General features: G+C 74.6%; 44 protein-coding genes (2 of these 44 running past the window's edge). 14 read left to right on the top strand and 30 right to left on the bottom strand.

Annotated features, from left to right (window positions below; translation table 11 throughout):
• The 7 genes from ACFQE5_RS04550 to ACFQE5_RS04580 form a co-directional block, all read right to left on the bottom strand.
• A protein-coding gene (locus ACFQE5_RS04550) for an ABC transporter substrate-binding protein (protein WP_379583086.1) crosses the window boundary here: on the bottom strand, positions 1-605 show its beginning. The gene continues 1003 nt to the left of window position 1, outside the view; only the first 605 of its 1608 coding nucleotides appear in the window; it begins with the start codon at positions 603-605; its stop codon lies off the left edge, out of view.
• The gene (locus tag ACFQE5_RS04555; RefSeq protein WP_379583088.1) at positions 602-1627 is read right to left on the bottom strand and encodes a methyltransferase; all 1026 of its coding nucleotides are present in this window, start codon (positions 1625-1627) and stop codon (positions 602-604) included. Before ACFQE5_RS04555 ends, ACFQE5_RS04550 begins: the two co-directional genes overlap by 4 nt.
• Positions 1617-3341: a dipeptide ABC transporter ATP-binding protein gene (locus tag ACFQE5_RS04560; protein ID WP_379583090.1), complete on the bottom strand. Its 1725-nt coding sequence runs from the start codon at positions 3339-3341 to the stop codon at positions 1617-1619. Before ACFQE5_RS04560 ends, ACFQE5_RS04555 begins: the two co-directional genes overlap by 11 nt.
• A complete protein-coding gene (locus ACFQE5_RS04565; RefSeq protein WP_379583092.1) occupies positions 3338-4150 on the bottom strand; it encodes an ABC transporter permease in 813 nt (270 codons plus the stop codon). The genes ACFQE5_RS04560 and ACFQE5_RS04565 overlap by 4 nt, the downstream gene beginning before the upstream one ends.
• A gap of 92 nt (positions 4151-4242) precedes the next feature.
• Positions 4243-5256: an ABC transporter permease gene (locus ACFQE5_RS04570; protein ID WP_379583094.1), complete on the bottom strand. Its 1014-nt coding sequence runs from the start codon at positions 5254-5256 to the stop codon at positions 4243-4245.
• 445 nt (positions 5257-5701) lie between these two features.
• On the bottom strand, positions 5702-6262 hold the full coding sequence (locus ACFQE5_RS04575; protein WP_379583096.1) for a hypothetical protein: 561 nt from the start codon (positions 6260-6262) through the stop codon (positions 5702-5704).
• A complete protein-coding gene (locus ACFQE5_RS04580) occupies positions 6259-6600 on the bottom strand; it encodes a hypothetical protein (RefSeq protein ID WP_379583098.1) in 342 nt (113 codons plus the stop codon). Before ACFQE5_RS04580 ends, ACFQE5_RS04575 begins: the two co-directional genes overlap by 4 nt.
• Positions 6601-6804: 204 nt before the next feature.
• Between ACFQE5_RS04580 and ACFQE5_RS04585 the strand changes: the two genes are divergently transcribed.
• Both ACFQE5_RS04585 and ACFQE5_RS04590 read left to right on the top strand, forming a co-directional pair.
• Positions 6805-8043 carry an LLM class flavin-dependent oxidoreductase gene (locus tag ACFQE5_RS04585; RefSeq protein WP_379583100.1) on the top strand — a complete coding sequence of 413 codons (1239 nt, stop codon included), beginning with the start codon at positions 6805-6807 and terminating at the stop codon, positions 8041-8043.
• Positions 8040-8846 carry an alpha/beta fold hydrolase gene (locus ACFQE5_RS04590; RefSeq protein WP_379583102.1) on the top strand — a complete coding sequence of 269 codons (807 nt, stop codon included), beginning with the start codon at positions 8040-8042 and terminating at the stop codon, positions 8844-8846. Before ACFQE5_RS04585 ends, ACFQE5_RS04590 begins: the two co-directional genes overlap by 4 nt.
• A gap of 61 nt (positions 8847-8907) precedes the next feature.
• Here ACFQE5_RS04590 and ACFQE5_RS04595 read toward each other — a convergent pair whose 3' ends face one another.
• The 5 genes from ACFQE5_RS04595 to ACFQE5_RS04615 all read right to left on the bottom strand — a co-directional run bounded on the left by ACFQE5_RS04595 (position 8908) and on the right by ACFQE5_RS04615 (position 27577).
• On the bottom strand, positions 8908-9663 hold the full coding sequence (locus ACFQE5_RS04595; protein WP_379583104.1) for a hypothetical protein: 756 nt from the start codon (positions 9661-9663) through the stop codon (positions 8908-8910).
• A gap of 57 nt (positions 9664-9720) precedes the next feature.
• On the bottom strand, positions 9721-9936 hold the full coding sequence (locus ACFQE5_RS04600; RefSeq protein WP_379583106.1) for an MbtH family protein: 216 nt from the start codon (positions 9934-9936) through the stop codon (positions 9721-9723).
• Positions 9933-25154: an amino acid adenylation domain-containing protein gene (locus ACFQE5_RS04605; RefSeq protein ID WP_379583108.1), complete on the bottom strand. Its 15222-nt coding sequence runs from the start codon at positions 25152-25154 to the stop codon at positions 9933-9935. The genes ACFQE5_RS04600 and ACFQE5_RS04605 overlap by 4 nt, the downstream gene beginning before the upstream one ends.
• Positions 25155-25162: 8 nt before the next feature.
• A complete protein-coding gene (locus ACFQE5_RS04610; protein WP_379583110.1) occupies positions 25163-26179 on the bottom strand; it encodes an iron-siderophore ABC transporter substrate-binding protein in 1017 nt (338 codons plus the stop codon).
• A gap of 63 nt (positions 26180-26242) precedes the next feature.
• The gene (locus ACFQE5_RS04615; protein ID WP_379583112.1) at positions 26243-27577 is read right to left on the bottom strand and encodes a lysine N(6)-hydroxylase/L-ornithine N(5)-oxygenase family protein; all 1335 of its coding nucleotides are present in this window, start codon (positions 27575-27577) and stop codon (positions 26243-26245) included.
• A 202-nt stretch (positions 27578-27779) separates the two neighbouring features.
• On the opposite strand from ACFQE5_RS04615, the gene ACFQE5_RS04620 reads away from it, so the two are divergent.
• A complete protein-coding gene (locus ACFQE5_RS04620; protein ID WP_379583114.1) occupies positions 27780-28727 on the top strand; it encodes a methionyl-tRNA formyltransferase in 948 nt (315 codons plus the stop codon).
• A 27-nt stretch (positions 28728-28754) separates the two neighbouring features.
• On the opposite strand, the gene ACFQE5_RS04625 is transcribed toward ACFQE5_RS04620, so the two are convergent.
• From ACFQE5_RS04625 to ACFQE5_RS04665, 9 genes are all read right to left on the bottom strand, one after another.
• Positions 28755-30527 carry an ABC transporter ATP-binding protein gene (locus tag ACFQE5_RS04625; protein WP_379583116.1) on the bottom strand — a complete coding sequence of 591 codons (1773 nt, stop codon included), beginning with the start codon at positions 30525-30527 and terminating at the stop codon, positions 28755-28757.
• Complete coding sequence (locus tag ACFQE5_RS04630; RefSeq protein WP_379583118.1) at positions 30524-32215, bottom strand: ABC transporter transmembrane domain-containing protein; 1692 nt, start codon at positions 32213-32215, stop codon at positions 30524-30526. The genes ACFQE5_RS04625 and ACFQE5_RS04630 overlap by 4 nt, the downstream gene beginning before the upstream one ends.
• Before the next feature lie 46 nt (positions 32216-32261).
• Positions 32262-33161, bottom strand: a complete 900-nt coding sequence (locus ACFQE5_RS04635; protein WP_379583120.1) for a nitroreductase family deazaflavin-dependent oxidoreductase — start codon at positions 33159-33161, stop codon at positions 32262-32264.
• 229 nt (positions 33162-33390) lie between these two features.
• Positions 33391-34563 carry a TIGR02679 family protein gene (locus ACFQE5_RS04640; protein ID WP_379583122.1) on the bottom strand — a complete coding sequence of 391 codons (1173 nt, stop codon included), beginning with the start codon at positions 34561-34563 and terminating at the stop codon, positions 33391-33393.
• A complete protein-coding gene (locus ACFQE5_RS04645) occupies positions 34560-38609 on the bottom strand; it encodes a TIGR02680 family protein (RefSeq protein ID WP_379583124.1) in 4050 nt (1349 codons plus the stop codon). Before ACFQE5_RS04645 ends, ACFQE5_RS04640 begins: the two co-directional genes overlap by 4 nt.
• On the bottom strand, positions 38606-39820 hold the full coding sequence (locus ACFQE5_RS04650) for a TIGR02678 family protein (protein ID WP_379583126.1): 1215 nt from the start codon (positions 39818-39820) through the stop codon (positions 38606-38608). The genes ACFQE5_RS04645 and ACFQE5_RS04650 overlap by 4 nt, the downstream gene beginning before the upstream one ends.
• The gene (locus ACFQE5_RS04655; RefSeq protein ID WP_379583128.1) at positions 39817-41364 is read right to left on the bottom strand and encodes a TIGR02677 family protein; all 1548 of its coding nucleotides are present in this window, start codon (positions 41362-41364) and stop codon (positions 39817-39819) included. The genes ACFQE5_RS04650 and ACFQE5_RS04655 overlap by 4 nt, the downstream gene beginning before the upstream one ends.
• Before the next feature lie 271 nt (positions 41365-41635).
• Positions 41636-43045, bottom strand: a complete 1410-nt coding sequence (locus tag ACFQE5_RS04660; protein ID WP_379583130.1) for an ADP-ribosylglycohydrolase family protein — start codon at positions 43043-43045, stop codon at positions 41636-41638.
• Positions 43042-43830, bottom strand: coding sequence for an ARPP-1 family domain-containing protein (locus tag ACFQE5_RS04665; RefSeq protein ID WP_379583132.1), 789 nt, complete (start codon positions 43828-43830; stop codon positions 43042-43044). The genes ACFQE5_RS04660 and ACFQE5_RS04665 overlap by 4 nt, the downstream gene beginning before the upstream one ends.
• Positions 43831-43899: 69 nt before the next feature.
• Between ACFQE5_RS04665 and ACFQE5_RS04670 the strand changes: the two genes are divergently transcribed.
• Positions 43900-44670, top strand: a complete 771-nt coding sequence (locus ACFQE5_RS04670; protein ID WP_379583134.1) for an NUDIX hydrolase — start codon at positions 43900-43902, stop codon at positions 44668-44670.
• A 28-nt stretch (positions 44671-44698) separates the two neighbouring features.
• On the opposite strand, the gene ACFQE5_RS04675 is transcribed toward ACFQE5_RS04670, so the two are convergent.
• Together ACFQE5_RS04675 and ACFQE5_RS04680 are read right to left on the bottom strand one after the other, a co-directional pair.
• On the bottom strand, positions 44699-45142 hold the full coding sequence (locus ACFQE5_RS04675; RefSeq protein WP_379583136.1) for a hypothetical protein: 444 nt from the start codon (positions 45140-45142) through the stop codon (positions 44699-44701).
• A 147-nt stretch (positions 45143-45289) separates the two neighbouring features.
• Positions 45290-45937 carry a hypothetical protein gene (locus tag ACFQE5_RS04680; protein WP_379583138.1) on the bottom strand — a complete coding sequence of 216 codons (648 nt, stop codon included), beginning with the start codon at positions 45935-45937 and terminating at the stop codon, positions 45290-45292.
• Between the two features lie 18 nt (positions 45938-45955).
• Here ACFQE5_RS04680 and ACFQE5_RS04685 point away from each other — a divergent pair, with 18 nt between their 5' ends.
• On the top strand, positions 45956-46759 hold the full coding sequence (locus ACFQE5_RS04685; protein ID WP_379583140.1) for a YggS family pyridoxal phosphate-dependent enzyme: 804 nt from the start codon (positions 45956-45958) through the stop codon (positions 46757-46759).
• 67 nt (positions 46760-46826) lie between these two features.
• On the opposite strand, the gene ACFQE5_RS04690 is transcribed toward ACFQE5_RS04685, so the two are convergent.
• The 4 genes from ACFQE5_RS04690 to ACFQE5_RS04705 all read right to left on the bottom strand — a co-directional run bounded on the left by ACFQE5_RS04690 (position 46827) and on the right by ACFQE5_RS04705 (position 51816).
• Positions 46827-47858 carry a phosphotransferase family protein gene (locus tag ACFQE5_RS04690; RefSeq protein ID WP_379583142.1) on the bottom strand — a complete coding sequence of 344 codons (1032 nt, stop codon included), beginning with the start codon at positions 47856-47858 and terminating at the stop codon, positions 46827-46829.
• A complete protein-coding gene (locus ACFQE5_RS04695) occupies positions 47855-49057 on the bottom strand; it encodes an acyl-CoA dehydrogenase family protein (RefSeq protein WP_379583144.1) in 1203 nt (400 codons plus the stop codon). Before ACFQE5_RS04695 ends, ACFQE5_RS04690 begins: the two co-directional genes overlap by 4 nt.
• Before the next feature lie 111 nt (positions 49058-49168).
• Entirely contained in the window at positions 49169-50836 is a 1668-nt protein-coding gene (locus ACFQE5_RS04700) for an AMP-binding protein (protein ID WP_379583146.1), read from the bottom strand.
• An 11-nt stretch (positions 50837-50847) separates the two neighbouring features.
• A complete protein-coding gene (locus tag ACFQE5_RS04705; protein WP_379583148.1) occupies positions 50848-51816 on the bottom strand; it encodes a cyclase family protein in 969 nt (322 codons plus the stop codon).
• Between the two features lie 166 nt (positions 51817-51982).
• Here ACFQE5_RS04705 and ACFQE5_RS04710 point away from each other — a divergent pair, with 166 nt between their 5' ends.
• Positions 51983-52936 (top strand): helix-turn-helix domain-containing protein, encoded by a 954-nt coding sequence (locus ACFQE5_RS04710; protein ID WP_379583150.1) that lies wholly within the window; start codon positions 51983-51985, stop codon positions 52934-52936.
• 218 nt (positions 52937-53154) lie between these two features.
• Here ACFQE5_RS04710 and ACFQE5_RS04715 read toward each other — a convergent pair whose 3' ends face one another.
• From ACFQE5_RS04715 to ACFQE5_RS04725, 3 genes are all read right to left on the bottom strand, one after another.
• On the bottom strand, positions 53155-54300 hold the full coding sequence (locus ACFQE5_RS04715) for a tyrosine-type recombinase/integrase (RefSeq protein WP_379583152.1): 1146 nt from the start codon (positions 54298-54300) through the stop codon (positions 53155-53157).
• On the bottom strand, positions 54297-54695 hold the full coding sequence (locus tag ACFQE5_RS04720; RefSeq protein ID WP_379583154.1) for an ImmA/IrrE family metallo-endopeptidase: 399 nt from the start codon (positions 54693-54695) through the stop codon (positions 54297-54299). Before ACFQE5_RS04720 ends, ACFQE5_RS04715 begins: the two co-directional genes overlap by 4 nt.
• Positions 54696-54795: 100 nt before the next feature.
• On the bottom strand, positions 54796-55251 hold the full coding sequence (locus ACFQE5_RS04725; RefSeq protein ID WP_379583156.1) for a helix-turn-helix domain-containing protein: 456 nt from the start codon (positions 55249-55251) through the stop codon (positions 54796-54798).
• 237 nt (positions 55252-55488) lie between these two features.
• Between ACFQE5_RS04725 and ACFQE5_RS04730 the strand changes: the two genes are divergently transcribed.
• The 8 genes from ACFQE5_RS04730 to ACFQE5_RS04765 form a co-directional block, all read left to right on the top strand.
• On the top strand, positions 55489-55758 hold the full coding sequence (locus ACFQE5_RS04730; protein ID WP_379583158.1) for a transcriptional regulator: 270 nt from the start codon (positions 55489-55491) through the stop codon (positions 55756-55758).
• Positions 55755-55967, top strand: coding sequence for a helix-turn-helix domain-containing protein (locus ACFQE5_RS04735; RefSeq protein WP_379583160.1), 213 nt, complete (start codon positions 55755-55757; stop codon positions 55965-55967). The genes ACFQE5_RS04730 and ACFQE5_RS04735 overlap by 4 nt, the downstream gene beginning before the upstream one ends.
• A complete protein-coding gene (locus ACFQE5_RS04740) occupies positions 55964-56170 on the top strand; it encodes a hypothetical protein (RefSeq protein ID WP_379583163.1) in 207 nt (68 codons plus the stop codon). Before ACFQE5_RS04735 ends, ACFQE5_RS04740 begins: the two co-directional genes overlap by 4 nt.
• A 133-nt stretch (positions 56171-56303) precedes the next feature.
• The gene (locus ACFQE5_RS04745) at positions 56304-56678 is read left to right on the top strand and encodes a hypothetical protein (protein WP_379583165.1); all 375 of its coding nucleotides are present in this window, start codon (positions 56304-56306) and stop codon (positions 56676-56678) included.
• Entirely contained in the window at positions 56675-56971 is a 297-nt protein-coding gene (locus tag ACFQE5_RS04750; RefSeq protein ID WP_379583167.1) for a hypothetical protein, read from the top strand. The genes ACFQE5_RS04745 and ACFQE5_RS04750 overlap by 4 nt, the downstream gene beginning before the upstream one ends.
• Entirely contained in the window at positions 56968-57270 is a 303-nt protein-coding gene (locus ACFQE5_RS04755) for a hypothetical protein (RefSeq protein WP_379583169.1), read from the top strand. The genes ACFQE5_RS04750 and ACFQE5_RS04755 overlap by 4 nt, the downstream gene beginning before the upstream one ends.
• Positions 57267-57512 carry a hypothetical protein gene (locus tag ACFQE5_RS04760; protein WP_379583171.1) on the top strand — a complete coding sequence of 82 codons (246 nt, stop codon included), beginning with the start codon at positions 57267-57269 and terminating at the stop codon, positions 57510-57512. The genes ACFQE5_RS04755 and ACFQE5_RS04760 overlap by 4 nt, the downstream gene beginning before the upstream one ends.
• 4 nt (positions 57513-57516) lie before the next feature.
• Positions 57517-57671: the 5' portion of a hypothetical protein gene (locus tag ACFQE5_RS04765; protein WP_379583173.1), read on the top strand. 43 nt of this gene lie beyond the right edge of the window; the window shows 155 of its 198 coding nt (coding positions 1-155); it begins with the start codon at positions 57517-57519; its stop codon lies off the right edge, out of view.

The following is a 57671-nucleotide window of genomic DNA, read 5'->3' on the forward strand; positions in this document are numbered from 1 at the left end:
GCGCCGGTTCCGACGAGCGCCTCCTCGTCCTGTTTCTTCTCCGGTTCGGAAACCCCGTCCCAGATGTGTTTCGGAATCACCGGCATGGCGCCGAGCACGCCCGGAAGGAAACCGGCGTGCGGTTCCTTCAGCCGCATCTCGATGCTCGACCCCGAGGCGTCCGCCCGGTCGATCACCGTGATCGGGATCGACCAGGCGATCTGGTGCTGCTTGAGGTAGTTCACGGTGAACGCGACGTCCTCGCCGGTGAGCTTCGTGCCGTCGCTCCAGGTGACGTCCTCGCGCAGCCGGACCCGGCAGGTGGTGTCGTCGGCCATCTCGGCGCTCTCCGCCAGCCACGGCTGCAACCCCGCGGCGTCCTGCCACATCAGGGTGTCGAACACCAGACGCATCGGCAGCAGCCCGCTGCCGTGCGCCATCGTGAACGGTGTGGGGTAGCCGAACTCGCCGCCGGCCATTCGCAGCGTCCGCGGGGCGGACGAGCCGCCCGGTGCCGATCCGGCGCCCGACGCGCAGGCGGCCAGCGTCAGGCCGGCGCCCGCCAGCCCCCCGGCGAGGAGGAATCTCCGCCGGCTCAGCAGCACCCCCGTCGACAGGTTCCTCATCGGCTCTGCTCCGGCTTCCGCGCCATCAGTAGGGTTCCTTTCTCCATGCCGTGGGAGTCGAGCAGCCGGGGGCCGTCGAACCCGGCCTCGACCAGCCACTCGGAGACGTCGGTGACCGAGTAGGCGCGGCAGCCGCCGTGGTGCAGATGCGACTGGATGTCGAACAATGCGGCCTCCAGCGCGTCGCGCCAGTAGAAGCCGCGGACGAGCACGTACCCCCCGGGACGCACCGCGTCGTGCACACCGCGCAGCACCGTCGGCACCTGGTCGCGTTCGAACGCGACCAGCACCATGAACAGCAGGGCGAGGTCGAAGTCGTGGCCCAGCCGGGCCGTCGGCAGTTCGACCTCCCGCACCTCGACCCGCTCGCCCACTCCCGCGTCGGCGGCCACCCGCCGGGCGACGGCCAGCGGACCGGGCCGGTCGGCGACCACCGCGCTCCACATCGGATGCGTCTGCACCAGGTCGGCGCTGTAGGCGCCGTGGCCACCGCCCACATCCAGGATGCGGGCCGGTGCCCGGGGATCGAGCACCGTCTGCACCGCCGCGGCGATCGCCTCCCGGCTGCCGCGGGCGATCTCGAGCAGCCCGCGCTGCGGATCCTCGGCGCTCGGGGGATCGGACCGGACCTCCTCGGCGCCGTCCCGCAGCGCCCGGGTGAGACCGGCCCAGCTGCGGATCCGGGACGCCTCGCCACGCACCCAGCCGCCCATGGGCATCGGCGCCTCGGGGACGAGGTGGGCCCGCGCGGTCGCGCTCGGCAGGTAGCCCGCATCGGTGCGTTGCACCAGATCGAGAGCCTCCAGCCCACCGAGCAGCGCCGACAGCGGACCGACCTGCACGCCGAGCGCGGCGGCCAGCTCGCCCGCGGAGACCGGGTGGTCGCCCAGCTCGCCGAAAACCCCGAGCTCGGCCGCGGTGACCAGCACCTGGGAGGTGCGGTAGGCGTGCAACATCCGTTCCAGGGCCGACCGGGACTCGGTCGGCCCACCGGCGAGAACGTCAGGTGACTCAGGTGGCATGGACGGGGTTTCTCCTCTCAGTGCCGCGGGCATCGCCGCGCAGGCTCCCGCGCGCGGATCGCAGCAGCGCGCGGGTGGTCGGATGCTGGGGGTCGGTCACAATCCGATGTGCCGGCCCGTGTTCGACGCAGCGGCCGGAATCGAGCACGACGATGGTGTGGGCGATCTTGCGGACCAGGGCCAGATCGTGCGACACGAGCACGAGCGCGAGCCCGATCCGGTCCTGGAGGTCCCGCAGCACCCGCAGCAACCGCGACTGCGCCGCCGAGTCGAGCATCGCGGTGGGTTCGTCGGCGATCAGCACGAGCGGCTCCACCACGAGGGCACGGGCGAGCGCGACGCGCTGGAGCTGCCCACCGGAGAGCTGATGGGCGAACTGCGCGCCGAACGTCTCGTCGGTGGGCAACCCGACCAGGTCGAGCGCGCGTCGCGCCGCCTCGTCCCGTTCCGCCGGGGTACCGCTGCGGGCGATGTCCAACGGCTCGCGGACCACCTGCCGGACGGTGAACCGCGGGCTCACCGCGTCGTAGGGGTTCTGCTGGACCAGCTGCAACCGGCGGTGTGGCCCTCCCCCGCGACCGGCGCCGACCGGTTCGCCGGCGAGGAGCACGGTGCCGGTGTCGGGACTGAGCTGCCCGGCCAGGCAGCGAGCGAGCGTGGACTTGCCGCTGCCCGAGGCACCGATCACGGCCAGCGTCTGCCCGGCCCGCACGGAGAGGCTGACGGAGTCCAGCGCGGTCACCGGACCGAAGGACCTGCCCAGTCCCGTCGCCTCGATCACCGTTCGGATCCCACCGAGGTGGCAGGCCAGCGCGCGACCGTCGACGGGGGTCAGGACCGGCACGTCGGTGGCGCAGCGGCCGACGGCCTGCGGGCACCGCGCCCGGTAGGCACAGCCACCGGACACGGCCCCGGTCGCCTCGGCCACGCGCCCGCCGAGATCGCGAGCACGGTCCAGGCGCGGGTAGGCGTCGACCAGCTCGACCGTGTACGGATGCCGAGGGTCGTCCAGCACCTCGTGGGCCGGACCCTGCTCGATGATCCGGCCCTGATGCAGCACGCAGATCTGGTCGGCGAGCTCGGCGAGGTCGGACAGGTCGTGGCTGATCAAGAGCATCGCGGTGCCGCGGTCCCGCCGACGTCGCAGCAACCGCAGAACGTCCAGCCGCTGGGTGGGATCCAGCCCGGCGGTGGGTTCGTCGGCGATCAGCAGGTCCGGGTCGCAGCACAACGCCAGCGCGATCATGGCCCGGCGGGCCTGACCGCCGCTGAGCTGATGGGGGTAGGCCTCGGCGGCCCGTTCGGGCGGCAACCCGACCTCGTTCCACAGTTCGCGGGCTCGCTCGGTGGCCGAGGCGCGGGACAGGCCCCGCCGGATCCGCAGCGGCTCGGCGATCTGGGCCAACACCGTCCGTACCGGGTCCAGTCCGCTGACGCCGTACTGGAACGCCAGCGCGATCCGGTTCCAGCGGACCCCGTCGAGCTCCTCGGGCCGGTCGACGGGCAGGGCGGTGCCGTCCAGCCACACCTGCCCGCTCACCGTGGCGCCGTCCGCCACGCCCAGCAAGGCGTGCGCGAGGCTGGACTTGCCCGACCCGGACTCGCCGGTCAACCCGACGACCTGCCCGCGCCCGATCCTCAGCGACACCTCGGTCAGAACCGGGGTCCGCCGGTAGCGGACCGACAGCGACTCGACTCGCAGCAGCTCGTTCACCGGCGTTCCCGCAACCGGGGATCCAGCCGGGTCTCCAGTCCCGCACCGAGCAACGCGCATGCCAGCAGCAGACCGGCGATCGCCAGCCCGGGCGGCAGCGGCCACCACAGCCAGCGGCCGGTGAACCACAGACTTGCGTCGTCGAGGGCCTGCCGGATCGTCAGACCCCAACTGGTCCGGGTGACGTCGCCGACTCCGAGGAACGCCAGCCCCGCCTCCAGGCTGATCGCCCGGCCGAACTGGGCGACCGCGACCGACGCCAGCACCGGCCCGAGCGCGGGTATCAGGTGCCGGGCCATCAGGTACCGGGTGCCCGCCCCGAACCCCCGCGCCGCACGGACATAGCCGGACTGCCGGATCGCGAGCGCCCGTGCCCGGATCTCCCGGGCCGGCACCACCCAGCCGACGATCGCGATGAGGGCGATCGTGCCGGGGACCGAGGGCCCGATCAGGATGCCGACCAGCAGCAGCAGCGGGAGGTGCGGGAGGGAGATCAGGATGTCGCCGGCGGTCATCAGGATGCGGTCGGCCCGACCGGCCAGCAGCGTCGCGCACAGTGCCACGGTGACCGCGATGGCCATGGTCACGGCCATCGCACCGGCGCCGACCGCGAAGGCCGGCCGGCTTCCGTGGAGGAGCTGCGACCACAGGTCGTACCCCTGGTCGTCGGTGCCCAGCGGGTGCCCCGGTCCGGGTGGCAGATAGGCGACGCCGACATCGGTCTTCGGCCCGTGCCGGGTCAGGTACGGCGCGCACAGCGCCACGAGCCCGAACAGGGCGACGATGCCGATGCCCACGCGCAACGACACGTCGTCCGGGCTCGTCGCGCGCGCGGGACGCCCAGGACCGTCACCGGGCACCTGGGCTCGGTCCGGCCGGCGCAACCCTGCTCGGGCCCGCCTCATCGCGGCGCTGTCCGCGGGTCGAGTCGTCGGGTGAGGGCCTCGACCGTCCAGCTCGCGCCGAGAACACACAGGCTGAGCACCAGGAAGCAGCCTCCCAGCAGCGGGTAGTCACGCGCCCCGACCGCCTCGAACACCAGCCTGCCCATCCCCGGGTAGTCGAAGATCGACTCAACGAAGATCGTCCCGCCGACGGCGAACCCGAGCGTCAGACCGAACCCGGTCACCACCGGGAGAACCGCGTTACGGGCGACATGGGCGTACTTCACCGACCGCGCCGGAAGCCCGACGGCGCGGGCCACGCGGACGAACGGCTCGCCGAGCACCGTGACGGTGGTGTTCCGCATCAGCAGGAACCGGCCGCCGGCGATCGACACGGTCAGCACGGCGATCGGCAGCGAGGCGTGCCAGGCGACGTCGGCCAGCCACTGGCCGACGTGCCCGAACTCGGCGAACGGCGTGGCGGCGCCGGACAGCGGCAGCCACCCCAGGCGCACCGAGAACAGCAGGATCCCCAGCAACGCGGCCAGGTAGACCGGGATGCTGTGCACGACGGTGAACAGCGCGATCATGGCCTGGTCGGCACGGGTGCCGCGGCGCCAGCCCGCCTCGACACCGAGCCCGACGGTGATGGCGAACGCGAGCGTGATGCTGGGCACGACCAGCACCAACGTCCAGCCCAGCCGGTCCCCGAGGAGCTCGGCGACCGGGCGCCGGTAGTGGATCGACCATCCGAGGTCGCCGTGAAGGAGCTGGGTGAGGTAGTCCCGCAGTTGCTCCAGGAGCGGGCGATCGAGTCCGTAGTGGCGCTCGACCCTGGCTCTGATCTCGGGATCGGCCAGGTACTGGGCGCTGGCCGGGTCGCTCATCGCCAGCAGCGGGTCGCCGGGCAGCGCACGCGGCAGCAGGAAGTTCAACGCGACCACCGTGACGACCACACCGGCCTTCGCGAGCGCCGCCCGTCCGCGGTGGCCGCGCACCGTGCGCGACCGGTCGAGCGTCGAGGCCGTCATGGCAGCGCGACCTCGGCCGCCGCTGGGCACACCGCACCGCTCATCGTCGAACCTGGCGCGTGACGGCTCTCAGCGACGACGGCCAGCGTCCGGTTCGGACTCACTGTCAGGTTCGCGGACGGCTCGCTGACGCACCGGCTACTCCTCACTGCTCATGCCGACCGCCCGCTGGCACAGGTGCCGAGGGCGACGACACGGGACACTAGTCTCAGTGAGACTAGCAGGCTGCCCCGTCAGCGCAGGATGGAGCCATAGCGCGCTGGGGGTCGGATCGTTTCCGGCTCGGCGGCCACCGGCAACCGGCCATTCGCTATTCGGTGACCTTGGGGTGGACAGGTCCGGCCGCGACGACCCAGCCCTTCGCCTCCGATGTCGCGAACCGAGCCTCCCAACCCCCGGGACGCGCGGGCGGAGCGACGCGATCACCGCGCTTGGCGGGCAAGGATCAGCTCCCGTCCGGCGCCGGGACGGGGCCGAAGTCCCCGTCGATCGGCCGCGACAGCTCCTCGGCGAGGGTCGGATCCGCGTGGATCGCGGCGGTCGCCCTCCACTCGACGAGCGCCTGTGCCAGTACCGACCACTGGCCCAGCTCCGCCGATGCCTGCACCGCCCGGACGAAGTCCACGGCGAATCGTCGGCGGTCGTCGTCGGGCAGCAGGTCGACCCAAGGGAATTCCTCGGTCAGCGACTCCAGCGCAGCCTCGCCCGAGAGGTGCGCGAAGGCGTTGCGCAGGGCCCGCGCCGCGATCACAGCGCCCTCGGCCGACGCGCTCGCGCGGTCCTCCCGCACCAGCAGCAACGGCACACCGTCGCGGCGCCGGACTCGGATGTCCCCCTGATCGGCCAGGGCTGCGACGCTCTTCGGGTCACGCTGCAGCTCGCTCCACTGCACCTCGGTCGCCATAAGGCAAATTCTGAACTTATTCAGAAGTTGCCGCAAGTTGCCGCAAGGTGACGCCTCGCCCGCCCGCCCCTTCTGCGCATGATGGAGCCACAGTGCGCTCATGCGTCCATCGTCGGGGCGGGAACGAGTCTGCGGATCGCCTCGGCCGCGGGATGACGGGGCCCCTTCACCCGCTCCACATCGGACAGCAACGCGCACAGCGTCGCCCGCGCCTGTTCCTGCTGCCCGCTCCCCAGCTGCAGCAACCCGATCTGCTTGCGCAGCTCCAGAACCCGCTCGTCGTCGGCGCCGTACAGCCCGCGCTCGATCTCCAGCAGCTCGCCGAGCTGCCGCAACGCCCGCGAGGTCTGTCCGATCAGGGCGTGGTGACCCGCTGCTGACCGTCGAGCAGCAGTTGCTTGGGACGGACGTGGCGAGGCCGCCGCGGACCGCCTGCCCATCGCCCTCGGCCTCCTACACCAGCAGTGCCCCTACCAGGTGCCCGCGGGTACGGCCGCCTGGCCTATTGACCGACCACGATGTGGCGCCCAGGGTCGAGGCACGGCGCCGCGTGAGCTGGGTCACTCACGAAGGACGCCGGCGGGGGGCCGCCCGGATCTCGCCACCGGCGCCGACACAGCAGGATCCATGCTGGAGGACGCCTCATGAAGGTCTCGATGTTCCACCTGATGCCGCACCGCGAGCTGCCGGACGACTTCGAGCGCAGATACAAGTCGGTCTGGGTGGACCCGCCGTTCCCCGAGCTCGCCGATCCCGACCGCGTCGGCCAGTTCTACAACTGGACCCTCGACGAGCTCGTCCACGCCGCGCGCGTCGGGTTCGACGGGATCTGCGTCAACGAGCACCACCAGAACGCCTACGGCTTCATGCCGGGGCCGAACCTGATGGGCGCGGCGCTGGCCCGCGAGACCACCGGTATGGACGTCGCGATCGTGCAGATGGGGGCGACGCTGCCGACCACGCAGCCGCCGATCCGCATCGCCGAGGAGTACGCGATGCTCGACTGCATCAGCGGCGGACGGCTGATCGCGGGGATGCCGCTGGGCACGGCGATGGACGCCTGCCAGGTCTACGGGATCACGCCGGTGGAACAGCGCGAGCGCTACTACGAGGCGCACGATCTGATCCTCAAGGCCTGGCAGTCGCGGGAGATGTTCGCCTGGAACGGCAAGTACACCAAGCTGGGCAAGGTCAACCTGTGGCCGCGCCCGGTGCAGAAGCCCCACCCGCCGGTCTGGGTACCGGGCACCGGCAGCTACAGCACCTGGGAGTTCTCGGCCAAGCACGACCACTGCTACTGCTTCCTCAGCTACTTCGGCGCCAAGGCCGCCGAGCAGACGATGGCCGGGTTCTGGCGGTTCGTGGACCAGTACGGGCTCAAGCAGAACCCCTACCGCGCCGGGTTCCTGCAGCTCGTCGTCGTCGCCGACACCGACGAGCAGGCCGAGCGCGACTACGCCCGGCACTGCGAGTACTTCTACCGCAAGTGCATGCACATCCCGGTGCACTACTTCGGCCCTCCCGGACACCAGGACTACCGCAGCCTGGAGAAGGGCATCCGCTCCGGACTCACGGTGAAGATCGCCCAGGAGCTGGAGTCGGTCCGGCAGTACAGCTACCGCGAGCTGGTCGACAAGCAGTTCGTCATCGCCGGTAGCCCCGCCACGGTGCGCGAGCAGCTGGCCGAGGCCTGCCGCACCCTGCACATCGGCAACCTCATGGTGCTGCTGCAGATCGGTTCGATGCCGCACGACCTGACGATGCGCAACATCGACCTGTTCGCCGAGCAGGTGCTGCCGCATCTGCGCCCGCTGTGGGACGACGAGCCGTGGGAGAACCAGTGGTGGCCCGAGCGGCTGCGCACCAAGGAGCGGGCGTCGTGACGGCGATCGCGGGCGTCGCCGAGCGCCGCGTCGCCACCCTCGGCGGCCAGGTCAACCCGCGCGTGCTCGTCGCCGGGCAGGGCCCGCCGGTGGTGTACCTGCACGGCGCGACGGGGCTGCGCTGGGACCCGTTCCTCGACGCCCTGGCCCGGCACCACACCGTCTACGCGCCGGAACATCCCGGGACCACGCCCGGCGACCCGGACGCGATCAAGGCCGTGGACGACCTGTGGGACCTGGTCCTGCACTACTACGACCTGTTCGACGAGCTGGACCTGGACGCGCCCGCGGTGGTCGGGCACTCGTTCGGCGGCATGATCGGTGCCGAGATCGCCGCCACCAACCCCGAGCGGGTCAACCGGCTGGTGCTGCTGTGCCCGGTGGGGTTGTGGCGCGACGACATCCCGGTCGCCCAGTTCCTGCAGATGACTCCCCAGGAGGTCGTCGAGCTCGCCTTCGCCGACCCACAGGGTGAGCCGGCCCAGGAGTTCCTGCGGCTGCCCGAGGACCCGGAACAGATGGCCGAGGCCGTCATCGCCGCGACCTGGGCGCAGGCCTGCACCGGGAAGTTCATGTGGCCGTTCCCGGAGAAGGGCCTGCACAAGCGGCTGTACCGGGTCCGGGCCCGCACGCTGGTCGTGTGGGGCGAGCAGGACCGGCTGGCCCCGCCCGCCTACGCCGAGGAGTTCGCCGCCCGGATCGCCGGGGCCAGGGTGGAGCGGATCGCCGACGCCGCGCATCTGCCGCAGCTGGAGCAGACCGCGCAGGTGGCGCGGCTGGTCGCGGAGTTCCTGGCCGAGTAGGCGACGTCCCCGGGGGTGGCTGCCGCGGCGGCCACCCCCGCACCGGCGCGGCGCGGTGCGGTCAGTGGGGCAGGCCGGACGCCAGCAGCGCGGCCTGGCGTTCCCCCGCCGCGGTCGCCACCTCCGGCGGCACCGGCTCACCCGCCGGGCTGCGAAAGTCCATGGCCACCGACGCGACGCCCTGGCTGAACAGCAGCAGCGTGGACGCCGTCCCCTGGTACTCGAAGCCGGTGAACAGCACCGCGTACTCACCGACCGGCACGACCGACATGGTGGCGCCCGGACGCTGCTGCTGGGTCGTCGATGCGGCCCCCTGCACCGCGGACCTGGCTGCGTCCGGATCCGGCAGCAGGACGATCGTCTCGCCCACCCGGCGGCGGCCGTCCTCGGTGCTGAAGGATGTGGCCACCCCGCGCAACGTGCCCTCCTCGACCCGCTGCACCCCCTGGCCGGACAGGCCCGGGATCGGGATGTCGCCGGCCTGGACGACCAGTGTGCTGAGCTCGTCGGCGGACGGCTGCGAAGCCGGTGGGGCCGAGGTCGGTGCCGCCGCCGGAGCCGGTGTCGGCGGCGGAGTCTGTGCCGACGACGGCCCGCAGGCGGCGGTGACGATGATGCCCAGCACGACCGCGGTGGCCCCGGCCAGCCGACGGACGGTGCCGCATGCCGAATGAACGATCGGACTCTCCTGTCCCCCCGTGCGCAATGCGCGCGGTGCATCGTCCCGCCGGCCGCCGCCGCCGTACAGCGCCACATGGACGAACCTGCCGCGGCGGCCCCCGAACGTCCGCCCGGCCCGCCTCCCCGAGCGCAGCATGGCTCCATAACGCTCACAACCCGGGCCGCCGGGCGCGTTACGGAGCCATGACGTTCCTCAGCTCGCGGCCTGGGTGCGTTCGCGCAGACTGCGCGGACGAAGGTCGGTCCAGTGCTGCTCGACGTAGGCCAGGCAGGCGTCGCGGCTGTCCTCGCCGAACACCCGCCGCCAGCCGGCGGGCACCTCGGCGAACGCCGGCCACAGCGAATGCTGGTCCTCGTCGTTGACCAGCACCAGGAACCGGCCGTCGGGGTCGTCGAACGGGTTGCTCACAGGGTCCTCCCCAGAACATCGGTGATCTCGGACAACGGGCGGTGCGGGTCGGCCACGGCGGCGGCCAGCACCGCGAGCAGCTCCGCCGCGAGCCGCCCGGCGGTCGCGGGGTCGAACAGCTCGGCGGCATAGGTCAGCTCCGCCGGGACGGGCCCGTCCCCGGCAGGCTCGTACAGCCCGACGGTGAGGTCCGTGGCCGTGCCGGCCGGTGGGACCGCGCCGAACACACCCGCGCCACCGGCGAGGTCGGCCAGCCGGGCCTGCTCGTGGTGCACGAGCAGCACCTGCGGGCAGGGCACCCCGGCGGGCCGCGGGGGCGCGACCGCGAGCACGTCGGGCAGCGGCACGTCCTGGCGCTCCAGCGCCGACAGATCGGCCTCGCGCACCCGGGTGAGCAGCGCCGCGAACGTCGGGTCACCGGAGGTGTCGGTGCGCACCAGCACGGTGCCCGCGAAACAGCCGACGAGATCGGCCAGCGCCTCCTCGGTGCGCCCCGCGACCTGCACCCCGAGCGGAAGATCACCGCCCGCGCCGCGGGCGGTGAGCAGCGTCGCGAGGCCGGCCTGCACCACCATGAACAGGCTCGTGCCGCTGAGCCGGGCGAGCCGGTCGAGGCCCGCGTGCAGGTCGGCGTCGATCGTGAACTCGACGACGCCCGCCGCCCCGGTCGGCTCGGCGGGACGCGCCCGGTCGGCGGGCAGCGCCAGCTCCCCCGGCATCCCGGCCAGCGTGCGACGCCAGAACCCCAGCTGCCGGGCGGCGCGGCTGCCCGGGTCGGCGGGGTCGCCGAGCAGCTCGTGCGCCCACCGCGTGTAGTCCGCATAGGACACCGGCAGCGGGGCCCAGCCCGGGGCGCGGCCGGCGAGCCGGGCGGCGTAGGCGGTGTGCAGATCGCGGAACAGCGGCACCACCGACCACTCGTCCACACCCAGGTGGTGCATGGCCAGCAGCAGCACCTCCGCCCCGCCGTCCTCGGCCAGCAGCACCGTCCGCAGCGGCGGCCCCGCGGCCAGGTCCGGTTCGCCGGCGGCCAGCGCGGTGACCCGGACATCCAGCTCCCCGCGGGGTACCGCGACCAGCTCCAGCGCGGGCGGGGCGACCGGCCGCTGCGCGGCGCCGTCCACGGCGGTGCGCAGCGGCTCGTGCCGGGTCACCACATCCCCCAGGGCGGCGGCCAGCGCGGCGCGGTCGAAACCGGTGTCGGAGCGCAGCGTGAGCGCGTGGTCCCAGGCCCGGTGGCGCCGGTGCCGCTGCCACGGCAGCCGCTGCGCGGGGGCGAGCGGCAGCGGCTCGGGCCGCTCGCCCGCGGTCAACGCCGGGCGGGCGGGCGCCGCGCGCCGATCGGCGAGCCGGTCGGCCAGCGCGGCGACCGTCGGGGAGTCGAACACGTCGCGGATCGACAGCTCGGCGCCCAGCGCCCCGCGGATCCGCCCGACCAGCCGCATCGCGGCCATCGAATGCCCGCCGAGGGCGAAGAAGTCGTCACGGATCCCGACCCGGGGCAGCCCCAGCACGCCCGCGACGAGACCGGCCAGGACCTCCTGCTCGGGCGTCTCGGGCGCCGCGTCCCCGGCCAGCGCGCCCCAGTCGGGCGCCGGGAGCGCCCGGCGGTCCAGCTTGCCGTTCGGGGTCAGCGGCAGCGGCCCGGCCAGCGCGACGACCGTCGCGGGCACCATGTGCTCGGGCAGCCGGGCGGCGACGTGGGCACGCAGCTCGGCCGGATCGACCGGACCGCCCGCGGGCACGACGTACCCGACCAGCCGCACGCTCTCGCCGCCGCGGTCGGCCACCACGGCGGCCTGCGCGACGCCGGGATGCCCGGCCAGCGCCGCCTCCACCTCACCCGGCTCCACCCGCACCCCGCGCACCTTGACCTGCCCGTCCACCCGACCGAGATGCTCCAGCCCGTGCGCGCCCCAGCGCGCCCGGTCCCCGGTGCGGTACATCCGCGCCCCCGGTGGGCCCCACGGGCAGGCCACGAACCGCTCCGCGGTCAGCCCGGCCCGGCCCAGATAGCCGTGGGCCAGCCCGTCCCCACCGACGTACAGCTCCCCCGCCACCCCAGGCGGCACCGGGGCGAGCCCGCCGTCGAGCACGTGGACGGTGGTGTTCGGGTCGGGCCAGCCGATCGGCACCGCGCGGTCCCAGCCCGGTTCGGCGGGCCACAGCGTCGAGTTCACCGTCACCTCGGTCAGGCCGTAGGCGCCGAACAGCCGCAGCCGACCGGCCCACCGCCCGACCAGGTCCGGCGGGACAGTCTCGGTGCCGACCAGCAGCACCGCGCCGTCGGGCAACGCGCAGTCCCCCGGCAGGGCCGACACCAGCGACGGCGGCAGGATCATATGCGTGATCCGTTGCGCGGCAAGGAACTCGGTGAGCGCGGGCCCGGCGACGCGCACGTCGTCGGGGGCGAACACCAGCGTCGCGCCCTCGGCCAGCGCCATCGTCAGCTCGAACACCACGACGTCGAACCCGACCGAGGCGTACTGCAGCACCCGGCTCGCCGCCGTCACCCCCATCCGGTCCACCGCGGTGGCGGCAAGGCTCGCCAGCCCGGTGTGCGGGACGACGACACCCTTGGGCCGCCCGGTGGAGCCGGAGGTGTAGATGACGTAGGCGGGCCGGTCCGGGTCGGGGAAGCCGGCGGGAACCGGGCCGACCGGCCCGGGCTCGTCGGCCAGCACGGTCACGACCCCGTCCACGGCCGGCACCCGCGCGGCGGTGCCCGTGTCGGTGAGCAGCACCCGGGCCGCCGAGTCGGTCAGCAGGTAGCGCAGCCGCTCGGCGGGATGCGCCAGGTCCAGCGGCAGCCACACCGCGCCGAGCCGCAGCAGGCCCAGCACCGCGGCGACCAGCCCGGCGCGGCGCGGCAGCGCCACCGCGACCACGTCGCCCGCGCCGACACCGCGCCCGGCCAGCAGCGCCGCCATCCGGGCGGCGCGGGCGTCGAGCCCGGCGTAGGTGACCGTCTCGTGGTCGTCGACGACGGCCGTCGCATCGGGTGCCGCGGCGACCCGACGGGCGAACAGCTCCGGCAGCGAACCCCGCCGCACCTCCCGGTGGGTGGCGTTCACCGCGTGCAGCAGCCGGTCCCGCTCGGCGGGGGTGAGCAGGTCGATGCCGCTCAGCGGCGCGTGCGGGTCGGCGACCACGGCCGCGAGCAGCGTGCAGAACCGCCCGGCCAGCCGCTGCACGCTCGCGCGGTCGAACAGGTCGGTGGCGTACTCGATGCGGCAGCCGATCCGGCCCGCCTCGGGCCCGCCGGTGTGCTCGGTGAACGCGAACACCAGATCGAACTTGGCGGTGCCCGCGGGCACCGGCTCCCACGAGACGTCGAGCCCGGCCAGCTCGGTGGCGTCGCCGCCGCGGCAGTGGTAGCCGACCATCACCTGGAACAGCGGGGTGCGGGCCGCCGACCGGGCCGGGTTGAGCCGCTCCACGACCGCCTCGAACGGCACATCGGCGTGCGCGAACGCGGCCAGGTCGGCCGCCCGGACCCGGTCGAGCAGCTCGGCGAAGCCGGGGTCGCCGGACAGGTCGGTGCGCAGCACGAGGGTGTTGACGAAGAACCCGACGAGATCGTCGAGCGCCGGATCGGTGCGTCCGGCGATCGGGGCGCCGAGCGGGACGTCCTCGCCCGCGCCGAGCCGGTGCGCCAGCGCGGCGACCGCGGCGTGCAGCACCATGAACATGCTCGCCCGTGCGGTGCGCCCGATCCGCCGCAGCCCGTCGCAGACCGCCGGGTCCAGGTCGAGCTCCAGCTCGTCGCCGCGGAACGAGGGCCGGGCCGGACGCGGCCGGTCCGTGGGCAGCTCCAGCTCCTCGGGGGCGCCGCACAGCGCCCGCTCCCAGAACGCGAGCTGGCGGGCGGCGAGGCTGCCGGGATCGGTCGGGTCGCCGAGCAGGTCGCGCTGCCAGCGGGCGTAGTCCACGTACTGCACGGGCAGCGGCATCGGCTCCGGTGCGGTACCGCCGCGGCGGGCGGCGTAGGCGGCGGCGAGGTCGCGCAGGAACGGCCGGTCCGACCACTCGTCGGTCGCGATGTGGTGCAGCAGCAGCACGAGCACGTGTTCGGCGGGTCCGACGCGCAGCACACCGGCCCGCAGCGGCGGCTCGGCGGCCAGGTCGAACGGGCGGGCCAGCTCGGCGGCCACGGCGGCGGCCACCTCCTCGGGCGCCACCGCTCGGACCGGCACCGGCGGCCGGGCCGGTGGCAGCACCCGCTGGTAGGGCTCGCCGTCATACTCACCGATGACGGTGCGCAGCACCTCGTGCCGCGCGGCGACGTCGCCCAGCGCCGCGGCCAGCGCGTCGAGGTCGAGATCGCCGCGCAGCCGCAGCACCAGCGGGAAGTGGTAGGCCGTCGAGCCCTCCTCGAGCCGGTCGAGCAGCCACAGCCGCCGCTGCGCCGCCGACAGCGGCGGGCGCGGCGGGCGCGGGGCCGGGACCAGCGGCGGGCGTTCGCCCCCGCCGACCAGCCGCCCGGCCAGCTCGGCCGGGGTCGGCGCCTCGAACAGGTCGCGCAGGCTCAGCTCGGCGCCCAGCGCCGCGCGGGCCCGGCTGACCAGCCGGGTGGCCAGCAGCGAGTGCCCGCCGAGGGCGAAGAAGTCGTCGTCGAGCCCGATCCGCTCCACCCCGAGCAGCTCCCCGTACAGCGCGCACAGCACCTGCTCGGCCCGGGTCCGGGGGGCCCGGTAGGCGGTCGGGGCGGCCGGGTCGGGCGCGGGCAGCGCCCGGGTGTCGAGCTTGCCGTTGACCGTCAGCGGCAGCCGATCGACGGCGACCAGGGCCGCCGGAACCATGTAGCCGGGCAGCCGGGCGGCGGCGTGGGCGCGCAGATCCTCCGGTACCGCGGGTCCGGACGGCCCCGCGGCGACGACGTAGCCGACGAGCCGGGCCGACGCGCCGGACCCGGTGGCGACGACCGCGGCCTGGGTGATGTCGGGGTGCTCGGCGAGCACGGAGGCGATCTCGCCCGGCTCCACCCGGTAGCCGCGGATCTTGACCTGGTCGTCGGTGCGGCCGAGGAAGTCCAGCTGCCCGTCGTCGTTCCACCGCACCAGGTCGCCGGTGCGGTACATCCGCGCGCCGGGGGCGCCGAACGGGTCGGCGACGAACCGCTCGGCGGTGAGCGCCGGGCGGCCGAGGTAGCCGCGGGCCAGACCGGCCCCGGCGACGTACAGCTCGCCGGGGGTGCCGGGCGGGACCGGCCGCAGCCGTGGGTCCAGCACGGAGGCCCGGGTGTTGGTGATCGGGCGTCCGACCGTGGCGGTCGCCGACTCGGACGTGCCCGCACCCAGGGTGTTGATCGTGTACTCGGTGGGGCCGTAGAGGTTGTAGCCCTCCACCCCGTCGGTCTCGCGCAGCCGCGTCCACAGCGACTCCGCCACCGCCTCGCCGCCGAGCAACACCAGCGGCGGGCGGTGCGGCCCGTCCAGCAGGCCCTCCTCGACCAGCACCGCGGCATAGGTCGGGGTCACGTTGACCACGTCGATCCGGTGCGCGGCGCAGTAGCTCACCAGCGCCTCGGCGTCCCGGCGCAGCCGCTCGTCGCAGACGTGGACCTCGTGGCCCTCGACCAGCCAGAGCAGCTCCTCCCACGACATGTCGAAAGCGAACGAGACGGTGTGCGCGATGCGCAGCCGCCGTCCCCCGGTCCGTTCGACGGTCGGCCCGAAGATCGTCGCCCGGTGGTTGAGCTGCATGTTCGTCAGGCCCCGGTAGGGGGTGACGACACCCTTGGGCCGGCCGGTGGACCCGGAGGTGTAGATGACGTAGGCGGGGTGGTCGAGCCGGCCGGGGACGCCGGGGGCGAAACCGCCCAGTTCGGCGGGGGTAAGCGGGCCGGCAGGCAGCGCGGCCAGCTCGGCCGCCACGTCCGGGTCGTCCACCGCGATCGTGGTGCCGGTGCCGTCCGGCCAGCTCCCGGACCTGGTCAGCACGCAGACCGGGTCGGCGTCGGTCACCACGCCGACCAGCCGCTCGTGCGGATGGTCGAGATCCAGCGGCAGGTAGGCCGCGCCGGTACGCAGCACCGCGAACAGCGCGACCACCATCTCGACCGAGCGGGGCAGCGCGAGCGCCACGACCCGCTCCGGGCCCGCGCCGCGGTCCAGCAGCAGCCGAGCCAGCCGGTTGATCCGGGCGTCCAGCTCGGCATAGGTCAGCGTGGTGCCGCGGAACACCAGCGCGGGGTCGCCGGGCTGCGCCGCGGCCCGCTCGGCGAGCAGCTCCGCGACCGTCGCGTCCGGCACGTCGCAGGTGGTGCCGGGCACGGCCACCCGCTCGCCGGGCAGCAGCAGGTCGAGCCTGCCGACCGGGGTGTCCAGTGCGTTCACCAGCCGCCGCGCCACCACCACGAACCGGTCCAGCACCGCCCGGGCGCGGGCCGGTGGGACCGCGCCGGGCCGGTGCACGAGCAACAGCCGCAGCCGTGGGCCCGGGGTGACGACCAGGGTGAGCGGGAAGTGGGTGGCGTCCTCGGTGCGGGAGGCGGTGATGCCGAACCGGTCGCGGGCGGCGGCGAGCTCGGCGTCGTCGGTGAAGTTCTGCAGCACGAACAGCGTGTCGAACAGCGGGGCGTGCCCGGCGAGGCGCTGCACCTCACCCAGCCCGAGGTGCTCGTGCGCGAGCAGGGCGGTGCGCGCGTCCTGGACGCGGCGCAGCAGGTCGCGCACCGGTTCGGCGGGGTCGAGGCCGACCCGCACCGGGACGGTGTTGAGGAACAGCCCGACGATGTTCTCCACCCCGGGCACGTCGGCGGGGCGGCCCGCGACCGTCGCGCCGAACACCACGTCGTCGCGGCCGAGCTGGCCGGCCAGCACCAGCCCCCAGGTCGTGGACAGCAGCGTGTTCAGGGTGAGCCCGGTGCGGCGGGCGGTGTCCCGCAGCGCCTCGGTGAGCTCCTCGGGCAGTTCGGCGCGCAACCGCCGCGGCGGCTGCGGGTCGGGGCCCGCCGGCCCGACCAGCGTCGGCTCGGCCAGCCCGGCCAGGGCCTCGCGCCACGCCCGGCCGGCCGCCTCGACGTCCTGGGCGGCCAGCCAGGCCAGGTGGTCGCGGTAGGTGCCGGGGTGGGGCAGGCCGGCGTCGTCGCCGTCGCGGGCGTACAGCGTGAACAGCTGCTCGGTGAACAGTCCCGCCGACCAGCCGTCCCACAGCATCAGGTGGTGGCTGACGACCAGCCGGTCCACCACGTCGTCGCCGGGCGCGCCGAGACGCATCAGCAGCAGCCGGACCAGCGGCGGCCGGTCCAGCTCGAACGGGCGGGCCCGGTCCGCGGCGAGCAGCGCCTCCGCGCGGGCCGCGCGTTCGGCGGGCGGCAACCCGGTCAGGTCCACGACCTGAAGCGGCATCCGCAGGTCCGCGGCGACGAACTGGACCGGGCTGCGCAGCCCGTCGCCGGTGAACCCGGCCCGCATTCCGGGGTGGCGGGCCAGCAGCGCCGCGGCGGCCCGGCCGAGCCGGTCGGCGTCGAGCCGGTCGCGCAGGTCGAAGGCGTCCTGACCGGTGTAGAACCCGTCGCCGTCGTCGAGCCCGGACCGCAGGCCGGCATGGAAGAACATGCCCTCCTGCAGCGGGGACAGCGGCCAGATGTCGGCCACCCGCGCGGGCGCGAGCCGCTCGACGCGGTCGATCTCGTCCTGGGTGAGCGTCACCAGGTCGAGGTCGGACGGGGTGAGCCCGGCGGGCGGGTCGGCGGCCAGCTCGCGCAGCGCGGCGAGCCAGCCCTGGGCGAGCGCGGCCGCCGCGTCGGCCCGCAGCGGGTCGGTGAAGCTCCACGCGGCCCGCAGCCGCGGCCCGGCGGGGGTCTCGGCGACGACCGCGTTGATCTCCAGCAGGTGCGAGGGGCCCAGCCCGCCGCGCCCGTCGAGCACGTCGGACTCGGGGGCGGGGAGCCAGTCGGCGAGCCCGGGGTCGGGGAAGCGCCCGAAGTAGTGCAGCAGCACCTGGGGCGCGCGGGCGGCCGCCAGCACGGGCGCGGTCTGCGGGTTGAGGTAGCGCAGCAGGCCGTGGCCGAGCCCCCGGTCGGGGGCCGCGCGCAGCGCCTCCTTGACCTGTTTCAGGGCGCTGCCTGCCGCCAGCCGGACGGGGGCGACGGTGGTGAACCAGCCGACCGTGCGGGCGAGGTCGGTCCCGGGCGAGACCGGTTCGCGGCCGTGCCGCTCGACATCGACGAGCAGGTCCGCGTCCGGTTCCCCGGCACCGTCCCGCCACCGCGAGACGGCGGCGCGCAGCGCCGTCACCAGCACGTCGGTGAGGTCGGCGCGCACCCCGGCCGGGACCGTCGTGAGCAGCGCCGCGGTGGTCGCCGCCTCGAGGCTCACCTCGAGGCGGCGCACCGGTCCGGCGGCGGCGGGTGCGCCCGCCACCAGTTCGCCGCCCGGCGCCAGGGTGGCCGCCCACCGCTCCAGCTCGGCGAGCCGCCGCGGCGCCGCGGCCTCGTCGACGAGCGCGCCGGCGTGCTCCGACAGCGAGGTCGCCACCGGCGGCAGCTGCGGCCGGCGGCCCGTGGCGACGGCCGCCCACGCGGCCGCCAGGTCCTCGAACAGGATGCGCCAGCTCACCCCGTCGACGGCGAGGTGGTGCACGGCCAGCAGCAGCCGCCCGGGACGTCCCGGGCCCGCGTCGAACCACACCGGCGCGAGCATGATCCCGGCGTCGGGGTCCAGCCGGGCGAGCGCGGCGTCGAACGCGGTGGCGATCGCGGCGCGCAGCCCGTCGGCGTCCAGGTCCGCGGCATCGACCCGGCGCAGCAGGTCCGCGGCGCGCACCGATCCCGGCGGGCCGATGCGCTGGGCCCAGGCCCCGCCCGCGCGGACCAGCCGCAGACGCAGCGCGTCGTGGTGGTCGAGCACGGCCTGCAGGACTGCGGCCAGCGACCCGGCGTCCGCCTCCGGCGGCGTGGTGACCAGCATCGGCAGGGTGAACCGCTCGACCGGCCCACCGTGCTCGCGCAGCCAGTGCGCGGCCGGGAGCAGATGCACGAGCGCCCGTGAGTCCGACGGCGCGTCGGATCGCGACGGCGCGCGCACGAGGCCGGAGGCGATGGCGGCGGGCGTGCGGTGGGTGAACACCTCGCGCGGGCCGATCGGCAGCCCGGCGGCGCGGGCCCGGCTCGCGACGGCGATCGACAGGATGCTGTCGCCGCCGAGGGCGAAGAAGTCGTCGTCCGGGCCGACCGCGGCGAGCCCGAGTACGTCGCCGACGATCCCGGCGAGCACCGCGACCGGATCGTCCGCGACCGGGGTGGCCGGGACCGTCGGGCCGGTGCCGGTCGGGGCCGGCCCGGTCGGGGCCGGCAGCGCCCGGCGGTCCACCTTGCCGCTCGGGGTGAGCGGCAGCGCGTCGAGCACGACGATCGCGTCGGGCACCATCGGGGCGGGCAGCGAGGCGGCCACCGCCGCGCGCAGCCCGGCCGGATCGGGGCGGGTCCCGGCGACCGGCACCACGTAGCCGACCAGCCGGGGCGCCGCGCCGTCGGTGCGCACGACGACGACCGAGCGCTCGACGCCGGCCTCCCGGTCCAGCCGGGCCTCGACCTCGCCCAGCTCGATCCGGTGCCCGCGCAGCTTGACGTGCTGGTCGGCGCGTCCGATGTAGACCAGCGTGCCGTCGGCGCCGCGGCGCACCAGGTCGCCGGTGCGGTACAGGCGGGCCCCGGCGGGCCCGTACGGGTCGGCGACGAACCGCTCCGCGGTGCTCGCCGGGCGGCCGTGGTAGCCGCGGGCGAGCTGGACGCCGCCGAGGTACAGCTCGCCGACCGTGCCCGGCGGCACCGGACGCAGGCAGGAGTCCAACACGTGCACCGCCGTGTTGGTGACCGGGTCGCCGATCGGGACGGCCCCGCTCGCCGCGCCGTCCGCGCTGTCCCCCGCCCGGTAGGTGACCTGCACGGCGGCCTCGGTGGGGCCGTAGAAGTTGTCCAGCGGCACCCCGGTGAGTGCCCGCCACCGCGCCGCGAGATCGGCGGTGAGCGCCTCCCCGCCGCACGAGGCCCAGCGCAGGCTCGCCGCCCAGCCCGGGTCGGCCGCCAGCTCGGCGGTGTGCAGGAAACCCTCGACCAGCGACGGCACGAACGTCACGACGGTGACCGCGCGGCGGCGGATCTCGGCGGCCAGCCGCACCGGGTCGGCGTGCGCCCCGGGCTCGGGCAGCACGACGGCCGCCCCGGCCGCGAGCGGCCAGAAGATCTCCCACACCGAGGTGTCGAAGCTCGGCGACGCGAGCTGCAGCATCCGGTCGTCCGGGCCGAGCCCGAACTCGCCCTGCGACCAGACGATCTGGTTGACGATCGCGCGGTGGGTGACCACGACGCCCTTGGGGCGCCCGGTGGAGCCGGAGGTGTAGATCAGGTACGCGGCAGTGTCGGGGTCCGGGTCGGGGTCGGGGTCGGGTGCTGCGGTGGCCGGTCGAGGGCCGGGCCGCAGCACCGCCAGCCCGATCCCGCCCGGGTCCGCGGGGAACAGCCGCGCCCGCGCACGGGAGTCGGCCAGCATCAGCTCCCGGCGCGGCGCCGGCCAGTCCGGGTCCAGCGGCAGGTACGCCGCACCGGCCCGCAGCACCCCGAGCAGCGCCACGATCAGCTCCGCACAGCGCGGCAGCTCGACGGCGACGACGTCCTCGGCGCCGATCCCGGTGGCGCGCAGCCGCTCGGCCAGCGCCGCGGCCCGCCGGTCCAGCTCGGCGTAGCGCAGCTCGAGGTCCCCGGCGATGACCGCGGTCGCCTCCGGGGTCCGGGCGGCCTGCGCGGCGACCAGCTCCGCGAGCGTCGCGTCCGGCACCGGCTGCACCGGCCCGGCGAGCGCCGGGACGTCGCCGACCAGGTCGACCGTCGCGACCGGCGTGTCCGGGGCGGTGGCGAGCGCGGTGAGCAGGCGGACGAGCTGGTCGGCCAGGCCCGCCACGGCGGCGGCGTCGAGCCGGGCCGGATCGTGTTCCAGGCGCAGTTCCAGGCGCGCACCCGGCAGCACGGTCAGGGTCAGCGGGTAGTGGGTGGTGTCGCGCACCTCCAGTGCGCGCAGCCGTGGATCGGGGGTGGGGGCCGGCTGGTTCTCCAGCACGACGAGCGTGTCGAACAGCTCCTCACCGGCGTCCAACCCGGCGGCCCGGGCGATCTCGCCCGCCCCGAGGTGGTGGTGCTCCAGCAGCGCGGCCTGCTCGTCCTGCAGCCGGGCGAGCACCGCCCGCAGCGGTTCGGCCGGATCCCAGCGCAGTCGCACCGGGACCGTGGTGACGAACAGCCCGACCATCGCGTCGATCCCGTCGCCGGCACCGTCCCGGCCCGACGTCGCGGTACCGAACAGCACATCCTTGCTGCCGGTGCGCCGCCCGTGCAGCAGCCCCCACGCCCCGGTGACGACGGTGCCCAGGGTGAGCCCGTGGGTCCGGGCCAGCGCGCGCAGCCCGGCCGAGAGCTCGGCCGAGAGCCGCAGCCGGTGCTCGGCCGGGCCGTCCGCGCCGCCGCCGGTGGCCGGGACCAGCCGACCCGGCCCGTCACGCCCGGCCAGCGCAGCGCGCCACGCGATCCGCGCCGCCGCGCGGTCGCGGGCGGCCAGCCAGCCGTGGTGCGCCGCCAGCGGCGGCACCGGCGGCAGCGCGGCGGCGGCGTCGAGCCCGGACAGCAGCTCACGCACCAGCACGGCGACCGACCAGCCGTCGATCACGATGTGGTGGATGGTGAGCAGCAGCCGATACCGGGTCGTGTCGAGCCGCAGCAGGGTGGCGTGCAGCAGCGGGGGCCGGGCGAGGTCGAAGCGCCGTTCGCGGTCCCGCGCGGCGAGGGCGGCGGCCCGCTCGGGCCGCTCGCGCAGGTCGAGGACGCGCCACGGCAGCGTGGCGGCGCGGGCGATCACCTGGACGACGCGGCCGTCGGGGCGCTGGACGAACCCGGCGCGCAGCGCGTCGTGCCGGTCCACCAGCCGCTGGACGGCCCGGCGCACCCCGGCCGCGTCGAGGTCGCCGTCGAGGTCGAGCGCGACCTGCGCGGTGTAGCACCCGGCGTCGAGCCGGGCGTGCACGTAGAGCCCCCGCTGCAGCGGGGTCACCGGCAGCACGTCCGCGGAGCGGGCCCGTTCCGCGGGCGTCGGCTCGGCCAGCGAAAACGGCACCACCTCGGCGGTGGTCGCGACGCTCGGGCGGGCCACCGCGGCCAGCGCGGCGACGCTGCGGTGGGTGAACACCTCGCGCGCGGTGATCTCCAGCCCGGCCCGTCGCGCCCGGTCCACCAGCACCATCGCCGCGATGCTGTCGCCGCCGAGCGCGAAGAAGCTGTCCCGCACACCGACCGCGGGCAGGGCCAGGACCTCGGCGAACAGCCCGGCCAGCACGCGCTCGACCGGCGTGGACGCCGCGGCGCCCGGCGAGTCGCCCGCCGTCCAGTCCGGGACGGGCAGCGCGGCCCGGTCGAGCTTGCCGTTCGGGGTCAGCGGCAGCGGCGCGTCGCGCAGCAGGACCGCGGCCGGGACCATGTGCTCGGGCAGCCGGTCGGCGACGTGTCCGCGCAGCGTCTGCGGGTCGGGCGGGTCGAGCGGGTCGGCCGGGAGCACGTGCGCCGCCAGCCGCAGCACCCCGCGGTGGTCGCGGACCGCCACCACCGCCGCCGCGGCGACATCGGGGTGCCCCATCAGCACGCTCTCGATCTCGCCCGGCTCCACCCGGTGGCCGCGGATCTTCACCTGGGCGTCCGCACGACCCAGGAAGTCCAGGGTCCCGTCGACGTTCCACCGCGCCCGGTCCCCGGTGCGGTACATCCGCGCCCCCGGCCCGGCGAACGGGTCGGGCACGAAGCGCTGCGCGGTCAGGCCCGCCCGCCCGTGGTAGCCGCGGGCCAGCCCGCGCCCGCCCACGTACAGCTCGCCCTCCACGCCGACGCCGACCGGGCGCAGCGCGGCGTCGAGCACGTAGCACCGGGTGCCGGGGTCGGGGACCCCGATCGGCACCGGCCCGGACCAGCCCGGCTGCGCCGCCCACAGCGTCGAGTTCACGGTGGCCTCGGTGAGCCCGTACGCGACGACCACCCGCAACCGCTTCGCCCAGCGCGTGATCAGCTCGGTGGGCACGGTCTCGGTGCCGACGACCAGCACGGCGCCCTCGGGCAGTTCGGCCTCGGCCGGCAGCGCCGCGACCAGCGACGGCGGCAGGATCATGTGGGTGGCGCCGTGCGCGGCGAGGTGGTCGGTCAGCGCCGGGCCCGCCACCCGGCGCTCGGCGGGCACCAGCACCACCGTGGCCCCCGTGCACAGCGCCATCACCAGGTCCCACACGGCGACGTCGAACCCGACCGAGGCGAACTGCACGACCCGGCTGCGCGCGTCCACCCCCAGCCGCCGCGCGGCCGTCGCGATGAGCGCGCCGATCCCGTCGTGCGGCACGACGACGCCCTTGGGGCGGCCGGTGGAGCCGGAGGTGTAGATGACGTAGGCCGCCTGGTCGAGCTCGATCTGCACGGGCGGCGGGCCGGGCGGCTGCGCGGCCAGCTCGGCCCGCACCGCGGCGGAGTCGAGCAGGATCGGTTCGGGCCCGTCCGGCAGCTCGGCGAGCGCGCCGGAGACCGTGAGCACGGCGCGCGCCCCCGCGTCGGCGACCAGGTAACCCAACCGCTCGGCGGGGTGGTCCAGCTCCAGCGGCAGGTAGGCCGCGCCGGCCTTGAGCACCCCGAGCAGGGCGACGACCAGCTCGGCCGAGCGCGGCAGCGCGACCGCGACGACGTCCTCGGTGCCGATCCGGCGGGCGGCCAGCAGCCGCGCCACCCGGTCGGCGGCGGCGTCCAGCTCGCCGTAGGTCAGCGACTCGTCCTCGCCCACCAGGGCCACGGCGTCCGGGGTCGCGGCGGCCTGCCGGGAGAGCGCCGCGGTCCAGGTCACGTCCTCGACGGCGGCGGGTTCGCCCACGCCGAACGCGGTGACGTCCGCGCGCTCCGCCTTCGACAGCAGGTCGATGCGGCCCAGCGGCCGGTCCGGGTCCGCCGTGAGCCCGTCCAGCACGGCCCGCAGCCCGCGCTCGTGCCCGGCGAGGGTGGCCGCGCCGGCGGCGGCGTCGAGGTGCATGCGCAGCCCCCGGCCGCCGGGGCGCAGCGCGAACGCAACGGCCAGGTCGTGCGCCGGGCCGAGCGCGTGGTTGACGACGTCGACGTCGAGGCCCGGGAACGCCAGGTCGCGGTCGAACGGCAGCACGTTGACGGTCGGCCCGACCAGCTCGCGCAGCCCCCCGGCCAGGCCGAGCTCGCGGGCCAGCTCCTCCCCGGGGATGCGGGCGTGCGCCTTCGCCGCAGCGACCGCGGTGTCCACCGCCGCGAGCAGCTCGCGGGCGGTGAGCCCGGGCCGCACCGCCAGCCGCAGCGGCAGCACCGTCGAGGCCATCGCGGGTAGCCCGCGCAGCTCGGTGTCGCGGGCGGCCATCGGCAGCCCGAGGATCAGGTCGGTCATCCCGGTGACCCGGTGGGTGTAGCCCGCGACGGCGGCGACCAGCAGCCGCGACAGTCCGCTCCCGGCCCCCGCGGCCGCAGCCGTGAGCCGGGCCGTCGCCGCGGCGTCGAACTCCACGGTGCGTCGCCGCGGCAGGTCCGGGGGGTCGGTGAGCGGCACCAGCCGGGCGGGCGGCGGGTGGTCGGCCAGCAGCGCCGCCCAGTGGGCGAGATCGGCGGCGTGCCGCGGCGAGCCGCGGTAGGCGCGGTCGTGCGCGACGAGCCGGTCCAGCGACCAGTCCGGCGCGTCGCTCCCCGATCCGCGATACAGCGCGGCTGCCCGCGCGGTCAGCGCCGCGACGCCGTGCGCGTCGATGACCACGTGGTGGTAGCGCTGGTACCAGCGCACCCGGTCCGGGGCCAGCCGCAGCAGCACGTGGCGGTGCAGCGGGGGCCGGTCCAGCTGCAGCGGCGCCGCCAGGTCGGCCCCGATCAGCGCATCGGCGGCGGCGACCGGGTCGGGTTCGCCGGACCGATCGAGCACCTCGGGCCCGCCGGATGGCGGCACCGGATGCTGGTGGGGCGTCCCGTCCCGCTCCGCGACCCGCACGTGCAGTGCGCCCGCCTCGGCGACGGCGCGGCGTACGGCGACGGCCAGCCGGTCGAGGTCGACCGCACCGCGCAGCTCCACCGACCAGGCGATCGTGTAGCGGCGGGCATCCGGGTCGAGCCGGTGGGCCCGCCAGACGCCGTCCTGCGCGGCGGTCAGCGGCCGGGCGCCGGGCGGGACGGGGGGCGGGATCGAGACGCCGTCCATCCTGGCTCCTACTGCTTCCCGGCGGCGGCCAGCTGCGCAACGAGCTGGTCGGCGGCGTAGGGGATGCTCAGCACGGTGTTGAACGACAGGGCCGCGCCGATCGGCGGCTCGTCGTAGGGGACGAACAGGTCGCGGTGCTCGGCGGCGACACGCAGCCGCTGGTAGAGCGGGTCGGCCTTGATCCGCTGCTCGGTCTGTGCGTCCCCGGTCAGCCACATCAGCCGGTCGGCCTCGAGCAGATCGAGCCGCTCGGCGCTGAAGTCGATGAGGTTCTTCGTGCCGATGAACTGCTGCAGGGCCTGCGGCATCGTGAAGCCCAGCTCCGACATGAAGATCATCTTTGGGTCCTTGGGCGAGAACGCCGTGTACTGGCCCGGCTCGTAGTTCTCGGCCACCACGGCGGTCATCCCGGCGAACTCCGGGTGCTCGGCGCGGATCGTCGCGAACCGCTCGGCGATGCCCTTGATCAGCTCGTCGGCCCGCTGCTCCTGGCCGAGCGCCCGCCCGATCGCGCGCGTCATGTCCTGCCACGGCGCCTGGTAGTCCTCGAAGCCCTTGGGCTGCGCGACGACGGGCGCGATCGCGGAGAGCCGGTCGTACTGGGCCTGCGACATCCCCGAGTACTGGGCGAGGATCAGGTCGGGCTTCAGCGCGGCGATCTGCTCGATGTTGTACTCGTCGCGCTCGCCGACGACGGTGGGCGGCGAGTCGCCCCACAGCGTGCGCACCCAGGGCCATGTGCCGAACGGCTCCTCACCGAACCAGGCGACCGCCCCGACGGGCTTGCGCCCCAGCGCCAGCACCGCGTCCTGGTCGGACAGCCCCAGGGTGACGATGCGCTGCGGCTGGGCGGGGATTGTCGTGCTGCCGTACTTGTGCTCGACGGTGACCGGGAACGTCCCGGTCCGCGGGGTGGCGGTGGCGTCGGCCTTCGGGTCGCCACCACCGCACGCGGCGAGGGCCAGGGCCAGCAGCAGCGCGAGCGCCGCCCCCAGGCCCCGGCGAGCGGTTCGGGTGGGAAACATGGTGCATCCTTTCGGGCAGGGCGAAACGCCGGCGGACCATTCCGCCGTGCGCAGGCAGGCGGGTCAGACGGCCGGGGTGAGCGAGTCGCGCGACATCGGCAGCGGCCGCCGTCGGCTCGCGACGATCGAGCGCAGGATCTCCGCGGCGCGGACCGCCGCATTGGACAGCAGCGAGGACGACAGCCCGTGGGTGTGCTCGGTGCCGCCCTGCAGGTAGATCCCGCCGCGCACCTCGGCGTCGGTGGCGACGCGGTAGTCGCGTTCGACGCGCAGCCGCCCCTGCTCGTCGCGATGGCAGGCAGCCCTGAGCTCACCGAGCAGCTCCAGCGGGTCGGCGGGGCGGTACCCGGTCGCGTAGACGACGACGTCCGCGTCGAGCCGGGTCAGCTCGCCGGTGGTGAGCGACTCGACGGTGACCGCGACACCGTCCGCGCCGGCCACCGCCGAGGTCAGCCGGGAGGCCGGGAACAGCCGCAGCCGCTCCTGTCCGAGCACCTTCTCCCGGTAGACGCGCCGGTAGAGGTCCTGGATCAGGTCGATGTCGACCACGGAGTAGTTCGTGTTGGCGTGGTAGCCGAGCATCATCTGCTTGACGTGCTCGGGCGCGGCGAAGAAGTCGTCGACGGCCTCCGGGTCGAAGATCCGGTTCGCGAACGAGCTGTCGTCGGCCGGGCTGTAGCCGTAGCGCGCGAAGACCGAGCAGACCTGGGCGTCCGGGAAGCGCCGGTGCAGGAACGCGGTCACCTCGGCGGCGCTCTGCCCGGCGCCCACGACGACGAACCGCCCGGGCCGGGCGTCACCGAGCTGCTCGACCGAGCGGAGCAGGTCGCGGTTGTGCCAGATCCGCGGGCCGGCCGAGACTCCGTCGGGCAGCCTGGGCTGCAGCCCCAGGCCGAACACGACGTTGCGGGCGCGGTGGCCGGTGAGCCGGTCGCCGGGACCGCGGGTGATCACCTCGAAGCCCTCGACCGTCCCGCGCAGCGTCACCGGGCGCACCCCGACGACCTCCTGCCCGTAGCCGACGAGGTCGTCGACCTGCGCCGCGGCCCACTCCAGGTAGTCGTGGAACTCCACGCGCAGCGGGAAGAGGTTCTTGTGGTTGATGAAGTCGACGAGCCGCCCGCGGCTGTGCAGGTACGACAGGAAGCTGAACCGGCTCGCCGGGTTGCGCAGGGTCACCAGGTCCTTGAGGAACGAGACCTGCATCGTCGCGTCGTCGATCAGCATGCCGCGGTGCCAGCCGAACCGTGGCTGCCGCTCCAGGAACAGCGCCGACACCGTGCCCGCGTCCGTCGCCTCCTGCTCGGCGACCGCGACCGCCAGCGCGAGGTTCGAGGGGCCGAAGCCCACGCCGATCAGGTCGTGAATCGGCGATGCGGCACGTGTGGTGACGGACATACCAGTCCCCTCGTCAAATCCTCATCAAACATGAGCCTGCCCTTGCCAATGCAGAGGGCACCCTAACTTAAGATTGGGCCGTCGATCTAGCCCGGATGGCGGAGAACGGCTCCGCTGAGCGACACAATCGCTACCCCTTGTGTAGTGAGGCAAGGCTCGCTTAACTGTGCGCTCGATCCGTCACGGAAGGGGTGTCCGCTCGATGCGCGTCGTCATGTTCGGCTACCAGACCTGGGGGCACCGCACGCTCGCGGCGCTGCTCGAGGCGGGACACGAGGTGGCCCTCGTCGTCACCCACCCACCCAGCGACCACGCCTACGAGCGGATCTGGGACGACTCGGTCGAGGAGCTGGCCCGGCAGCACGATCTGCCGGTCCTGCTGCGCACCCAGCCCGACGACGAGGAGCTGATGAGCCGCCTCAAGGAGGCCGACCCCGACGTCATCGTGGCGACGAACTGGCGCACCTGGATCCCGCCGCAGGTGTTCGAACTGCCGCGCTACGGCACCCTCAACGTGCACGACTCGCTGCTGCCCGCCTACGCCGGGTTCGCCCCGATCAACTGGGCGATCATCAACGGCGAGACCGAGGTCGGGGTGACCGCGCACCTGATGGACGCCGAGCTGGACGCGGGCGACATCGTGGCCCAGATGTCCGTGCCCGTGGGACCCCGGGACACCGCGACCGACCTGTTCCACCGCACCCTCGCACTGTTCGGGCCGATCACGATCGAGGGGCTGGAGCGCCTCGCCTCCGGGCGCACCGACTGGACCCCGCAGGACCGGTCCCGAGCCAGCTTCTTCCACAAGCGGTCCATCGAGGACAGTCGCATCGACTGGACCCGTCCCGCCCGCGAGATCGCCGACCTCGTGCGCGCGCAGTCCGACCCGTACCCGAACGCGTTCACCCATCACCGGGGGCGCGTGCTCCGGATCCTGTCGGCGCGGGTCTCCGAGCGGCCGTACGGCGGCACCCCGGGGCGGATCTTTTTCCGGGAGGGCGACGGGGTGGTGATCGTGGCGGGCCCGCGGGCGCGCACCGGCCGCGAGCCCGGACTGGTCGTCGAGCGGGTCCGCACCGAGGACGGGCGGGAGTACGCCGCGCAGGAGTACTTCCGCACGATGGGCGGCTACCTCACCGCCGCTCCCTGATCCGGCCGCGCCCTGAATCCGGCGGGGTCAGCGGGCATCCCGCCAGGCGGCCCACAGCCGCGCGTACCGGCCGCCCGCGGCCAGTAGCTCGTCGTGGCTGCCCTGCTCGACCACCCGGCCCGCCTCGAGCACCACCACCCGGTCCGCGGTCGCGGCCTGGGTCAGCCGGTGGGCCACGACGAGGGCGGTCCGGCCGGCCAGCGCCCGCCGCGCCGCCGCCTCCAGCACCCGGGACCCGGCGCTACCCGCCTCGGCGGTCGCCTCGTCGAGGATCGCGAGCGGTGGGTCGGCCAGCACCAGGCGGGCCAGCGCGACCTGCTGGGCCTGCACGACCGTCAGCGGATGCCCCCCGGTGCCGACGACCGTCGCGAGTCCCGCCGGCAGCGACTCGACCCATGACCGGGCGCCGACGGTCTGCAGGGCCGCCAGCAGCTCGTCGTCGGTGGCCTCCGGCCGGGCCAGCCGCAGGTCGTCGGCGAGCGGCCCGGCGAAGACGTGCACCTCCTGGGTGATCAGCGCGAGCGTCTCCCGCCGCACCGCCGGGCCCTGCTCGGACAGCCGCACGCCACCGATGTCGACGCTGCCGCGGCCGGGCCGGTGCACGCCGGCCACGAGCTTCGCCAGCGTCGTCTTGCCCGCCCCGCTGCCCCCGACCAACACCACCTGCTCACCGGCCGCCACGTCCAGGTCCACCCCGTCGAGCACGTCGTGGCCCGCCACATAGCCGTAGCCGAGCTCCTTGGCGCGCACCGACGCGTCGATCGGGCGGGCCGGCCGCTCGGGCCCGTGCTCCGCGGGCAGCTGCGCGACCCCCACGATCCGGGCCAGACTCGCGGCCGCCGACTGCGCGGTGTCGAGCAGGAACAGCACCTGGTTGATCGGGTTGAACAGGTTGATGAAGTACAGCGCCGCGGCCGTCGCCGTGCCCACGGACACCGCACCGGTGCGGACCAGGACGAAACCGGTGGTGAGCACCGCGGCGGCACCGACGAGCTCGGCGAGGTTGAGCCGGCCGAAGAAGCCGGTCTGCAGCCGCACCACGCGCAGCGCCGCCGTCACCACGTCCTGCGAACGCCGCCGCACCCGCTCGCGGTGCTCGGCGGCCAGCCCGAACGCCCGCACCGTGGCGACCCCGCTCACCGTGTCGAGCAGCTGCTGGTGCTGGGCGCCGCCGAGCACCCGCTGCCGGGCATACAGCGGGCCGGATCGGCGCAGGTACCAGCGCGCGGTGAGCGCCTGGATCGGGACCGCGAGCGCCGCGGCGAGCAGGAACCGCCAGTCCAGGACGGCGAGCCCGACGAGGGTCAGCGCGATGACGAGCGCCGCGCGGGCGAACTCCGGCACCGCCTCCCGGACGGCCTCGCCGACGAGCGTGACGTCGGAGGTGACCCGCGCGCTCAGGTCGCCGGCTCCGGCCGCCTCGACGCGTTCCAGTGGCTGGCCGAGCGCCCGGGCGACGAACCGTTCCCGCAGCGTGGCCAGCATGCTCTCGCCGACCCGCGCGATCGCGGCGATGCCCAGCGCCGCCGCCGCGCCCTGCCCCAGCGCAGCCGCGGCGAGCGCCAGCACCGGCCCGGTGACGGCCTCGGGCGCCCCGCCCGCCACGACGAGGTCGACGATGCGTCCCAGCAGCGGCGCGGTGAGCAGGCTGACGGCCGCGCTCGCGGCCAGCGCGCCGAGCGCGGCCGCCGCCGTGGTCCGGCACGGGCGCAGCAGCTCGCCCAGCGCGGTGCGGGTGCCCCGGGCCGAGGCGACCGGCAGGAGCTCGCGATGTCCGGCGCCGGCGGTGGGTTCGGTCATCCGAGCACCGCCGCGCGGTAGTCGGCGTCGGCGTGCAGCAGCTCGTGGTGCGTGCCCTCGGCCCGGACCCGGCCGCGATCGAGCACGACCACACGGTCGGCGACGCCCAGCAGGGCCGGGCTGGTGGCCAGCAGGAGGGTCGTGCGGCCACGGCGGACCTGGCGCAGCGCGGCCGCGATCCGGGCCTCGGTGACCGCGTCGACGGCCGTCGTGGGGTCGTGCAGCACGAGCACCGGCGCGTCCGCGGCCAGCGCCCTGGCCAGCGCCACCCGTTGCCGCTGACCGCCGGAGAGCGAACGCCCCTGTTCCGCGATCGCCGTGTGCACGCCGTCCGGGAGCACCCCGGCCACCTGGTCGGCCTGCGCGGCGGCCATGGCCGGCGCCGGGTCCCGCCCCGGTGGCGCACCGGCCAGCACGTTCTCCCGCAGCGTCCCGGCGAACAGCTCGGCGTCGTGGGCGGCGACGAGCACGAGGCGGCGGGCGGCGGCGGGCGGGTACTCCGCGAGCGGCACGCCGTCGAGCTCGATCGCGCCACCGTCGGGCTCGGCCTCGCGGCCCAGGCAGCGCAGCAGGGCGGTGGCGGCGGGTGGATCGGCCGCCACCCCGAGCAGCTCGCCCGGCCGGACGGTCAGCTCCAGCCCATCGAGCGGGCCGTGCGTGAGGGCGCGCACCCGCAGCTCGCCGCGCGGGTCGGCGGGGGCCGGGCGGGTTCCCCCGCCGACGACGACCGGGGCGGACAGGACGGCGGCGATGCGGGCGGCCGAGGCGCGGGCCTGCGCGAGCTGGCCGTTGACCCAGCCGAAGATCTGCAGCGGGGCGATCAGGTACTGGGCGAGGCCGACCGCCGCGACGAGCCCACCGACGCTGATCTCACCCCGCATCGCGAGCCGCCCGCCGACCAGCGCCACCAGGGCCAGGAACAACCCGTTCGCGGCCAGCACCGCACCCTGGTAGCCCGCCTGGGCGCGGGTCGCACCCAGGGTGGCGGCCAGGGCGTCGCGGCTGGTGGCGACGTACCGGCGGACCGCCGCGGGTTCGGCGCCGATGCCCTTGAGCACCCGGACCCCGGCGACGAGATCGGCGGCCACTCCGGCGGCCTGCGCGCCGCGCTCCTGCTCGGGGCCGCTGCGTCGTTCCACCGGCCTGCCCAGCAGGTGTACGAGCGCGAGCAGCGGCGGGGTGCCGAACAGGATCAACAGCCCGAGCGGGAGCGAGATCCGCAGCAGCGCCACCGCCACCACGGCGGTCGCCACCGCCGCCGCCAGCCCCATCGGGAGGGCGAAGTTGACGATCCCGACGCGCTTGGCGTCGGCCACCGCGATGGCCACGAGGCTGCCCGGCAGCCGGCCCGTCTCGGCCCCGCCCCGCGGGTCGAGCACGCGGTCGGTCACCAGGAGCCGCAGCCGCTGGTCGGCGCGCACGTCGGCCAGCCAGGACCGGCGCGCACCCCAGCGGTAGCTGAAAGAGAGCATCGCGAAGTCCAGGCCGAGCAGCAGCAGCCACCGCGCCAGCGCCTCGGCGTCGCCCGTGGTGACCGCGTTGTCGATCACCGCGCCGACCAGCACCGGGACGAGGGCCTCGCCCGCCTGATGGCCGACGAGAAACAGCGACGCGAGACCGACGTGGCGCCCCTGGGAGGTCACCGATGCGCGTAGCACCGACCTCCCGGTGATCGTCTCCGAGCCCATTGGGAAAGGTTAGCCTTACCATTCCCGAGTCCGGGAGGGTTCGACGCTAGGCGGACGTATCGACGATCTTCCAGTACGAGTCCTTGCGGACGACCTTGCCGTCGCGGAACTCCCAGTGGTCGCATCCGCGCACCCGCACCTGCTGACCATCGGGTGTCGTGCCGGTGAGAAGCCATTCGGACACACCGAGATCGCCGCTGACCCAGTGCCGGTCATCGCCGTAGTGGGCATCGGGCAATCCCGCGAAGCGGGTGGCCAGGCCCTCCCGAACCGCCGACTTGCCGGTGAGCCGCCGGCCCCAGGGTTCGGGTCCCCTCGGCATGTCCAGCGAACAGTCCTCGGCGAAGAACTCCATGATCGCGTCCAGATCGTGTGCGTTGAACGCCTTCGCGATCGCCGTCAACATTTCGACCGAGGCCCCACTCCGATCCGTCATCCCCAGCCCTCCCCCGTGTCGCCGTTCACCCGCCGACGGGCGGAAGGCCACCAGCGGGAGCTGCTCGGCCATCCGCCGCCGCGCCTCGTCCGACCCGTCGTAGCGCCAGCCGAGCAGCCACGACAGGACGCGCCGCAGGATCGGGCCGATCACCCGGTTGCGCCGCTCGTAGTCGGCGAACACCGCAACGGCCTCCTCCGGGCCCAACCGGCGGTGGTCGACGGCGAACGTCGACCCGCCGACGGTGATCTCCGCAGTCCCTCCGGCGTCGAGGTTGCGCAGCCAGTCCGCGCGCGGGCCGAACCCCGACACGACCACGTACCCGGACGTCCGCCGGTCGCAGCCCACCACCTCCAGAACGGTGGTGTAGCGCCTCCCGCTGCGCCGCCCCACGTGGGTCAGCCGCAGGAACCGACGGCCCAGGACCCAACCCAGGCCGTGGCGGTAGAGCCGATCCGGCAGCCGGAACGCGATCCGCAGCCACGAGGGCACGGGCGGTGCGCTGGTCACCGTCGCCTCCGATCCGGGTCGCCCGGTTCGCGCGGCGCCCGCTCGATCTGCGGGGGCGCGTACCGCCGGTTCAGCGGCGCGGTCCGGCCCCCACCTGCCTGCCGAGGTGGAGCGAGCAGCCGGCCCGACGATCGCTGCATCCGGCCAGTGTCCCAAGGGTGGCCAGGTGGCGGAACCCGCGGATCCAGGCCCGTTCGAGCATCGGGCAGGAATCTCCCGGCCGGCCGGGTCACTCGAACGCCGCGAGCAGGTCCCCCAGCACCGCCTCCTCGTGCACGGCCACGCCGTGATGCCGCATCGCGGCCCCCAGCTCGGCGTCCCACGCCGGCTCGACCGGTGCCCCGGCGAGCGGGAGGCGGGCCCGGCCGAGTGCACCGAGGTAGTCGCCGGCGCCCATCCGCCACGGCACGACCCCCGCCTCCGCGATCAGCCGGTTGGCGATCGCGACGCCGGGCCAGTCGAAGTCGCCGTGGTAGCGCAGCCGCGCACCGGCCAGGGCGGCGAGGACATCGAGCACCACCAGCGCGGGCTGCCCGCTCGTGCACACCACCGGCACCCGGCCGCCGAACCGCTCGGCCACCGCCTCCAGCACCCGCGGGTTCTCGCAGACCAGCACCGTGGCCGGCGGGTCGAGAATGCAGCGGCGCAGGTCCCAGGGGGTCAGGTGGACCGGGTCGCCCGCGTCGGCGGCCAGGTCGAGACGCGCCCCCGCCGCCCCGGTGGCCCGCAGCCCCAGCGTCAGACAGGTGGTGGAGATCAGGTCGACGCGGACTCCGTAGCGCTCCCACAGCGCGCGCCGGTCGGCGGTGGTCGTGGGCACCGGCTCGCCGGACCGCGCCGCGAGCGCGCGCAGCACCAGGGCGGCCGCGGTCGTCCCGTCGTCGAGCGCGTGCGCGTCGCCGCCGACGGCGGTGGCCAGCTCGGTGCGCGACGTCGCGGCGGGCAACCGGGCCAGCGCGCCCGCGGCCAGCCGGACGGCCGCCTCGGGGTCGGCGGTGCGGGAGAGCGTTCCGGAGCGGCGGAGCTCGTCGATCCACTCCTGCAGCCACGGCTGGCCCGCCAGCAGCGTTCGGGCCAGCGTGAACGGCGACTCGCGGGCCGCGGCCCGCCGCGCCCGCAGCGCCCGCCGGTCGACCATCGCGGCGCCGGTGGCCGCCTCGAGGACCGCGACCAGTCCGCCGACGCCGGAGCGCTCGGCGAGCCAGGCGTCCAGCTCGGCGAGGTCGATCGTCAGCCGCGACGCCGTCACCGGGCGCCCCACCAGTGTGGTGGCCGCGTGCCGTTCGGCGCGGGTGAGCCCGGTGAGCACGATCCGTCCCTCGGCGCGCAGCCCCCGGGCCTCGACCCGCTCCCGCAGGACCGCCCAGATCCGGCCCAGCGCCGGATCCGCGATCCAGCTCATATGCCGACGGCCTGCAGACGGTGGCCGTCCCAGACGTGCCGGTACTGCGCGATGCCCCGCTCGTTCGGGTCGCGCAGCGCCTCGTAGATCGCGAGCGAGGGCACCGTGGCGTGATCGCCCCAGAGCCGCTCGCTGGTGACGACGAAGTCGAGGTCGAGCTGGACGAGCAGCCCGAACAGCAGCGGATGGGTGCGCACGTCGATCTTCGGGAAGGCGTCGTCGAGCAGCACGAAACGCGGCGAATGCGGCGCGGCGCCGGCCAGCGAGCTGAAATGGGCGGCCGCGGCCGCGAACAGCGGCAGGTAGCAGACGACCTTCTGCTCACCCTGTGACAGCGGCGAACGGCGGTGCAGGTCGTGCCAGGCGCCGGCGTTCTCGGGACGGGTGTAGCGGATGCGGAAGGCGAACCAGCGCCGGTAGTCCAGGGCCCGCGCGAGATGTTCGGAGTAGGAGTCCTCCGGGGCCTCCGCGCGGGAGGCCTCGATCAGCCGGTGCAGGGCGTCGCGCAACTCGCGGCGCTCGTCGGCCAGCAGCGCCCCCACCGGCCGGCCGAGCAGCTCCACCGCGCGGCGGGCGTCGGCGGCGACGTCCTCGCGCAGCGTCCAGTGCAGCTTCACCTGGATGCCCTGGCTGGTGGTGACCCCGCGCAGCAGCGCGTTCATCTCGGTGACCAGCTCCTCGGACTCCAGCCGCCGCTCCCGCAGCGACTCTCCCAGGTCACCCAGCACGTGTTCCTCGAACAGCCGCCGCTCCCGATCCGTGAGCAGCTCCGCGTCGCGGGCGACAGCGGCGGCCAACCGGTCGGCGAGCTCACCGATCGGGTGTTCCCCCGCCTCGTCGCGCCCGACGACGGCCAGTGCGCCCCCGATCTCCGTGACGCGCGGGTCGGCGTCGCCTGCGGGGCCGCTCGCGGCGTCCCGCCACGCCGAGTAGACGGCGGCCTCGGTGCCGTCCCGCTCGGGCGCCGGCAGCGCGGCGAGCCGGCGGGCGAGCGCGAGCACCGCCGCGGGCACCGGATTCCCGGCGGCGAACCCCGCGGCGAGGTCGAACACGCCGAGCTCGCCCGCCCCGCCCGGCCCGGCGCCGGACGCGAGCAGACCGGGGGTCTCCACGAGCGCGCCCACCGCCGCGACCGCACCGGCCAGCACCGGTTCGTGCTCGGCGAGCCGCGCCGCGGCATCAGCGGCCGCCTGCCGGGCGGCGCCACCCTCGGCGAGCAGCGAGGCGATCCGTTCGTTCAGGGCGTTCTCACGTTCCCGCAGCCGCGCGTCCTGGTCCTCGGCCGCCTCGATCCGCCGCCGGATCTCGCGCAGCGGCGCGCCGACCGTCTGCTCCAGCTCGTCGGCCGCCGCCTGTGCCGCCGCGGCCCGCTCCCGCGCGTCCGCGGCATCGGCGGCCGCCTGCTCGGCGTCGGCGAGGTCCTCCTCCCGGGCCGCGGCGTCGCCGGCCCATCGGTGCAGGCGGTCGCGCAGCGGCGAGGCGATGTCGGCGTGCCGGGCGAGGGCGGCGTCGAGGTCGCCAAGGGACTCGCCGCGGGCGGCGAGCGGCCCGGCCGCGGTGGGCAGGTCGTGCGCGAGCGCCAACTCCTCGAGGGTGCGACGCCGGGCGGCTTCGGCCGAGCGGGCGGCGACCGCGGCCTCCTCGGCCTCGGCGGCCAGCCGGTCGGCGCGCTGCGTGACCCGGGTCCGCTCGGCCAGGCGCGTCCAGGTTCGGATCAGCTCGGCGGTCGACGGCGCGTCGGCCAGCCACGCCTCCACCGCGTCGGCGGCGGCGCGGGCCACCCGCTCGTCGGCCGCAGCCGCGTCCCGCTCCGCGGTCGTGGCCGCGATCAGGGCGTCGAGCTCGGCGAGGCGCCGCTGGCGTTCCGCCGACCGCGCGGTGGCGCCGATGTACTGGGCGGCGGGTTTGGTGGACCGCCCGGTGAGCGGGCCCAGCCGCCAGCTCCCGTCGGCCCCGATCACCGCGGTGGAGCCCGGCACCGCCGCGCCCGACCCGAACGACACCCGCGCGAGCACGCCCCGGACGGCCTCGGCGGTGACCGGGCCGCGCGGCGGCGGGTCGGCCACCAGGACCTCGGTGAGGGCCGGCCCGCCGGCCGCGGGCCCGGCGGGGAGCACGACGTCGCGACGGTCGGCCGCCAGCACGGCACCGTCGGCCCGGACCCACGCGTCCAGCAGGCCGGAGGCCTCCAGCGCCGCCTCCAGCCCGGCGCGGTCGGCCGGGGTGAGGGGGGCGGCGAAGTCGACGAGCTGCCACAGCGCCGCCCCATCGGTGCCGTCGCGCCGGTCGCGGCTCCAGGCCGGCTCGGGCGGCGCCGGGTCGCGCTCCGCGGCCACCCGGGCGCGCCGGTTCGTGGCCGCGTCGAGCTCCCGGTCGGCGGCGGCGCGGCGGGCCCCGGCCTCCTTCTCCTCCTCGCGGCGCGTGGACAGCACCGGCGCAGCGGCCTCCCGGGCGAGGGTGCGCAGCGTGGGGACGCTGTCGGCGGACAGCTCGTCCGGCGGGTCGAACGCGACCGCCCGGGGATCGGTGCGCCAGGAGTCGAACGCGGCCGCGAAGCCGGCCTCGGCCCGGTCGGCATCGGCGCGGGCGTCGGCGAGGTGACCGCGCTCCTCCTCGGCCCGCTGCTCGGCGGCGGCCGCCTGCTCCTCGGCGCGGCTGCGCTCGGCCGCGGCGGCGTCGAGGTCAGCTCGGGCGGCCGCCACCACCTGCACAGCGGCCCGCAGCTCGCCGACGACCGGACGCGCGGCCCGGACCGCGGCGGCGTGTACGGCGAGCGCGTCGGCGGCAGCGGCGGCATCGTCGGTGCGGTCCAGCCGTGGCTCGTGCAGCGCGGGCGGCATCGGCAGCAGGACCTGCGCCCCGGCCCGACTCAACTCGGCGGACCGCGCACCCGCGGCAGCGCCGTAGTCGGTGAGATCGGCGCGCAGCGCCTCGGCGTCGCAGCGGACCCGCTCACCGCTCTGCTCCGCCCGTCGGTGAGCCCGCTCGGCGACCCGCCGCGCCTCGTCCGCGGAGCGGACGCGCTCCGCGGCCAGCGCCTGGCGGTTCGCCAGCTCACGCTGGTTGCGCAGCAGCGGGTCGGCGCGCAGCTCGGCGAGCCGCGCCCCGAGCGCGCCGCGTTCCTCGCCGACGGCCGCGCGCTCGGCCTCGGCCGCATCCCGCTCGGCGGACAGCGCCGCGGCCCGGCCCGTGCACCGTTCGAGCTCGCGGGCCCGGCGGGTGCGTTCGGTGTGGCACCCGACCAGGTCGGCGCCGCGGGCGCGCAGCACCGCGCGGGCGTACCCGGCGTACGCGGCGGCGAAGTCCGCGACGGCCTCGGCGCTGCGCCGGTGCCGGTCGAGCTGCTCGCCGAACGCGGCCAGCTCGTCGAAGGTGTCCCCGGCGGCACGCAGCGCCGCGTCGTCGAGCTGCGGCAGCGCCTGCACGAGCTGCTCGGCGAGGCGCGCGGGCTCGATGTCCTCGCCGACCTGGGGCTGGCGCAGCCAGTACAGCAGCCGCAGCAGCTCGTCGTACTGCGCGGGCTCCAGCCCGAACAGCAGGCGACCGACGTGCTGCTTGTAGGAGCGGGCCGACTCGAAGACCTGACCCTCGGGCTCGACCACGGCGCGCAACCGTTCCCTGGCCAGCGGACCGGCGTCGTCCTCGAGGAGCAGGTCCTTGCCGACCCGGCCGGGGAAGGTGAAGAACCAGGCCGCCGCGGCCCGCGCCGACTGCGACGCCCGGATGCCGACGCCGCAGGTCACCGTCTCGTCCTGCCCGTCACCGACGGTGCGCGCGAACTCCACCCACAGATATCCGGCCCGGTTCTGCCCGGAGTACCCGTCGAGCATCAGCCACAGCAGGCTGGTGTGGTGACGCCCGGACGCGGTCATCCGGGCCTTGTCGCCGTCGAGCACGAACGGCAGCAGCATCTCCAGCGTCTTCGACTTGCCCGCGCCGTTGGCGCCGCGCAGCAGCAGCCGGCCGTCGGCGAACTCGAAGATCTGCTCGTCGTACTGCCAGACGTTGAGCACGCCGGCCCGCGACAACCGGAACCTCTCGGTCACGTCTCCTCCTCGGCGGACGGCGACGGTTGTTCGCTGATCGAGGCACGCACCGCGTAGCGGGCACCGGCCGCGTGCACGAGCCACGCCTCGTCGTCGCACACCCGGACCAGCCCGACGGCCACCAGGACCGCGCGGGCCTCGGCGAGCGCCGCGGCGGCGTCCTCGCGGTGCGCCTTCTTCAGTCCGGCGCCCCAGTCCGCGAGCACCTCGGCCGAGATGCGCGCGACCAGGTCCGGCCCGGCCCTCCGCCATACCCGCTCGGGGGCGGCTGCCTCCCTGGCCGCCGGGCGCAGCGCCGCGGCCAGCCGCTCCATCAGCAGCAGCGCGAGCTGGCGCGACGAGCCCCCGCCGGGGAACTCCAGGTCGCTGAGCTCGCCGGCGGGGTCGATCGCCACGGCACCCTCGGCGCGCAGCTCCACCTCGACGCCGAACCGGTCGGAGAACCACTCCCGCTCTCGGTTGCGGGCCCGCCGCCACCACTCGGCCTGCTCCTCGGTGAGCGTGTCGACCGACAGGATCGGCGTCTCCACGAGCCTGCGCCGCACCGCCACCCGGGCCCCGCCCGCCGCCGAGGGCAACGCGGCGGCGTCGAGCAGGCCGGCCAGGCCATCCACCCCGCCGACGGGGGCGGCGACCAGCAGCGCGAGCCGGTCGCGCCGCACGTCGAGCAGCGATGCGGTGCGCTGCTCGGCCCAGTGCTCCAGGTCGCCGTCGCGTTCGTGCAGCACCCCGAGGTCGGCCAGGGCCGACAGCGCCGCGTAGAGGGCGCGGCGGTCGGCGATGGCGTCGAGGTCGATGTCCAGGCCGGCGTCGACCGCCGCGGAGCGGACCTGCGCCACCAGCTCGTCGACGAGCAGCTGGCCCTTCGCCCGGCTCAGCGCGGCGACGGTGAGGCACAGCAGGGCGTAGCCGCGCGGGGTGAACGCCCGGCCGTTGCGGCGCAGCAGCGGGCGGGTGGCGTCGCGGCCGAGGCCGGTCTTGAACAGCCGCGCCGTTGTGGGTTCGACGACGAGCCGGTAGCCGAGCCCGTCGGCGAACATCCGCTCCAGCTCGGCGCGGTGGCGGCGCACCAGCCGGAAGTCGTCGGCGCCCGCGCCCTCGGCGCACAGCAGCGGGGTGCGCAGCAGCGCCCGCGCGGCCCGTCTGCGCTCGGCGGCGGCGTGGAGGTCCTCGGCCGGGGCCGGGCGCTCGACGCGGCGAGCCCCGGTCATCCGGTGGCCCACCGTTCGTCGGTGTGCTCGACCGCCAGCGTCAGGTCGTGGAGCCGCATCCGGCCGGCCGGGCTGGTGACCACCGTGTCCGCGCCCGGGGTGCGCCGCACCGCCAGCCGCCACGACGCCCCGTCGGCGGCCACCTCGGCCACGTCGCCGGACCCGAGCGGCCGGCCGTGCCCACCCAGCGCCCGCGCGTAGAGCTCCAGCAGCAGCACGCGGGCCTCGTCGGAGAGCCGCAGCGCGCCCGGCCGCCCCGCGTGCCGGCCGATCTCGGCCAGCGCCGCCGCGCGCCGTTGCTCGGCCCGCTCCCGCTCGGCGAGCCGGGCCGCCTTGGTCTCGCCGTAGTCGTCGCGCCGCCCGGTCCGGCCGCGGATGACCCGCGCCCCGTGCCGCCGCAGCGCCACCGGCACCTCCGCCGACGGGGTGCGCCACCAGGAGGCGGTGGGCGGCACCGGATCGGCGTCGTCGTCCGCGGGAAAGCCGAGGTGGCGGCAGGAGTACAGCCCGAACGCCGAGGCCCACAGCGCGTGTGCGGTGTCGTCGTCGGCCTCGGCGAACCACCGGGCGAGGGTGAGCATGTCGCCGTAGCGGCTCTGCTCGCGCCGGCCGGTGGCGATCCGCCGCAGATTGACCAGCAGCGCCCGCATCGCGTCGGTGGCCAGGCGCCGCACCCCCGCGGCGTCGGAGTCGCGGCCGGGGCCGCCGACGAACCAGGCGTGCAGGCCGTCCCAGTCGGCGGGGTCGAGCCCGTTGGCCCGCCGCGCGGTCGTGCCGTCGACGCCGAGCAGCCGCTGGCCGGAGTTGGCCCGCTCGCACAGCACCGCCACCCGGGGCAGCACCCGCACCACCGCCTCGGCGAGCTGGGGCATGTGCCGGGCGACCTCGTCGACGAACCGCTGCAGGTAGTCGAGCAGGGCGGTCTTGAACGCCTGGAACTCCGCGCGGTCCAGGTCGTAGCGCACCAGCACCTGGGAGAGGTAGGTGTAGAAGTCGCGGGTGGACGAGACGAGCCGCTCGAACTGGGCGAACACGGTGGCGATGTCGCGGGCCAGCTCGTCGGGGTCGGCGGCGGCCACCGCGGGGTCGTCGAGCCTGCCCAGGGCGAGCAGGCCCGTCAGGATGCCGCCGAGCATCTCGGTGGAGACCTCGCGCGCCGACTCGGTGTGGCCCAACAACTCCTCGACGAACCGGTGCACCAGCTCCCCACGTTGGGTGAGCTGGTAGCGGGCGCGGTTCTGCAGGTACTCGCGCAGGCTGCGGGCTTCGGCCTCGCGGGGGCTGCGGGCGAGGTTGCCGTGCTCGACGAGGTAGGACAGCCGCTCGTCGACCGTGTCGGTGCTCAGCTCGAAGCCCTGCGCCGCAAGCCGCTGTGCCACCTCGGCCGCCGACTGGTCGGACAGCAGCCCCGCGACCTCTCCGGTGAAGGTCCGCATGATCGCGATGTAGGTGGCCGCCTCCTCGCGCGCGGCGTAGCGCAACGCCTCCAGCCGCACGCGCTCGGCGTGTGGCAGCGCGCTGTGCCCGACGTCGGGTTCGTTCACGCCGCGAGCGTAGCCAGCGCCTCCGACGGTCCCGGCCGTGTCCAACCCGGACCGGGAGCTCGGATCATGGAAGACTCCCGGCCACCCTTCGTTCGGCGACGACCGGGGAGCGACCCGTGGTCGTGCAACCGCTGCGCACCGAGGATCCGCGGCGGATCGGCGGCTTCACCCCCGACGGGCGGCTCGGCGGGGGCGGGATGGGGGTCGTCCACCGGGGCCGGTCGGCGCCCGGCCAGGACTGCGCCGAGGCGCACTGCGGGAACGGTTGCGCTCATCCGGCCGACCCGAGCCACCCCCGCACGATCGAGGGCCGCGGGCACGCCGAGGGCAGCACGGCGGTCACCCGGCGCAGCGCCGCGGCCCGCGCCGACCCGGTGACCAGCGCGCCGTAGGCCGCGGCGACCACCGGGGTGCGGGTCTGCGCGTGCACGCAGTGCAGCAGCACGGTTTTGCCCTCGGCGCGCAGCTCGCGCACCGCCGCCGCGGCGTCGGCGATCACGGCGGGCAGATCGAGGTTCGCGTCGTCGCCGTCGATCAGCCAGACCTCGATGTGGTCCTCCGGGGCGACGCCGGCCAGCGGGGCCTGGTCGGCGCCGAGCCGGCAGAGGCTGACCACGGCGTCGGCGACCCCGGGCCGCAGCGCGCCGACCCCGCCGAGCAGCACACCCGGATCGTCGGGATGCGGCACCGTGCGTTCCGATGCCCCGGCGTAGGAACGGACGGTCGGGGCGCCGGGCCAGCCGTCGGGATCGAGCTCGCCGCGGCGGACGGCGAGGACGCCGAGCCGGGTCAGGTCGCGGGCGCGCAGCCCGGGCCACCCGTGCAACCGCCGGCGCCATCGGGCCGGCACCGCGCTGCCACCGTGGCCGGCACCGAGCAGCGCACCGGCGATCGCCGCGACGGTGTCGGTGTCCCCACCTGCCCGCACCGCGGCCTGCAGACCCTCCTCGAACCCGCCACCGCGCGTGATGGCCGACCAGGCGCACTGCAGCGCCGCGACCACCCACCCGTTGCGTGCCCCGAACCGGTTGGGGGTGCAGCGCTCGGCCTCGTCGACCAGCTCGGCCCACTCCGGGCCGACGTGCCCGAGCCCGACGCGCAGGTCCAGCTGCCCGGTCCGCACGGCGTGGTCGATCGCCAGGCACCACAGCGCGCACGCGTCACCGGCCTGCGGGTCGTGGTGGGTCAGGGCGCTGACGGCGCGGGCCGCCGCCGCGATCGCGTCCGGGTCGCCGAGATGCGCCAGCGCGACCGGCCCGGTGCGCATCAGCGAGCCGTTGCCCGCGGTCCGCCCGGTCCGCTCGTGCAGCTCGGCGGCGCGGGCGCGCAGCCGCGCGGCCGCGCCGGGGCCGGGCCGCACCGCCGACAGCACCGCACGGGTCTGGACACCGATATCGGCCGGGCCGTCGGCGAACCAGCGCAGGAACCCGTCGGCGATCCGGTCCAGCGCGTCCGCCGTGCGCAGGTCCGCGCCGGTGGCCGCAACCTCGGCGAGTACGCAGGCCATCTCGGTGTCGTCGCTCCACTGCCCCGGTGCGTATCCGCCGAGCCCGCCGCCGAGCATCCGCGCCGGCTCCCCGGGGCCCGGCAGTGACCTGCTGCCGTACTCGTAGGGCACGCCCAGCGCGTCCCCCACCGCCGCCCCGAGCAGCACCCCGACGGCGCGATCCGGCGCGCTCACGCCGTCACCAGCTCGTGCCGCGGGTTGACCGCCACCGTGTGGATCGCGCGGCCGCGCCAGCCGAGGACCGCGACCCGGGCATACGCCGGGTACCGGCGCTCCACCCGCTGCACGAACCGCCGCGCGCGCCGTCCGGGCGTCTCGACGGCCGGGGCGCCCACGGCGTCGATCGCGGCCGCGTGCACCAGCCGACCCCATACCTGGGCGAGGGTGCGCGGAGAGTCGAAGACCTCCACCAGCACCGGCTGGCCGCCGATCCCGATCAGCACCCCGCTCTGGAACGCCCGCGGCCTCAGGTCGCGCACCAGCGCCGCGGCGGCCTCCTCGCGCCCGCGGGCGGTCTCGAGCAGCGAGCCCGTCGAGCTGGTGCCGTAGCGTCCGACCCGCTCCCAGACCTGCCCCTGGTCGCCTGCGGCGCGCACCGACACCGGGGCGCAGCGGCCACCCCGCTCGTGCCGGTGCCCGCCCTGCCAGCGCCGCTGCTCCACGCAGCGAACCTCCAGGACCGTCGCCACGCCCGGCTCGACGACGGCGGAGCGGGCGACGACCCGATGCTGCCACCCGCCCTCCAGCAGCTCTCCTTCCAGCACGAGCGCCGGGCGGGTCCCGCTGTTGGTCATCACCAGCTCGGTGACCAGCGGCCCGTCCGGGCGCTCCCGCACATCGACCGAGGGGCTGTGCACGTCGTAACCACGGGTGGCCACGGCCCGGCCGTTGAACACCGGAAACAGGGTGAGCCCGGCCCGCACGACCGGCCGCCCCAGATGCATGTCCGCCTGCTCCATGATCCCTCCTGCTCATTAGCGCGTTCTCGCTCTAATTAATAAGAGCAGATGTGAGCTAATATGTCCAGCATGAACTGGCGGGATGGATCGGGACGGGCACTCGCGGACTACCGGCGCCCCTCGGTGGCGGTCGACGTGGCCCTGCTGACGGTGCGCGCGGACGGACTGCTGGCCGTGCTGGTGCACGAGCGCGACGAGGAGTACGCGACCGGGCGGTGGTCGCTGCCCGGCGTGTTCGTGGGCGAACAGGAGTTGCTGGCGGACGCGGCGCTGCGCGCGCTGCGGGACAAGGTCGGCGTCACCGGGGAGAAGCCGCGCCAACTCGTCGTCCTCGACGACCCGGGGCGCGACGACCGCGGGCGCGTGCTCAGCGTCGCCCATGTCGATCTCGTGCCGGTCGCCCGGCTCCCGGCCACGGCACACCTCGCGCCGATCCGGGGCGAGCGCGCCGTGCTACCCGGCGGGCACACCGCGCTCGCGTTCGACCACGACGAGATCGTCGCCCGCGCGGTGGACTGGGCCCGGGACCTCTACCGGGAACGACCCGACCCGCGGGGATTGATCGGCACCGAGTTCACCCTGCGGGACCTGCAACGAGTCCACGAGTCCGTGCTCGGTGAACCGCTGCAGAAGGACACCTTCCGCCGACGCATGCTCGGCGCCCTCCAGGAGACCGACCGGCTCAGCAGCGGGACGGTGGGCAAGCCGGCCCGGCTGTTCCGGCGCGTGGGCCCCCCGCCCGTGGGCTCGGTTCAGCCCGCCGACGGGCGGAAGGCCACCAGCGGGAGCTGCTCGGACGTCCGCCGGTCGCAGCCGACCACCTCCGGAACGGAGGTGTAGCGCGTCCCGCTGCGCCGCCCCACGTGGGTCAACCCCGGTGGCGCAGCCGGGATGCCCGGGCGGCGGTCAGCGCGAGCACGATGGTGCCCACCGACTCCACGACGAGCGTCGTCGGGACCAGCTGGTTGCCGAGCTGCTCGCGCACCCCGAGGAACCCGACGGTCAGCGCGAGCACCAGCGCGAGCAACGTACCCGCCATGAACAGCGCGCTCAGCCCGCTCGTCAGCCCCAGCAGCCGGCCCGGCACGACGAGCATCGCCACGGCCAGGACGAGCGATCCGATCGCGTTGAGCACGAACAGGGTGCCGACCAGGCCGCTGAACCCGTGGAAGACGAGGTAGAGGTGGATCCCGCCCATCGCCAGGAGCAGCAGCGCGCCCAGTACCCGCCAGGGCAGCAGCGCGCGCTGCGCACCGTGGCCGCCGCCCGCAGCGGCCGGACCGCTCCAACCGGCTGCCCCGGAACGTCCCATGTCAGCACCTCCTGGGTCGGTGGCCCGCGCAGCCGGACCGTCTCCGGTGAACGGGAACGATCCTCACGCCTGTGGACCGGACCGACCTGCGTTGCCGGGTGAAGCGACCTCGGTCGGATCGTGGTCGCAGGACGACAGGGATCCCGGTCATTCTGACGGACCATTCGCGATGATGCGCCGAGCAATCGCCGATCGTCCTGTCGTGCGGGTCGCCGGATCGCGCATCCGGGCGTCGGCGATGGCATCGGCGAGATCGGTGGCGAGCCGATCGAGGGCCGCGTCGTCGAGGGTGTGCACGGTCAACCGCAGGTGGGTGGCGTCCGCACCGGAGTCCAGCCGGAAGGTGTCACCCGTGCGGACCAGCCAGCCGCGGCGCATCAGCCCGGTCGAGACCTCGCTGGCGTCGGCACCGGTGTCGACCCAGACGTTCAGCCCATCGGCGAGCCATCCATCGATGCCTCGGGCGCCGAGGAGCTTGCGGAAGGCACGGTTGCGCTCGGCGTAGTGGGCGGCGGCGCGGTCGAGGAGATCCGCCGTGTCCGCGTCGATCACCATGCGATGCGCGGCGCGCTGGAGGATATGGCTGACCCAGGTGCCGCCCGGAGCCAGGCGCAGGCCCAGGCGCTGCGCCGTGGCCGGGTCGCTGGCGACGAATGCCAGCCGCAGGTCCGGCCCGAGGAACTTCGACACCGATCGGACGAGCGCCCAGCGGTGCTGGTCCGGGCCGATGATGCTGTGGTACGGGCTCTGCGCGAGCAACGAGAAGTGGTCGTCCTCGATGAGGAGCAAGCACATACGGGCAGTATTAGACCTATGTCCCATGCAGCGGAGATGCCGACAACCGGGGTGGCCTATCCGACGGCCGAGTCCGTCGAGGACTTCGGGCGCGCCATCGCGACCGTCCGGACCCGGATCGCGCGGGCGGCCGGACGCGCGGGCCGGGACGCCTCCGAGGTGCGCCTGCTGCCGGTGAGCAAGACCGTTCCGGAGGATCGCATTCGACTGGCCGTGCGGGCCGGGTGCCGCGCCCTGGGCGAGAACAAGGTCCAGGAGGCCAAGCGCAAGTGGCAGAACCTCGCCGACGTGGATGTGTCCTGGTCGGTGATCGGTCACCTGCAGACGAACAAGGTCAAGGACGTCGTCGCGTTCGCCGACGAGTTCCAGGCCCTGGACAGCATCCGGGTCGCCGACGCCCTGGACCGCAGGTTGCAGGCAGCCGGCCGAAAGCTGGATGTGTTCGTGCAGATCAACACGTCCGATGAGGACTCCAAGTTCGGGCTGGAGCCCGATCAGGCGCTGGAGTTCCTGCGGCAGCTCCGGCACCGCGACTCGCTGCGGGTGCAGGGACTGATGACGCTGGCGCTCTTCACCTCCGACACCGAACGGGTGCGCGCCTGCTTCCGGCTCCTGCGCACCCTGCGGGACCGGGCCCGCGACCTCGACCCGGAGCTGATCGGTCCGGGTGAGCTGTCGATGGGCATGTCCGGGGACTACGAGACCGCGATCGAGGAAGGCGCCACGGTCGTCCGCGTCGGCCAAGCGATCTTCGGTGCCCGGCCCACCCCCGACTCGCACTACTGGCCCGGCACGGCACCCGAGCCGGGGAACGTCGCCTGACGGTGAGGATGGTCGAGCCGGACCTCGGTGAGGGACCGGTCGCGGGCGGGCCCACCGCGCCGGAGTCTCAGCACGAGCCAGGCTCGCGCAGCGCGGCCAGTCCCGCTGCGGCGAGCGCCGGCACGGCTTCGCCGACGGAGTCGAACCCCGTCCCGACGGTGTGCCCGGCGAGGTGGCGGGCGTGGATGCCCTCGGCGATGACGGCGATCTTGAAGTATCCGAGTGCCAGCGCGAACGGCAGGTTCGCCACGCGACGGCCCGAGGCCACCGCGTACCGCTGGACGAGGTCGTCCGCCGCGGGCATGCGTGGGCTCGTGGCCGCGGCCCCGCCGCCGCCGAGCACCGGGTCGAAAGCCGGGTCACGGTAGACCAGGTGCAGCGCGAGATCGGCCATGGGGTCGCCCAGGGTCGCCATCTCCCAGTCGACGACCGCACGGACGGTCCCGATGTCGGCCGGGTCCAGGATGGTGTTGTCGACCCGGAAGTCGCCGTGGACGATCCTCGCCTCGCTCTCCTGCGGGATCGACGCCGCCAGCCGGCTGTGCAGCGTCTCGATGTCCGGCATGTCGCGGGTGGCCACGCGGGTCCACTGGTCGTACCACCGGCGGACCTGCCGCCCGAGATAGCCCTTGGCCCGGCCGAAGTCGCCGAGGCCGATCGCGTTCGGGTCGATCGCGTGCAGGGCGACCAGGGTGTCGATCAGTGCGGTGGCGCACCGGATCACGTCCGCGTCGCCGAACGCGTCGAGATCGGCCTGGGTGCGTAGCACGCGGCCGGAGACGTACGTGACGACGGCGAACGGGGTGCCGATCACGGACGGGTCGTCGCACTGCGCCACCGCATGGGCCACCGGGACGCCGGTATCGCGCAGGGCGGCGACGACGCGGTACTCGCGCCCCATGTCGTGCGCGGACGGGGTCAACCCGCCGAGCGGAGGGCGCCGCAGCACCCAGCTGCAACGGCCGTCCGTGAGGAGGTAGGTGAGGTTGGAGCGGCCACCGGAGAGCAGTTCGGCACGCAGCTGCCCGGCGCCGGGCACCTGGTCGTCGAAGAACTTCTGGAGCCGAGGCAGATCGAGTCCGGTGAGCGTGCCGGTCACGGCCTGACCTCGGCGCCCGCGGCGGCGTGCCGCCGGGTTGCCCGGCGGGCGATGGACCAGCGGTGGGTCTCGGACGGCCCGTCGTAGATGCGGAAGGGCCGGACCTCCCGCAGGAATCGCCCCAGCAGGACGTCCCCGGAGACGCCGAGCGCGCCGCAGATCTGCAGCGCGCGGTCCACGACCCGCCACACCGCCTCGGAGGTGAAGGTCTTGGCGATGGACGTCGCCTGCGCGGCCGAGCGACCGGCATCGAGCTCCCAGCAGGCCCGCAGGATCAGTCCGCGGCTCGCCGCAATGTCGATCTCATTGTCGGCGATCATGGCTTGGACCATCCCGAGGTCAGCGAGCTTCGCGCCGAACACCTCCCGCTCGTTCGCCCGGGCGAGCGCGATGTCCTGGGCCCGTCGGGCGATGCCCAGCCAGCGCATGCAGTGCGTCATGCGGGCCGGCCCGAGGCGCACCTGCGCGTAGCGGAAGCCCTGGTCGACCTCCCCGAGCACCGCGTCGTCGGGGACGACGCACCCGTCGAAGATCAGTTCGAGGTGCCCGCCGTAGAGGGACTCGTCGAGCGTGTCGATGTGCCGCACGATCTTCATGCCCGGGTTGTCCGCGTCGACCAGGAACATGGTCGCGCCACCCGCGTGACCGGGCTCGCCCGAGGTACGGGCCATGCAGATGGCGAACGCGGCGCCCTCGGCTCCGGTGATGAACCACTTGCGGCCGTCGATCCGCCAGCCCCCTGGCACGGAGACCGCGGTGGTCGCGAGGGCCGCGGGGTCGGAGCCCGCGCCGGGCGCTGGTTCGGTCATCGCGAAGCAGGACCGGACGTCGCCGGCGGCGAGGGGTGCGAGGTAACGCGCCTTCTGCTCGTCCGTGGCGATCGCCTCGAGCAGGTGCATGTTGCCCTCGTCGGGCGCGGCGATGTTGAGCGCCAACGGCCCGAGCAGCGCGTAGCCGGCCTCCTCGAAGACCACCGCGCGGCCCCGCATGTCGAGCCCGTGTCCACCGAACTCGACCCCGACGTGCGGGACGAACACCCCGGCGGCCTTCGCCTCGGCCTGCAGCTCGGCGCGGACGGACTCGGTGCGGGCGACACCGCCGAGGCGCTCCTCGACCGGGATGACCACGGCGCGCACGAACGCCGCGGTGCGCTCGGCGAGCCGTGCGACGTCGGGGTCTGGTGCCAGCTCGACGGCCATGTTCTCTCCTCGACGGCGGCCGGCCGATCGATCTCGGCGCGACCGGTTTGACTGTGGTCAGCGGTGTACGCCGGACCCGGGATCCCGGGTCCGGCGCAGTCGGGGGCGCGGTCAGACGGGTTGCTGCTCGCGGGCGCGCAGCTCGCGGCGCAGCAGCTTCCCGGTGACCGTCTTCGGGATCTCGTCGAGGAACTCGACCTGCCGCGGGTACTTGTAGGCGGCCATCCGTTCCTTGCAGAACGCGATGAGCTCCTCCGCGGTGGCGGTACGGCCCGGACGCAGGCTGACGAACGCCTTGACCGTCTCCCCACGGTAGGCGTCCGGGACCCCGACGACGGCGGCCTCGCGGACCGCCTCGTGCTCGTAGAGGACGTCCTCCACCTCGCGCGGCCACACCTTGTAGCCGCCCGCGTTGATCTGGTCCTTCTTGCGGTCGACGATGTAGAACCAGCCGTCGGCGTCCATGTAGCCGACGTCGCCGGTGTGCAGCGCCCCGCCCGGCAGCGCCGCGGCGCTCTCCTGCGGCTTGTTCCAGTAGCCGGACACGACCTGCGGACCCGTGGTGACCAGCTCGCCGATCTCGCCCGGTGGCAGGTCCGTGCCGTCGTCACCGACGATCCGCACGATCGTGTTGTAGACCGGCACGCCCACCGACAGCGCCCCCGACGCCTCGTCCACCGGCGCGTCGGCGCCCAACGGCACGGCATGCGACGGCGAGGTGGTCTCGGTCAGCCCGTAGATGTTGTGGATGTAGTGCCCGAAGGTGGACCGGAACGCCGTGACCGTGCTCGGCGGGATGGGCGCACCACCGGAGTAGATCTTGGTGAGGCTGGCGAGGGCGTCCTTCTCGGCGTTGGGCGCGTTCATCAGCGCGATGAACACGGTGATCGACCCGACCGTGAAGGTGGCCCGCTCGGCCCGGATCGTCTCGATCGTCAGCGCCGGGTCGAGTCGATACATCAGCACCAGGGGGGCACCGGCCAGCAACGAGATCGCGATGTGGCCGACCAGCCCGGTGATGTGGAACAGCGGCGCCACACCGAGGATCACGTCGTCGCGGCCCAGACCGATCCAGTCGCGGTAGGTCTGGGCGTTGAACACGACGTTGCGGTGCGTGGTCATCGCCCCCTTGGGCGGCCCCGTCGTGCCGGAGGTGTAGGTCAGGAAGGCCACGTCGTCGAGCCCCAGCGCGACCGCCGGGGGCCTTCGGCCGGCGAACCGGGCCAGCAGGTCGGCCATGTCGAGCGTGCCTTCGCACACGATGCGCTCCACCCCGGCGAAGACACGCTGGTCGTTGCGGGTCTGGTACTCCAGCTCGGAGGTCGTGATGACGGTCTGCACGTCGGTGTTCGCCACGACCTTCGCCGCGACGTCCCGGTACAGGCTCTGCAGGCACACCAGCACCCGCGCGCCGGAGTCGCGCAGCAGCAGCTCCAGCTCGCGCTCCCGGTTCATCGGGTTGATCGACACGGCGATGCCGCCGGCCTTCCAGGTGCCGATCTGGGCGATGACGAACTGCGGCACGTTCTGCAGGAACACCGCCACCCGGTCACCCTTGGCGAACCCGGTATCGGCCAGGCCCGCCGCGAACGCGTCGGTCAGCTCGTCGAGCTCGCGCAGCGTGATCCGCCCGTCGAAGTAGCGGATCGCGTCGCCATCCGGGTTCCGCTCGACGGAGGCCTTGAACATCGCCAGCGCGTTGTCGAACTCGACCGCGATCTCGGCCGGTCGGCCGGGCGCGTACCGCGCCAGCCAGGGTTTGTCGTCGTAGACGCTCACGGGCGGGCTCCTCAGCGGATCGCGATGGGGTTGACCGGGGCGCCGGTGCCTTTGACCACCTTGAGCGGCGCCGCGGCGTACAGGAAGCTCCACCGCCCATCCGCGGCGCACGCGTCCGCCAGGTCGTCGAGCCAGGCGATCTCGGTGAGCGCCACGCCGAGGTTGCGCATCAGCGCGCAGTGCAGCGGCAGCGCCACACCCGTCTCGGGTTCGTAGGTGACCTCGTTGGCGATGGTGTCGGTGACCAGGTTGGGGATCTCCCGGCTCTGGAACCACTCCACCAGCTCGCGGGAGTAGGTCAGCCCGGGCTCGTTGAACCCGTCGTAGAACTGTTCCTTGTCGTTGAGCTCGTACCAGTACTTCAACCATCCCGTGCGCACACACAGGATGTCGTGCGGCTCGATCTGCACACCCTGGGCCTTGGCCGCGGCCTCCAGGTCGTTGTGGTCGAAGGTCTCGCCCTTGTCCAGCCAGTCCTTGCCGCGGTGGCGGGCCATGTCGATCAGCACCCCGCGGCCGACGACGCCCTTCTCGGCGATCGGCAGCACCGAGGCCTTCTCCATCCCCTCCACGGTGGTGCGCGCGTCGTAGCCGTTCCAGAGCTTGCCGTCGTACCAGACGTGGCCGAGGGCGTCGTACTGGGTGGAGCCCTGCAGGAAGATCTTCGCGGTGTCGTCGGCGTAGTGCAGCCCGCCCGGGAAGGCCGGGGCGCCCTCGCCGTCCCAGCTGCCCTCGTCGAGGATGTTCTGCCGCTCGATGCCCGACCGGCCGGGCCACAGCGGGTCCCCGGGACCGTCGGTGCGACCCATCTGGATCTGCAGCGTGAACACCTCGCCCGACCTGATGTGCTGCACGCCGCGCAGCACCTCCTTCGTGTCCAGGTAGTTCAGGCAGCCCAGCTCGTCGTCGGGGCCCCACTTGCCCCAGTTGCTCGGCGCGTTCTCACCGAGCAGCTCACGCATCGCCGGGGCATCAGACATCGTCGTCTCCTCAGATGGTGAACAGGTGCGCTCGCAGTTCGAGCGCTCGAACGGTTAGTGTTTAGCGAACTATTACATGCCCTAACATGCCCGTCAATATCTCGCCCTGGACCAAGCCGGGCCGACATGTTTAGCTTTTACGAACGCAAGGGCAGGAGGTGGCGGCATGCCGACAAGCGGGAGCGCGCACCCGGCCGACGGGACGCTCGGCGCTCAGGTGCGGACCGCCCGGGTAGCGCAGGGCCTCAGCCTGCGCAGCCTTGCGCGCACGCTCGGGGTGAGCCCGGCAACGCTGAGCCAGATCGAGAACGGCCGCACCGGACTGAGCGTCAACCGGCTGAGCCACATCGCGGACGCCCTCGGCCTGACCGTGCCGCAGATCCTGGACATCGTCGTGGACCCCGACTCACCGGCCGAGCCGCCACCGCGCCCGGCGCCGCGAGCCGAGAAGGCGACGGCGGGACCGGTGATCACGCAGTGGCGCCACTACGAACCCCTCGACTTCGACCCCGTCCTACGGGCCGCCCTCGACGAGATCCTCGAGATCGGCTATCACGGCGCGACGGTGCGCGGCATCGCCGCGCGGTGCGGCCTGTCCGTCTCCGGGATCTACCACTACTACACCAGCAAGCAGCAGATGCTGCTCACCATCCTCGACCTCACGATGACCGAGCTGCTGATGCGCGCACGCGCCGCCCAGGCCGAGGGACGCGACCCCGTCGAACGGTTCAGCCTGCTCATCGAGCACCTCGCGCTGTTCCACACCCACCGCCGCGAACTCGGGTTCGTCGGCGCGAGCGAGATGCGCAGCTTCGACACCGACAACCGCCGCACGATCGCACACATGCGCACCGTCCAACAGCGCATGGTCGATCGGGAGGTCGAGGCCGCCGTCCGCGAACACCGATTCCGCGCCGACCACCCGCACGAAGCCGCACGCGCTGCCGTCACCATGTGCACCGCGCTCTCGACCTGGTGGCGTCCCGACGGCCCCTTCACCGCCGAGCAGATCGCCGAGCAGTACGTAGGCTTCGCCCTCGATCTCATGCGGTTCTCGAGGTCGCCCGGACCACCATTCGCACCCGCGTCGCCTTCGTCCGGCGTCCGCCCGCCGACATGATCGACAAAGCTCGCCGACATCTGCATTCCGTCATGCAGAGGTGCCGGTCGGGCGGTGGGGCGGGTGGGGCTCGAACCCACGACCTGACGGTTCTCGATCCATCCCACCCGTCCCGGCCCGCTCGCGCCCGTCAACGGCCTGACCTGCACCGCGAACACCCGTTGTTCCCGGGTGCCGCCCGATCGTGTCCGGCGATTCCGGTCCCTTAGCGGAACTGTCTACAGTAGATCCTCTAGTGCTGTGGCGGCCTCCTCCGACGCGATCCCCCGGCCCATGTAGACCCGCTGCGTCATCGACGGGTCGGCATGCCCGGCCACATCGGCGATCGCACGCGCCGACAACCCAGCCTCGTCGAGCACGGTCACGCACGTCTTGCGGAACACATGGCTGGTGACCCAGGAGAACCCGGCCTCATCGCGCGCCTGGCGCAGCACCCGCAGCACATTCCCCGGCCACCGCCAGCCACCCAGGTCGTCGGGGAACACCGGATACCCCGAGTCCTCGGCGACGCGCCGCGCCAGCAGCATGTCGACGCACCAGCGCGGCACCCGCAGCACCCGCGTTCCGGCCTCGGACTTCGCGCCGGCCACCCGCTGCAGACCGACCCCACGCACCGGGACGAGATGCCAGCGCACCGCCACCGTGCCCGCCTCGAGGTCGACCTCGTCCCACGAGACGGCGAGCGCCTCGCTGATGCGGCAGCCGGTCGCGAGCATGAACCGGGTCAGGTCCGGGATCGCCCAGCGGGCAGCCTTCTCGTCGGCCTCCATCGCCGCCAGCCACCGGGCCCGCTCGTCCCGGGTCAGGGCCCGCGGCGGCTTCCTACGGCCGCCGGGGATCGGCGAGATGTCCCGGACGGGGTTGGTGGGGATCGCGCCCATGCGGGCGGCGTAGCCGAGGATCCCCGACAGCACTGTGCGGGCACTCTTGGTCGCCGCGGCGCCCTTCCGCTTGCGCAGCTCGAGCTTCCACACCTCGCAGCGCGCGACGGTCACCTCGCGCAGCCGCAGCCCGCCAAGGGCGGGCTCGATGTAGAGCGTCCACGCCGAGCGGTACACAGTCAGTGTGGAAGGCGCGAGCTCCCCGGCTTCCAGCTGCGTCTCACGCTGCTCAAGCCACGCCTCGGCGGCGTCGCGCACCCGCGAGTCGGGGGTGAGGTGCGCCTCGGCCGCGTGACGGCGCTCGGCCAGCGCCGCGCGCAGAGCGTTCTCTGCGCCGGACCGGCTGGCGCCGCGGCGCTTCACCTTCCGAGTCTCTCCGTCGGCATCGCGATAGCGGCAGCTGGCCTCCCACAGCTTGGCGGCGAGCTGCCGGGTCGTGATGTTGCCGTGGGCACCGACGGGCAGCGGCGGGCGGCCGCTCACGGCGACTCCGGCCGCGGCCACGGGATGGTCGGTGGGTTGAGCGCCGTCTCGATCACGTCCCGGTCCACCCGGTAGCGGGCGGCCAGCTCCTGCAGGTCATCCTCGGTCCAGCGCCGCTGTTCGGCGAGCTCGGCCCCATCGGGCACGAGTATCCGCGCAGTCTGGTGCTGCACTGCTACCTCCTCAGTCCCTACAAGCCGCCGCGGCACCGGACCTCGCAGCAGGTGCACGAGCTCGTGCACAAGCGTCGAGCGCAGTTCCGCCACGGTCATCCCGGTTGCCAGGTAGACGGTCTGGGAGCGGAACTCGGTGAATCCAAGCGCCCCGTCCAGGTCCGCCATGCGGATGGACAGGCCACCGCGCCGGGTCAGGACGTCGTACAGGGTCTGGCTCAAGCCGACGGCGTCGGATCGCAGAGAGTAACGAAGCACACACGTACTGTCGTACGCGAAAGGATGATCCGTTAGCGACCGAATGGCGGATCGTGCCGGAGCATTACCGATCGTCCCGGTTCGGGCGTCGGCGGGCCGCGAAGTCCTCACCCTCCACGCCGAGGCCCTCCGGGCTGATGCGGGGAATCGAGATCGGCGGCGGGGCCGGCTCGGCCTCGTCGTCGGGGATGCGCCGGTCCAGCTCGGCGAGCAGCTCCCGTTTGGACAGGTCGCGGGCTTCGCGATGGCGCTCGATCACGCTGACGCCGAGGTCCTCCGGCGAGAGGTGCCCGGCCGCGATCATCCCTTCGACGGCGGGAACGCCGAGGACCTCGCATACGTCACGGATGCTGGCGATGTCGGGGACGTGGCCCCCCTTCAGCCAACGCGAGACCTGCGCTCGCGTCACGGTGCCTCCGCTGCGGTTGACGAGTTCTGCTTGACGCCAGCTGCGCTCGTCGAGCCTGTTCTGCAGCCATACAGCCCAGCTCGACCCACGTTGGGTGTCGGGTGCCGTCACGGACACGATGCTAGTTGCGCGCACGCAGCGCGGCGATCTCTGAATGGGTGACCAAAGGCCAGGTCCAGGCGTCACCGCACGCTGCACGTGCGCAACACGCGACACGCCGAAGAGCGCGACACGCGCTCATCATGTATTCCACATGAGAGACAAGTTGCGCGCATGAAGCAATCGGCGCTAGTGTCGTCTCATGCATAAGACACATCGCGTTCATGCGACTGCAGCAAGGAGGTCCAGTTGAGCCCCAGGCATCCCACGATCCGCATCCGCGCCGAGCGGCTCGACCTCGCCCGCCGCGCCGCCGGCCTGGTCACCGACACCGCGCTCGCCGACGCGATGGGCATCCACAAGGCGTCGGTCTCCCGGACGCTCGCCGGGAAGTCCCAGCTCGGCGGCAACTTCATCGGCGGCCTGCTGAGGGCCTTCCCCGGGCTGACCTTCGAGGACCTGTTCACCCTCGGCGCCGACGACGCCGGCGAGCTGCGGCCCGAGGCGATCCCGGCATGAGCACCCGGACCCGCGAGGGCGCCCCACCACGGACCGCGTACACCGCGCAGGAGGTCGCCGAGTCCCTCGGCGTTCCGGTCAAGCAGATCTATGCGCTGTGCCGCGCCCGGAAGCTCCGTCACCGCCGCATCGGCAAGCACATCCGGATTCCGGTTGCCGCGCTCGCCGAGTTCCTCGCCGATGCCGACCGCCCAGCAGGTGTGTCATGAACAGTGTCGCGCTGCCGTTGACGATCGCGGCCGTCGCGTTGACGATCGCGGTCCTCGCGCTCGTGACCGGCGGGTTCGCGCTGATGGCGTGGGTCCGGCGGGAACTGGAGCGGCGCCCCACCCGCGAGGACCTCGCGCGGGCCCTCAGCCGATCTGGCTCGTCCAGCGCTGCCGATCCCGCCGCCCGGGCGCGTCCCAGGTGATCTCGACACGCGGCCAGGTGGCCACGGACTCCCCGATCCCCCTCATGAAGCGGGACCGCGCTGGTCAGAGCGCGGCCCCCAACACCCGAAAGGCACCCCGATGATACCGACCCCGTCCCCCCGCCCCCGGGCCGTGACCGACACCGAGCCCACCGGGCTGCCGGTGCCCGTCCAGCCCGTCGAGCCGGACCCGTTCGTCGCGTACGCCGACCCCGAGCTGGCCGCCCGGATCTCCGAAGGCCTCCACGACCTGGCCGAGCTCGTGGAGAAGCACCCCGAGCTCGCGACCCGGCTGCGCTACCAGCTGTGCGACCTGGCCGCCGCCGTCGGCGCCGACCAGCTGGCCGCGATCTGCGACACCGCCGCCGGGTTGGGCGCCACCCGGCATATGCCCGCGGTCGGTGACGTCGGCGGGTTCGACCGGGTCGTGCTGCGCTGGGCCGACGACGCCGTGGGGCTGTTGGTCACCAGCCCGCAACCCGTGCACGACCCGGCGAGGCTGCGGTGATCCCCCTCGACGACACCGTCCGGGTGGTGCTGCTGGTCGGGCTCGCCGCGGCCGCGGCCGCGTTCGCGCTGTCCGGCGCGGTGCTGGCCACCCGCGGCGACCGCCGCCGACCCCAGCACACCGCTGCGCGGGCCGGCTCCGCCCACGATCGCGGCCCGCAGCTGCCCGTGGGCGCCCCGATCGGGCCGCCCCGACACCTCCGGCCCCCGCAGCAGCCGCCGCTGGCGACGTGCCCGACACAGCCGCTTCCGTCCGCCCCGTCCCACCCCACCCGAACCCGAGAGGCCCGATGACCACCACCGACCCGGCCGGCCCGACGCTCGACGAGCTGCTGGCCGAGATCCACCGCTGCATCGGCAGGCGCCAGACGCTCGGCGACGCGCAGCCCGACACGGCCTGGGCCGCCACCTACGAGTGTGAGGCCGCCGCGTGGCAGACCATCGCGGATCGGCACTGGCCGCAGACCGGCTCGGCTGTGGCGCAGGAGCTGCTGGCCCTGGCGGCCCTCCGCGCCTGCTACCACGCCGAGTACCGCGCCGCTAGCTGGCGGGAGATCGCCGCTCGCCGCGCCAGCCCCGCGGAGGGCCGGTGACCACCTCCCCCCGCCCGATGCAGCGTCCCGATCTGGACGACGCCCGCACCGCGGCCACACTCACCCAGGAGCACCTGCAGACGATCGACGACGACGGCGACCTCGCCGAGGGTTCGGTGCAGGAGGTCCTCGTCGTGGCCGCGATCGCGGTCGTCGCCGCGCTACGCGAGCTGTCCGCCGAGCTCGCCGCCACCCGGGCCGCCTCCAACCGCGCCCGCAGCCGGGGGCACGGCCGTGCGTGAGGTCATGACCCCCACCGAGTACCAGATCGCCGTCGGCGCCGGCGCCGTCCTCGGGGTCGCCCTGATCGTGCTGATCAACCTGGTCGTGGACTGGGTCTCCGGGCGGGTCCGCCGTGCGCGGGCCCGCCGGCGCCCCACCACAGCCCGGCCGGTGCGCGG

It is taken from the genome of Pseudonocardia hispaniensis (assembly GCF_042658695.1).
Lineage (GTDB): Bacteria > Actinomycetota > Actinomycetes > Mycobacteriales > Pseudonocardiaceae > Pseudonocardia > Pseudonocardia hispaniensis.

What these genes read in the sequence shown, in the direction of transcription:
- ACFQE5_RS04695 (WP_379583144.1), bottom strand. Translation starts at nt 49,057, where the DNA reads ATGGCCGTCGAGCTGGCACCAGACCCCGACGTCGCACGGCTCGCCGAG.
- ACFQE5_RS04675 (WP_379583136.1), bottom strand. Translation starts at nt 45,142, where the DNA reads ATGGGACGTTCCGGGGCAGCCGGTTGGAGCGGTCCGGCCGCTGCGGGC.
- ACFQE5_RS04615 (WP_379583112.1), bottom strand. Translation starts at nt 27,577, where the DNA reads ATGTCCGTCACCACACGTGCCGCATCGCCGATTCACGACCTGATCGGC.
- ACFQE5_RS04625 (WP_379583116.1), bottom strand. Translation starts at nt 30,527, where the DNA reads ATGACCGAACCCACCGCCGGCGCCGGACATCGCGAGCTCCTGCCGGTC.
- ACFQE5_RS04630 (WP_379583118.1), bottom strand. Translation starts at nt 32,215, where the DNA reads ATGGGCTCGGAGACGATCACCGGGAGGTCGGTGCTACGCGCATCGGTG.
- ACFQE5_RS04710 (WP_379583150.1), top strand. Translation starts at nt 51,983, where the DNA reads ATGCCGACAAGCGGGAGCGCGCACCCGGCCGACGGGACGCTCGGCGCT.
- ACFQE5_RS04610 (WP_379583110.1), bottom strand. Translation starts at nt 26,179, where the DNA reads ATGTTTCCCACCCGAACCGCTCGCCGGGGCCTGGGGGCGGCGCTCGCG.
- ACFQE5_RS04650 (WP_379583126.1), bottom strand. Translation starts at nt 39,820, where the DNA reads ATGACCGGGGCTCGCCGCGTCGAGCGCCCGGCCCCGGCCGAGGACCTC.
- ACFQE5_RS04705 (WP_379583148.1), bottom strand. Translation starts at nt 51,816, where the DNA reads ATGTCTGATGCCCCGGCGATGCGTGAGCTGCTCGGTGAGAACGCGCCG.
- ACFQE5_RS04685 (WP_379583140.1), top strand. Translation starts at nt 45,956, where the DNA reads ATGTCCCATGCAGCGGAGATGCCGACAACCGGGGTGGCCTATCCGACG.
- ACFQE5_RS04555 (WP_379583088.1), bottom strand. Translation starts at nt 1,627, where the DNA reads ATGCCACCTGAGTCACCTGACGTTCTCGCCGGTGGGCCGACCGAGTCC.
- ACFQE5_RS04755 (WP_379583169.1), top strand. Translation starts at nt 56,968, where the DNA reads ATGACCACCACCGACCCGGCCGGCCCGACGCTCGACGAGCTGCTGGCC.
- ACFQE5_RS04670 (WP_379583134.1), top strand. Translation starts at nt 43,900, where the DNA reads ATGAACTGGCGGGATGGATCGGGACGGGCACTCGCGGACTACCGGCGC.
- ACFQE5_RS04605 (WP_379583108.1), bottom strand. Translation starts at nt 25,154, where the DNA reads ATGGACGGCGTCTCGATCCCGCCCCCCGTCCCGCCCGGCGCCCGGCCG.
- ACFQE5_RS04620 (WP_379583114.1), top strand. Translation starts at nt 27,780, where the DNA reads ATGCGCGTCGTCATGTTCGGCTACCAGACCTGGGGGCACCGCACGCTC.
- ACFQE5_RS04575 (WP_379583096.1), bottom strand. Translation starts at nt 6,262, where the DNA reads ATGAGCGCACTGTGGCTCCATCATGCGCAGAAGGGGCGGGCGGGCGAG.
- ACFQE5_RS04640 (WP_379583122.1), bottom strand. Translation starts at nt 34,563, where the DNA reads ATGAGCTGGATCGCGGATCCGGCGCTGGGCCGGATCTGGGCGGTCCTG.
- ACFQE5_RS04665 (WP_379583132.1), bottom strand. Translation starts at nt 43,830, where the DNA reads ATGGAGCAGGCGGACATGCATCTGGGGCGGCCGGTCGTGCGGGCCGGG.
- ACFQE5_RS04595 (WP_379583104.1), bottom strand. Translation starts at nt 9,663, where the DNA reads ATGCTGCGCTCGGGGAGGCGGGCCGGGCGGACGTTCGGGGGCCGCCGC.
- ACFQE5_RS04735 (WP_379583160.1), top strand. Translation starts at nt 55,755, where the DNA reads ATGAGCACCCGGACCCGCGAGGGCGCCCCACCACGGACCGCGTACACC.
- ACFQE5_RS04570 (WP_379583094.1), bottom strand. Translation starts at nt 5,256, where the DNA reads ATGACGGCCTCGACGCTCGACCGGTCGCGCACGGTGCGCGGCCACCGC.
- ACFQE5_RS04680 (WP_379583138.1), bottom strand. Translation starts at nt 45,937, where the DNA reads ATGTGCTTGCTCCTCATCGAGGACGACCACTTCTCGTTGCTCGCGCAG.
- ACFQE5_RS04740 (WP_379583163.1), top strand. Translation starts at nt 55,964, where the DNA reads ATGAACAGTGTCGCGCTGCCGTTGACGATCGCGGCCGTCGCGTTGACG.
- ACFQE5_RS04580 (WP_379583098.1), bottom strand. Translation starts at nt 6,600, where the DNA reads ATGGGCAGGCGGTCCGCGGCGGCCTCGCCACGTCCGTCCCAAGCAACT.
- ACFQE5_RS04585 (WP_379583100.1), top strand. Translation starts at nt 6,805, where the DNA reads ATGAAGGTCTCGATGTTCCACCTGATGCCGCACCGCGAGCTGCCGGAC.